Annotated in this window: 46 protein-coding genes; 32 read left to right on the forward strand and 14 right to left on the reverse strand. The window is 75.0% G+C overall.

What is annotated here, in order from left to right; translation table 11 throughout:
• The first annotated feature begins 159 nt into the window (after positions 1 to 159).
• From AB0C84_RS39055 to AB0C84_RS39065, 3 genes are all read left to right on the forward strand, one after another.
• The gene (locus tag AB0C84_RS39055) at positions 160 to 882 is read left to right on the forward strand and encodes a dienelactone hydrolase family protein (RefSeq protein WP_361076114.1); all 723 of its coding nucleotides are present in this window, start codon (positions 160 to 162) and stop codon (positions 880 to 882) included.
• Between the two features lie 203 nt (positions 883 to 1,085).
• A complete protein-coding gene (locus tag AB0C84_RS39060; RefSeq protein WP_361076117.1) occupies positions 1,086 to 1,562 on the forward strand; it encodes a DUF4352 domain-containing protein in 477 nt (158 codons plus the stop codon).
• Between the two features lie 299 nt (positions 1,563 to 1,861).
• Complete coding sequence (locus AB0C84_RS39065; protein ID WP_361076209.1) at positions 1,862 to 2,668, forward strand: helix-turn-helix transcriptional regulator; 807 nt, start codon at positions 1,862 to 1,864, stop codon at positions 2,666 to 2,668.
• A gap of 6 nt (positions 2,669 to 2,674) precedes the next feature.
• On the opposite strand, the gene AB0C84_RS39070 is transcribed toward AB0C84_RS39065, so the two are convergent.
• Positions 2,675 to 3,730, reverse strand: a complete 1,056-nt coding sequence (locus AB0C84_RS39070; protein WP_361076120.1) for a globin domain-containing protein — start codon at positions 3,728 to 3,730, stop codon at positions 2,675 to 2,677.
• A 613-nt stretch (positions 3,731 to 4,343) separates the two neighbouring features.
• On the opposite strand from AB0C84_RS39070, the gene AB0C84_RS39075 reads away from it, so the two are divergent.
• From AB0C84_RS39075 to AB0C84_RS39085, 3 genes are all read left to right on the forward strand, one after another.
• A complete protein-coding gene (locus AB0C84_RS39075; protein WP_179848762.1) occupies positions 4,344 to 5,093 on the forward strand; it encodes a gamma-glutamyl-gamma-aminobutyrate hydrolase family protein in 750 nt (249 codons plus the stop codon).
• A 76-nt stretch (positions 5,094 to 5,169) separates the two neighbouring features.
• Entirely contained in the window at positions 5,170 to 6,135 is a 966-nt protein-coding gene (locus AB0C84_RS39080) for an alpha/beta hydrolase (RefSeq protein WP_361076123.1), read from the forward strand.
• Positions 6,132 to 6,923: an enoyl-CoA hydratase/isomerase family protein gene (locus AB0C84_RS39085; protein WP_361076126.1), complete on the forward strand. Its 792-nt coding sequence runs from the start codon at positions 6,132 to 6,134 to the stop codon at positions 6,921 to 6,923. Before AB0C84_RS39080 ends, AB0C84_RS39085 begins: the two co-directional genes overlap by 4 nt.
• Before the next feature lie 17 nt (positions 6,924 to 6,940).
• Here AB0C84_RS39085 and AB0C84_RS39090 read toward each other — a convergent pair whose 3' ends face one another.
• Genes AB0C84_RS39090 through AB0C84_RS39100 form a run of 3 tightly spaced genes read right to left on the reverse strand, consistent with a single transcriptional unit; the run spans position 6,941 to position 10,008 of the window.
• Positions 6,941 to 8,122 (reverse strand): acyl-CoA dehydrogenase family protein, encoded by a 1,182-nt coding sequence (locus tag AB0C84_RS39090; RefSeq protein WP_361076129.1) that lies wholly within the window; start codon positions 8,120 to 8,122, stop codon positions 6,941 to 6,943.
• 55 nt (positions 8,123 to 8,177) lie between these two features.
• On the reverse strand, positions 8,178 to 8,750 hold the full coding sequence (locus AB0C84_RS39095) for a TetR family transcriptional regulator (protein WP_179848766.1): 573 nt from the start codon (positions 8,748 to 8,750) through the stop codon (positions 8,178 to 8,180).
• 25 nt (positions 8,751 to 8,775) lie between these two features.
• Positions 8,776 to 10,008: an ROK family transcriptional regulator gene (locus AB0C84_RS39100; RefSeq protein ID WP_361076132.1), complete on the reverse strand. Its 1,233-nt coding sequence runs from the start codon at positions 10,006 to 10,008 to the stop codon at positions 8,776 to 8,778.
• Positions 10,009 to 10,168: 160 nt separating this feature from the next.
• Between AB0C84_RS39100 and AB0C84_RS39105 the strand changes: the two genes are divergently transcribed.
• Positions 10,169 to 13,384: a carboxyl transferase domain-containing protein gene (locus AB0C84_RS39105; RefSeq protein WP_361076135.1), complete on the forward strand. Its 3,216-nt coding sequence runs from the start codon at positions 10,169 to 10,171 to the stop codon at positions 13,382 to 13,384.
• Here AB0C84_RS39105 and AB0C84_RS39110 read toward each other — a convergent pair.
• Complete coding sequence (locus AB0C84_RS39110) at positions 13,317 to 14,174, reverse strand: ATP-binding cassette domain-containing protein (protein WP_361076137.1); 858 nt, start codon at positions 14,172 to 14,174, stop codon at positions 13,317 to 13,319. The two genes, AB0C84_RS39105 and AB0C84_RS39110, sit on opposite strands and share 68 nt — an antisense overlap.
• Before the next feature lie 98 nt (positions 14,175 to 14,272).
• Complete coding sequence (locus tag AB0C84_RS39115) at positions 14,273 to 15,076, reverse strand: SDR family NAD(P)-dependent oxidoreductase (RefSeq protein WP_361076140.1); 804 nt, start codon at positions 15,074 to 15,076, stop codon at positions 14,273 to 14,275.
• Positions 15,077 to 15,231: 155 nt separating this feature from the next.
• Here AB0C84_RS39115 and AB0C84_RS39120 point away from each other — a divergent pair, with 155 nt between their 5' ends.
• Complete coding sequence (locus tag AB0C84_RS39120) at positions 15,232 to 17,265, forward strand: AAA family ATPase (protein ID WP_361076143.1); 2,034 nt, start codon at positions 15,232 to 15,234, stop codon at positions 17,263 to 17,265.
• A gap of 9 nt (positions 17,266 to 17,274) precedes the next feature.
• Here AB0C84_RS39120 and AB0C84_RS39125 read toward each other — a convergent pair whose 3' ends face one another.
• A complete protein-coding gene (locus tag AB0C84_RS39125) occupies positions 17,275 to 17,862 on the reverse strand; it encodes a helix-turn-helix domain-containing protein (RefSeq protein ID WP_361076146.1) in 588 nt (195 codons plus the stop codon).
• Positions 17,863 to 17,943: 81 nt separating this feature from the next.
• Here AB0C84_RS39125 and AB0C84_RS39130 point away from each other — a divergent pair, with 81 nt between their 5' ends.
• The 4 genes from AB0C84_RS39130 (at position 17,944) to AB0C84_RS39145 (ending at position 21,175) form a co-directional block, all read left to right on the forward strand.
• Complete coding sequence (locus AB0C84_RS39130; protein WP_179848773.1) at positions 17,944 to 18,342, forward strand: nuclear transport factor 2 family protein; 399 nt, start codon at positions 17,944 to 17,946, stop codon at positions 18,340 to 18,342.
• Positions 18,339 to 18,755, forward strand: a complete 417-nt coding sequence (locus tag AB0C84_RS39135) for a nuclear transport factor 2 family protein (protein WP_361076150.1) — start codon at positions 18,339 to 18,341, stop codon at positions 18,753 to 18,755. The genes AB0C84_RS39130 and AB0C84_RS39135 overlap by 4 nt, the downstream gene beginning before the upstream one ends.
• A gap of 156 nt (positions 18,756 to 18,911) precedes the next feature.
• Positions 18,912 to 20,105, forward strand: coding sequence for an acyl-CoA dehydrogenase family protein (locus AB0C84_RS39140; protein WP_179848775.1), 1,194 nt, complete (start codon positions 18,912 to 18,914; stop codon positions 20,103 to 20,105).
• A complete protein-coding gene (locus tag AB0C84_RS39145) occupies positions 20,102 to 21,175 on the forward strand; it encodes an acyl-CoA dehydrogenase family protein (RefSeq protein WP_361076154.1) in 1,074 nt (357 codons plus the stop codon). Before AB0C84_RS39140 ends, AB0C84_RS39145 begins: the two co-directional genes overlap by 4 nt.
• 42 nt (positions 21,176 to 21,217) lie before the next feature.
• Here AB0C84_RS39145 and AB0C84_RS39150 read toward each other — a convergent pair whose 3' ends face one another.
• From AB0C84_RS39150 to AB0C84_RS39160, 3 genes are read right to left on the reverse strand one after another with little or no spacing between them, the layout of a single operon-like run.
• Positions 21,218 to 22,072 (reverse strand): pyridoxal-phosphate dependent enzyme, encoded by an 855-nt coding sequence (locus tag AB0C84_RS39150; RefSeq protein ID WP_361076157.1) that lies wholly within the window; start codon positions 22,070 to 22,072, stop codon positions 21,218 to 21,220.
• Positions 22,069 to 22,710, reverse strand: a complete 642-nt coding sequence (locus AB0C84_RS39155) for a nucleoside monophosphate kinase (RefSeq protein WP_258942945.1) — start codon at positions 22,708 to 22,710, stop codon at positions 22,069 to 22,071. Before AB0C84_RS39155 ends, AB0C84_RS39150 begins: the two co-directional genes overlap by 4 nt.
• A 27-nt stretch (positions 22,711 to 22,737) precedes the next feature.
• A complete protein-coding gene (locus AB0C84_RS39160; protein ID WP_179848779.1) occupies positions 22,738 to 23,292 on the reverse strand; it encodes a universal stress protein in 555 nt (184 codons plus the stop codon).
• Positions 23,293 to 23,446: 154 nt separating this feature from the next.
• Between AB0C84_RS39160 and AB0C84_RS39165 the strand changes: the two genes are divergently transcribed.
• The 14 genes from AB0C84_RS39165 (at position 23,447) to AB0C84_RS39230 (ending at position 34,574) form a co-directional block, all read left to right on the forward strand.
• The gene (locus tag AB0C84_RS39165) at positions 23,447 to 23,944 is read left to right on the forward strand and encodes an XdhC family protein (RefSeq protein WP_258942944.1); all 498 of its coding nucleotides are present in this window, start codon (positions 23,447 to 23,449) and stop codon (positions 23,942 to 23,944) included.
• On the forward strand, positions 23,944 to 25,029 hold the full coding sequence (locus AB0C84_RS39170) for a zinc-dependent alcohol dehydrogenase family protein (RefSeq protein WP_361076162.1): 1,086 nt from the start codon (positions 23,944 to 23,946) through the stop codon (positions 25,027 to 25,029). The genes AB0C84_RS39165 and AB0C84_RS39170 overlap by 1 nt, the downstream gene beginning before the upstream one ends.
• 112 nt (positions 25,030 to 25,141) lie before the next feature.
• Positions 25,142 to 26,128: a sigma-70 family RNA polymerase sigma factor gene (locus AB0C84_RS39175; RefSeq protein ID WP_179848782.1), complete on the forward strand. Its 987-nt coding sequence runs from the start codon at positions 25,142 to 25,144 to the stop codon at positions 26,126 to 26,128.
• Between the two features lie 120 nt (positions 26,129 to 26,248).
• The gene (locus tag AB0C84_RS39180; RefSeq protein WP_179848783.1) at positions 26,249 to 27,016 is read left to right on the forward strand and encodes a CoA transferase subunit A; all 768 of its coding nucleotides are present in this window, start codon (positions 26,249 to 26,251) and stop codon (positions 27,014 to 27,016) included.
• Positions 27,016 to 27,684: a CoA transferase subunit B gene (locus AB0C84_RS39185; protein ID WP_338743159.1), complete on the forward strand. Its 669-nt coding sequence runs from the start codon at positions 27,016 to 27,018 to the stop codon at positions 27,682 to 27,684. Before AB0C84_RS39180 ends, AB0C84_RS39185 begins: the two co-directional genes overlap by 1 nt.
• Positions 27,681 to 28,346: a protocatechuate 3,4-dioxygenase subunit beta gene (gene pcaH / locus AB0C84_RS39190; RefSeq protein WP_179848785.1), complete on the forward strand. Its 666-nt coding sequence runs from the start codon at positions 27,681 to 27,683 to the stop codon at positions 28,344 to 28,346. The genes AB0C84_RS39185 and pcaH overlap by 4 nt, the downstream gene beginning before the upstream one ends.
• Complete coding sequence (pcaG, locus tag AB0C84_RS39195; protein WP_361076167.1) at positions 28,346 to 28,909, forward strand: protocatechuate 3,4-dioxygenase subunit alpha; 564 nt, start codon at positions 28,346 to 28,348, stop codon at positions 28,907 to 28,909. The genes pcaH and pcaG overlap by 1 nt, the downstream gene beginning before the upstream one ends.
• Positions 28,899 to 30,119: a 3-carboxy-cis,cis-muconate cycloisomerase gene (gene pcaB / locus AB0C84_RS39200; protein WP_361076170.1), complete on the forward strand. Its 1,221-nt coding sequence runs from the start codon at positions 28,899 to 28,901 to the stop codon at positions 30,117 to 30,119. The genes pcaG and pcaB overlap by 11 nt, the downstream gene beginning before the upstream one ends.
• Positions 30,116 to 30,889: a 3-oxoadipate enol-lactonase gene (pcaD, locus tag AB0C84_RS39205; protein ID WP_361076173.1), complete on the forward strand. Its 774-nt coding sequence runs from the start codon at positions 30,116 to 30,118 to the stop codon at positions 30,887 to 30,889. Before pcaB ends, pcaD begins: the two co-directional genes overlap by 4 nt.
• The gene (pcaC, locus tag AB0C84_RS39210) at positions 30,886 to 31,275 is read left to right on the forward strand and encodes a 4-carboxymuconolactone decarboxylase (protein WP_361076176.1); all 390 of its coding nucleotides are present in this window, start codon (positions 30,886 to 30,888) and stop codon (positions 31,273 to 31,275) included. Before pcaD ends, pcaC begins: the two co-directional genes overlap by 4 nt.
• Positions 31,276 to 31,303: 28 nt before the next feature.
• Positions 31,304 to 32,116, forward strand: a complete 813-nt coding sequence (locus AB0C84_RS39215) for an IclR family transcriptional regulator (RefSeq protein WP_361076179.1) — start codon at positions 31,304 to 31,306, stop codon at positions 32,114 to 32,116.
• A 54-nt stretch (positions 32,117 to 32,170) separates the two neighbouring features.
• A complete protein-coding gene (locus AB0C84_RS39220) occupies positions 32,171 to 33,328 on the forward strand; it encodes a 4-hydroxybenzoate 3-monooxygenase (RefSeq protein ID WP_361076182.1) in 1,158 nt (385 codons plus the stop codon).
• Between the two features lie 276 nt (positions 33,329 to 33,604).
• Positions 33,605 to 33,748 carry a hypothetical protein gene (locus tag AB0C84_RS39225; RefSeq protein WP_179848789.1) on the forward strand — a complete coding sequence of 48 codons (144 nt, stop codon included), beginning with the start codon at positions 33,605 to 33,607 and terminating at the stop codon, positions 33,746 to 33,748.
• A 31-nt stretch (positions 33,749 to 33,779) separates the two neighbouring features.
• On the forward strand, positions 33,780 to 34,574 hold the full coding sequence (locus tag AB0C84_RS39230; RefSeq protein WP_361076185.1) for a phosphatase PAP2 family protein: 795 nt from the start codon (positions 33,780 to 33,782) through the stop codon (positions 34,572 to 34,574).
• On the opposite strand, the gene cphA is transcribed toward AB0C84_RS39230, so the two are convergent.
• The gene (cphA, locus tag AB0C84_RS39235) at positions 34,571 to 37,210 is read right to left on the reverse strand and encodes a cyanophycin synthetase (protein WP_361076187.1); all 2,640 of its coding nucleotides are present in this window, start codon (positions 37,208 to 37,210) and stop codon (positions 34,571 to 34,573) included. The genes AB0C84_RS39230 and cphA overlap by 4 nt on opposite strands.
• Positions 37,211 to 37,212: 2 nt before the next feature.
• Entirely contained in the window at positions 37,213 to 38,046 is an 834-nt protein-coding gene (locus tag AB0C84_RS39240) for a cyanophycinase (protein WP_258942934.1), read from the reverse strand.
• Between the two features lie 91 nt (positions 38,047 to 38,137).
• On the opposite strand from AB0C84_RS39240, the gene AB0C84_RS39245 reads away from it, so the two are divergent.
• Together AB0C84_RS39245 and AB0C84_RS39250 are read left to right on the forward strand one after the other, a co-directional pair.
• The gene (locus tag AB0C84_RS39245) at positions 38,138 to 38,794 is read left to right on the forward strand and encodes a QsdR family transcriptional regulator (protein ID WP_361076192.1); all 657 of its coding nucleotides are present in this window, start codon (positions 38,138 to 38,140) and stop codon (positions 38,792 to 38,794) included.
• Between the two features lie 81 nt (positions 38,795 to 38,875).
• Positions 38,876 to 40,234, forward strand: a complete 1,359-nt coding sequence (locus AB0C84_RS39250) for an AarF/ABC1/UbiB kinase family protein (RefSeq protein WP_361076193.1) — start codon at positions 38,876 to 38,878, stop codon at positions 40,232 to 40,234.
• A gap of 13 nt (positions 40,235 to 40,247) precedes the next feature.
• Here AB0C84_RS39250 and AB0C84_RS39255 read toward each other — a convergent pair whose 3' ends face one another.
• A complete protein-coding gene (locus AB0C84_RS39255) occupies positions 40,248 to 41,093 on the reverse strand; it encodes a siderophore-interacting protein (protein WP_258942931.1) in 846 nt (281 codons plus the stop codon).
• A 91-nt stretch (positions 41,094 to 41,184) separates the two neighbouring features.
• Positions 41,185 to 42,324: a serine hydrolase gene (locus AB0C84_RS39260; protein WP_361076196.1), complete on the reverse strand. Its 1,140-nt coding sequence runs from the start codon at positions 42,322 to 42,324 to the stop codon at positions 41,185 to 41,187.
• A gap of 219 nt (positions 42,325 to 42,543) precedes the next feature.
• On the opposite strand from AB0C84_RS39260, the gene AB0C84_RS39265 reads away from it, so the two are divergent.
• The 4 genes from AB0C84_RS39265 to AB0C84_RS39280 all read left to right on the forward strand — a co-directional run.
• Entirely contained in the window at positions 42,544 to 43,317 is a 774-nt protein-coding gene (locus tag AB0C84_RS39265) for a cyclase family protein (protein WP_361076198.1), read from the forward strand.
• A complete protein-coding gene (locus AB0C84_RS39270; RefSeq protein WP_361076201.1) occupies positions 43,314 to 44,990 on the forward strand; it encodes a thiamine pyrophosphate-binding protein in 1,677 nt (558 codons plus the stop codon). The genes AB0C84_RS39265 and AB0C84_RS39270 overlap by 4 nt, the downstream gene beginning before the upstream one ends.
• An 83-nt stretch (positions 44,991 to 45,073) precedes the next feature.
• The gene (locus AB0C84_RS39275) at positions 45,074 to 45,916 is read left to right on the forward strand and encodes an MIP/aquaporin family protein (RefSeq protein ID WP_361076203.1); all 843 of its coding nucleotides are present in this window, start codon (positions 45,074 to 45,076) and stop codon (positions 45,914 to 45,916) included.
• A 34-nt stretch (positions 45,917 to 45,950) separates the two neighbouring features.
• Positions 45,951 to 46,543 (forward strand): FGGY family carbohydrate kinase (locus AB0C84_RS39280; protein ID WP_361076206.1); only part of this gene is annotated, 593 nt, incomplete at its 3' end.

Here is a 46,543-nt window from a genome sequence, read left to right on the forward strand (position 1 = left end):
CCGGTACTGGGCGAACGCGGCATCGCTTCGCGATCTGCCCGGCTCCGCTCGCCTCCGGCCTCGCTCCACCGGCCAGGTCACGCGTTCGCGCGCGTTGCCGAGGCGACTTCCAGATAGGCCCTAGGCGTACCCGGCCTGTCTGGGGAATTATTGGACGTTATGTCTGACATCTCCATTCCGGTGGGTTCCCGCGAGCTGCCGGGCTACCTCGCCGTCCCCGAGGGTGAGGGGCCCTGGCCGGGCGTCGTGATCGTGTTCGAGGCGATGGGCGCGAACGACGACATGCGCGCGCAGGCCGACCGGTTCGCCGCCCACGGCTACCTCGCCGTCCTGCCCGACCTCTACGACGGGGCGCCCTGGGTGCGCTGCGTCGCCAAGGCGATGCGCGACATGCGCGCCCAGCGCGGGCCGACCTTCGACCACATCGAGGCGGCCCGCGCGTGGCTGGCCGGCCGGGACGACTGCACCGGCGGCGTCGGGGTGTGCGGGTTCTGCATGGGCGGCGGGTTCGCGCTGGTCGCGGCGGCGAAGTACGACTTCGAGGCCGCCGCGGCCAACTACGGGATCCTGCCGCGCCGGCCGGAGGAGTCCCTGCGGGGCGCGTGCCCGATCGTCGGCAGCTACGGCGCCGCGGACCCGTCGCTGCGGGGCGCCGCGGGCAGGCTGGAGCGCGCGCTCACGGCCGCCGGCGTGACGCACGACGTGAAGGAGTACCCGGGGACCGGCCACGGTTTCCTCACCGAGCTCACGCCGCCGCCCCCGTTCGGCCCGATCGCGAAGATCGTCATGGGGTTCGGCAAGGGCCGCGAGAACGCCCCGGACGGCTGGGCCCGCATCCTCGCCTTCTTCGGCGAGCACCTCGCCAAAAAATCTACAACGTAAAGGCGCCGGGCCGGTCCCGCTGACTCGGCCTCTCGTGCCATCACCTCTTCATACCTGACCGGGCACATATCCCACTTCGCGCCTTTTGTTGGTCATCGCATCGCGCCAAGCCGTGTTTCCCCGGAAACGCCTGCCGAGCATCAGGCGTCTCACATTCGCATTCATCGTTCTGTCACGGGACCGAACACGGGGGAGACCACATCATGCGCAAGTTCATCCTGTTCGCCGCGACCGCCGTCGGCCTCACCGCGACCGCGGCCTGTGAGCCGGTGGAGGACGCCCCGCCCGTTCAGGGCGCCGACGCCAGGGGCGGCGAGACCGGCGGGTCCACCAAGAAGGCCAAGCCGCCGATCGGGCTGGCCGCCAAGCGCACCACCGCGGAGCGGTCCATCCTGTCCGAGGGTGGCGCGCTGACCTGCGTCAAGGTGACCGTCGCGAACAACGCCAAGAAGAAGGTGGAGATCAACCCGCTGTACTTCGCGATCACCGGGACCGACAGCGTCAAGCACGACACCGGTGACGCGCTCGGCGAGTACGAGGGGCAGATCGCCACGACGGACATCGCGCCTGGGGAGAAGGCCAAGGGCGTGGTGTGTGTGAAGGGGAAGTTCGTGCCGAAGACCGTATCCATGACGAACCCGCTGTTCTCGACGGCGGCCCGTGCGGCGGTCGCGTCCTGAGCGTCGCCTAGGGCGCGGTCGGCGGCCGAAGGAGAGCCGGGCGCGCCGTCATTTCAGATGTGTGCCGGCTGCGGGGCCGCTGCCGTTATCCCACGAGTCCATCGGAACTGCGGCCGGCACGCTTGATTTCACGATCGGCCGATTGCGCGGGGCCGAGCATCAACGTTTCAGGACGCGTGTGTCCGCGTGACCTGAGCCACGAGGCGGTCATCCGGATCGACGCGGTCTCACCGCGTCCATTACCCCGCACGTAATCGTGGGCTTGATCCGGGAGCCGGTAGCGTCGTGGCGTGACGACGATGACGATGACGGCAGGTTTGAGCGACGTGCGGCCGATCGGGGACCAGCTTCGGGCGTGGCGGCAGCGGCGCCGGCTGAGCCAGCTGGAGCTGGCGTCGGAGGCGGACGTGTCGACGCGGCACCTCAGCTTCGTGGAGACGGGGCGTTCGGCGCCGAGCCGGGAGATGGTGCTGCGGCTCGCCGAGCACCTGGACGTGCCGCTGCGCGACCGCAACCTGCTGCTGGTGGCGGCCGGGTATGCGCCGGTGTTCGAGGAGACGCCGATCGAGGAACCGAAGATGGACACGGTCCGCGCGGCGCTCCGGCAGGTGCTGGAGGGCCACGAGCCCTATCCGGCGGTGGTCGTGGACCGGTTCTGGAACCTGATCGACGCCAACGCCGCGGCGGCGTTCTTCATGGAGGGCGCGCCGCCGGAGCTGCTGGAGCCGCCGCTGAACGTGCTGCGGCTCAGCATGCACCCGGACGGCATGGCCAAGAACATCCTGAACCTGGCGGAGTGGCGCGCCCACATGATCGACCGGGTCCGCCGGCATGTGGCGCTGACCGCGGACGCGGCGCTCGCCCAGCTCTACAGGGAGCTGCGGAGCTTCCCCGGTGACGTGGGGGAGGCGATCGCCCCGCCCGCGAGCCACGAGGTCTTCGTCCCGCTGCGGATGCGGGTCGACGGCCGGGAACTGTCGTTCTTCAGCACGATCGCGACCTTCGGGACCCCCGTCGACATCACGGTGGCGGAACTGGCGATCGAGTCGTTCTACCCGGCGGACGCGAAGACGACCGAGTTCCTGCGGGAGCGCGCCGGCTGGTGACGCGCCTCAGTCCCCGGCCGTGAGCAGGTCGTGGTGGACGCGCGTCAGCGGCACGCCGAGCCGCTGCAGGGCGGTGACCGTCGCGCGGACGAGCGGGGCGGGCCCGGCCACGTAGGCGTCGTGCCCGCCCGCCCCGTCCAGGAGCTGGGGCAGGACGTCCGGCACGCGGCCGGTGAGGGCGCCGGCCGCGGGTTCGCGGGACACCACCGGGACGACCTGGAGCCGGGTGTGCGCGGACTCCATCTGCCGCAGCGCGGGCAGGTCGTAGAGGGCGCTCTCGGTGCTGGCCGCGACGACGAGGAGGACGTCGCGGTCCGCGTCCGATGCGAGGGCCTGCTCGGCCAGTGCCTTCGCGGGGGCCAGGCCGGTGCCGCCGCCGATGAGCAGCAGCGGGCGGCCCGAGTCAGGGTCGAGGGTCATGGCGCCTTCCGGCGGGCCCAGCAGGATGCTGTCGCCCGTGCCGGTGTGCCGGACCAGCGCGCCGCTCACCCACCCGGCGGGCCGGGCGCGGACGTGCAGGTCGATCGTCCCGTCCGGGCGGGGCGCGTTCGCGATCGAGTACGGGCGCCAGACCCGGGGCCAGCGGGCCGCCTGCACGCTCACGTGCTGCCCGGACGAGAACGGCAGGGGGCGCTCGGGACGCAGCGTGAGGACGGCGAGGTCGAACGCGCGGCGTTCGTGCCGCACGACCTCGCCGACCCACCACGGCGGGGCGTCTGCGGCGTCCCGCTCCGCCGCGCCGGCCATGGCGTCGGCGGCGGAGCGGTAGGCGGCGCGCCAGGCGGCCTCGGCCTCGGCCGTCCAGACGTCGGCGGCGAAGGCGCGCAGGGTCGCGGTCAGGGCCTCCTCGACGGCCGGATAGTGCTCGCGCAGCACCCCGTACTTGCGGTGGCCTCGGCCGAGGCCCTCCAGGTGGCGGGCGAGTTCCTCGGGGTTGTCCTGGCTCCAGACGATGCGGCCGAGCGCGTGGAAGAACCGGTCGTGCTGGCCGTTCATGGCGGGCGGGAACAGGGTGCGCAGCCGCGGCCGCGCCGCGAAAAGGCGGCCGTAGAAATAGCGCATCGCGCCCGCGGGGTCGGCCTCAAGGCGTGCGAAGCATTCTTTGATAACGCGAGTTTCCGGCGACATTCGGTCGGCTCGCCTCCCCAGCGGGCTGTTTTCGGCGGTCGGACGGCAGGGCTCACGGACGATCCGGGCGCGCCTGCTGCCCGAGTTGGTGAGATTCTCTCACCCGTCCCCGCAGGTGTTCAATGATTCGCTCTCGCAGGGGTGTGTAATCGCTACCCGGCGTAATCGCCAGTCAATTCCCTGTGACGGACCGTAAGTGCGGCGGTCAACGCATACTGATCGGTATCCAATGCTGGAGGGAACGTTCGGGAAGAACCGTCCGGAAGGGGAGGAAGAACCTGCATCAGGGAGGAAGATTTCAGAATTCTTCGGTGTTTCCCGCTCCGCGCCGCCCCGGACCGGCCGCGCGCCCCCGGCGCCCGGTAGACCGATCTCGCCGCTTCCGACGGCGGGAACCCCCGCCGTGCGGCAAGCTGGCCGGAAGGAGGGCCCGGGGGGCGGACGGCGCGAGGGTCCCGGTGACGCACGGTGACGTGCGCCCGGCAGGCAGATCACCCGTGCCGGAGGCCGCCCCGCGGGCCGGCGTCCAGCACAGGGGGAGACTCGCATGTCAGGAGCCGCGCGCGGAGCGCCGCATCCGGCCGCAGGTGAGGGCGGGCCGCCGCTCATCGGCATCACCACCTACCAGGAGCCGGCCCGCTGGGGGGCCTGGGTGCGCGAGGCCGCGCTGCTGCCCGTGCCGTACGCGCGCTCGGTCGAGCGGGCCGGGGGCGTCCCGGTCCTGCTGCCCCCGCCCGCGACCCTGCGCGGCCTGGACACCCTGGTCTCGCGGCTGGACGGCGTCGTCCTGGCGGGTGGCGGCGATCTCGACCCGGAGCTGTACGGCGCCGTCCGGCATCCCGAGACGGGGCCGCCGCAGCCGCAGCGCGACCGGTTCGAGCTGGCGCTCGCCCGCGCCGTCGTCGACGCCGACCTGCCGTTCCTGGCGATCTGCCGGGGGATGCAGGTGCTGAACGTCGCGCGGGGCGGTGCCCTCGTCCAGCACCTGCCGGAGGCGGTGGGCCACAAGGGGCACGCCCCGGAGGTGGGGCTCGTCGGCTCGCACCGGGTGCGGACCAGCGAGGGGAGCCTGATCGGCGGGATCCTCGGCGCATCGTCCGACGTGCCCACCTACCACCACCAGGCGGTGAGCCGGCTCGGCAAGGGCCTGACCGCCGTCGCGTGGGCCGAGGACCAGGTGGTGGAGGCCGTGGAGCTGCAGGGCCACCGGTTCGGGCTCGCCGTCCAGTGGCACCCCGAGGAGGGCGACGACAGGCGGCTTTTCGAGGCCTTCGTCGTCGAGGCCGCCGGACGCTGACGCGGGGGATTGGCGGCCCGGTCACCGGGCAGGCCGAGGGGTGGATTTCCGCCGATGTCCCCCCGGAGGCCGTTGAATGCCCCTGCACCCGCAGACCGTGAGCTTCTTGGAGCAGCTCGCCTCGTGGACGGCCGTGCCACCGGGGCCGGACGGGCCCGCCGAGCCCACGATCGAGGAGATGCGGGAGCGGATCGGCGCGGCCTTCCCGGTCGTGCGGCGCGAGCTTCCCCGGGTCCGCGACATCGAGGTGCCCGGCCCAGGAGGGCCCGTGCCGGTGCGCCTGTACCGTCCGGCGCCGCCCGAGCGAGGGCCGCTGCCGGCCGTCGTGTACCTGCACGGCGGGGGGTGGGTGCTCGGCGGCGTCGACAACGTGGACGCCTTCTGCCGAGACCTGGCGGCCGAGGCGGAGTGCGTCGTGCTGAACGTCGGCTACCGGCTGGCCCCCGAGCACCCGTTCCCCGCGGCGGTGGACGACGCCTGGGCCGTGGTGTCCTCGGTGGCGCGCGAGCCCGGCCGGTACGGCGTGCGGAGGGGGGCCGTGGCGGTCGCCGGCGACAGCGCCGGCGGGAACCTCGCCGCGGTCGCCGCGCTGCTGGCCAGGGACGCCGGGATCCCCCTGGCCCACCAGCTCCTCGTCTACCCGGTGACCGACACGGCGAAGGACACTCCGAGCTGGCGGGAGTACGGGACGGGCTACGGGCTGGACGCCGGGTCGCTCGCCCGGTTCATGGACCTCTACCGGGACGGCGCGGACCCGTCCGACCCCCGGCTCGCCCCGCTGCGCGCCCCGGACCTGGCCGGCGCCGCGCCCGCCACCGTGATCACCGCCGAGTGCGACATCCTGCGCGACGAGGCCGAGCGCTACGCCCGCCGGCTCGCCGCGGCCGGCGTGCCGGTGGAGCTGCGCCGCTACGACGGCGTCGTGCACTCCTTCTTCCTGCTTCCCGAGATCTTCGATACCGGCGCCGAGGCGGTGGAGTTCGCTGTGCGACGATTGCGCGCGGCATTCGACGACCACTCGCGGCAGGGGAGTGCGGCATGACGCGGTACGACGCGTACGAGCGGCTGAAGATCGACTGGGCGGCGGACGGGGTGCTGCGGGTCACGATCAGCACGCCGGGCAAGCTGAACGCGGTCGACACCACCGGGCACCGCGAGCTGGCGGAGATCTGGCGGGACGCCGACGCCGACGACGACGCGCGCGTGGTGCTCGTGCGGGGGGAGGGGACGGCGTTCTCCGCCGGCGGCGATCTCGCCATGATCGAGGAGATGATGACCGACCACGCGTCCCGCCGCCGGATCATGCGCGAGGCCCGCGACATCGTGATGAACGTGCTGAACTGCTCCAAGCCGGTGGTCAGCGCCGTCCAGGGCCCGGCGGTGGGCGCCGGGCTCGCGGTCGCGCTGCTGGCCGACGTGTCGGTCGCGGGCCGCACCGCGAAGATCATCGACGGGCACACGCGGCTGGGCGTCGCGGCCGGCGACCACGCGGCGATCGTGTGGCCGCTGCTGTGCGGGCTCGCGAAGGCCAAGTACTACCTGCTGCTCAACGACGTCCTCACCGGCGAGGAGGCCGAGCGGATCGGCCTGGTCTCGCTGTGCGTGGACGACGAGCGGGTGCACGAGCGCGCGCTGGAGATCGCCGGCCGGCTCGCCGCCGGCCCCGCCGAGGCGCTGTCGTTCACCAAGCACGCGCTGAACAACTGGCTGCGCCTCGCCGGGCCGACGTTCGACGCCTCCCTGGCGATGGAGTTCTTCGGGTTCACCGGCCCGGACGTGCGCGAGGGCGTCGCCGCGATCCGGGAGAAGCGCCCGCCCCGGTTCGGCTGAGGCGCCTCCCGCCCGGGTCAGTAGGACTTGGGGAGTCCCAGCTCGTGCTGGGCGATGTGGGCGAGGACGAGCTCCTCGGCGACCGGGATGTTCTTGGCGATGCGGGCGTCCCGGAACATCCGCGCGACCGGGTACTCCAGGGAGTACGCCATGCCGCCGAAGGTCTGGAACGCGCGGTCGGCCGCCTGCCAGGCCGCGTCGGCCGCGGTGAGCTTGGCGATGTTGGCCTCCGAGCCGCAGGGCCGGCCGCGGTCCCACAGCCAGGCGGCCTTGTAGGTCATCAGCCGGGCCAGCTCCAGCTGCGCCTTGATCCGCGCGAGCGGGAACGCGACGGCCTGGTTGGCTCCGATCGGCGTGCCGAACGGGGCGCGCTCGCCCGCGTACTCGCAGGCGGTCCTCAGCACCAGGCCGCCGGACCCGACGCCGCCCGCGGCGGCCAGGATCCGCTCGGGGTTGAGGATGTCCCACAGGACGGCGAAGCCCTGGTCGGGCTCGCCGAGGACCCGGTCGGCGGGCACGCGCACACCGTCCAGGAAGAGCATGCTGGAGGCGACGGTGTTGGTGCCGAGCTTCGGGATCGGCCGGTAGGTCAGCGTGCCCTCGGCCACGGCCTCCTTGACGTCCACCAGCAGGACGGTGAAGCCGGCGGTGCGGGGGCGGGCCTGCGCGGCCGGGATCGTCCGGGTGACCAGGACGAGGAAGTCGGCCCGCTCGACGCCGGAGATCCAGATCTTCTGGCCGTCGACGACGAAGGAGTCGCCGTCGCGGCGCGCCTGGGTGGAGATGTTGATGGCGTTGCTGCCCGCGTCCGGCTCGGTGATGGCGAAGCACGTCTCGACCTCGCCGGAGGCGATCCTGGGCAGGAGCTCGCGCTTCTGCTCGGCGGTGCCGTGCCGGGCGATGGTGAGGCCGCCGAACGCGGGCGTCAGCAGGTACATGAAGGACGCGGCGCCGCCCGCCCCGCCCTCGGCGAGGGCCTCCAGGGCCACCGCCAGCTCCAGCAGCCCCTGGCCCCCGCCGCCGTACTCCTCGGGGATCGCCAGGCTGTGCCAGCCGCCGTCGACCAGTTCCCGCCAGACCTCCTCGGGCCACCGCTTGTCCGCGTCGCACCGGCCCCAGTAGTCCTGGTCGTACTTCCCGGCGACCGCCAGCACGCCCTCGCGCACCGCGGCCGCGCCCTCCGGCAGGTCGAAGTCCATCGCGCCTCCTCGCACGTTCTCGCGTGGGCTCACCGTAGCCGACGCGAGTAAGTGCTCACTGACGCGGGGCGGCCATATAGGCGGTCACCATGCGGGCGACGAAGTGGGCGAAGACCTCAGGGGGCCCGGACGGGAGCATGATGTGGCTCATCGTCAGGCGCACGGCCGCGTCGGCGATCTCGGTCAGCGCGGCGCGGTCCAGATCCGGCCACTGGCGCAGGGCGTGCTCGGCGATGCGGGCGCTGGCGGAGAACAGCACCGGCTCGGCCTGCGTGGTGAGCAGCGGCAGCATCTCGTCGCCGCCCGCGCCCGTCAGCACCGCCTTCTTCAGCTGGTCGTCGGCGGAGGTCTCCAGCGTGAACGTGACCGCGGCGACCACCGCCGAGTACAGGTCGGCGTGCTCGGACAGCACCGCGTCGATGCCGTCGAGGTAGCGCTCGTTGTCGCGGATCACGACCGCCTGCGCCAGGCCCCACTTGTCGCCGAACTCGTTGTAGACGGTCTGCCGGCTCACCCCGGCGGCGGACGCGACGTCCCGCATGCGGACGGCCCGGTAGCCGCGCTCCACCAGGAGGTCCGCGGCGGCGTCCAGCAGGGATTCGCGCACGGAACGGCCGGCGGTGCCCATGTGTCGTCGCCCTCCAGGAAGCTGGTCAGTACGTCATTATCCCCCGTGGGCCGCCGCCGGGCCATCGCGCGCCCGACGGTTCGCCGCCGTCGAGCAGGTGCGCGAGCGGGAGGGTCGCCGCGCCCACGGCGACCGCCTCCGGCCCGAGGTGGCACAGCTCGATCGAGGTCCGCGCGAACGGCCGCCGCAGCGCGTAGGCGGCGGCGGCCGCGACGATCCGGTCCAGCATCCGGCCGCCGATCAGCAGCCCCGCCCAGCCGCCGATGATGATCTTCTCCGGGCTGAACAGGTTGACCAGGTCGGCGATGCCCGCGCCGAGGTGCTCGGCGACGTCCTCGCGCAGCGCGGCCGCCTCCTCGGACGGGTCGGCCAGCAGCCCGGCGAGGGCCGCCTCCTCGCCGGCTCCGGCCGGGCCGCCCGCGGCGCCGTAGCGCTCCAGCAGGGCGGTCGCGCCGACATAGGACTCGAGGCAGCCGCGGGACCCGCACCGGCACGGCGCGCCGCCGACCCGGGACGTCGTGTGGCCCCACTCGCCCGCGCCGCCGGCCGCGCCCCGGTACGGTGAGCCGTCGATCATCACGGCGGCGCCGACACCGGATCCGATCAGGGCGACGACCGCGTCCCGGTGCCCGCGCCCCGCGCCGAACCACATCTCCGCCTGGCCGAGCGACGACGCGCCGTTGTCGACGAACAGCGGCAGGCGGGTGCCCTCGCGCAGCATCCGCTCCAGCGGAACGCCGTCCCAGCCGATGGTCTGGCAGTGCACGACCGCCTCCGGCACGTGCTCGACCATGCCGGGGACGCCGACGCCCACGCCGATGACGGACGCGGGGTCGACCGACGCGCCCTCGACGACCGCCGGCAGGCCGTCCAGGATGTGCCGGACGACGGCGCGCGCGTCGCGGCCGCCGTCGCCGAGGGGCAGGTCGGCCTTGGCGAGCTGGGTCAGCCCCAGGTCGAACAGCTCGACCATCACCCGCGTCTCGCCGACGTCCACGCCGACGAGGTGGCCGTAACCGGCCGCGGTCTCCAGCAGCACGCGCGGCCGCCCGCCGTCGGACTCGACGCTGCCCGCCTCCACGACAAGCCCGGCCTCGATCAGCTCGCTCACCACGTTGCTGACCGACGCGGGGCTGAGGCCGGTCGCGCGGGCCAGGTCCTGGCGGCTGAGCGGCCCGTCGAAGTACAGCCGCCGCAGCAGCACCGACCGGTTGGCGCGGCGCAGGTCGCGCACGGTCCTCCGGCGCCGTTCCGGCATCGGCCCCCCTCGTCCGCGGCCCGGGCCGGGCCGCCTCCCCCGCATTATGTCCCCGCTCAGAACACGGCGGGAGACGAGCACCGGGACCTCCGGGCGCCGCCCCCGGCGTCCCGCTCTCTAGAGTGAGGGCCGACCGTCTCGGGCGAGGTGAGGAGGCCGGGTGGGCGGGATCCTTGTGGCCAACCGGGGCGAGGTCGCGCTGCGGGTCGTCCGGGCCGCGTCCGAGCTGGGCCTGCGGACGGTCGCCGTGCACACCCGCGACGACGCCGCCGCACCGCACGCCCGGCGCGCCGACGAGGCGCGCGTCCTGCCCGGCGACGGGGCCGCCGGGTACCTCGACGCGGACGCGCTCGTCGCCGCCGCGAAGGACGCCGGCGCCACGGCCGTCCACCCCGGTTACGGCTTTTTGAGCGAGAACGCGGGCTTCGCCGCCGCCTGCGCCGCGGCCGGGCTGACCTTCGTCGGCCCTCGCCCGGAGCTGCTGGAGTTGTTCGGCGACAAGACCAGGTCGCGCGGCCTGGCACGGGAGGCGGGGGTGCCCGTGACCCCCGGCACGCCCGGCGCGGCGAGCCTCGCCGACGCCGAGGCGTTCGCCCGCGAGCACGGCACCGTCGTGATCAAGGCGCTCGCGGGCGGCGGCGGGCGCGGCATGCGCGTCGCCGCCGGGCCCGCCGCCGTCGCGGACGCCTACGAGCGGTGCCGGTCGGAGGCGCTCGCCTCCTTCGGCCGCGGCGAGCTGTACGCCGAGAAGTACGTCCCGCGGGCCCGCCACATCGAGGTGCAGGTCGCGGGCGACGGCTCCGGCGCCGTCACCCACCTGTGGGAGCGCGACTGCAGCGTCCAGCGCCGCCACCAGAAGCTGATCGAGATCGCGCCCGCGCCCGCGCTGCCCGGAGGCGTCAGGGACGCTCTGCTGGACGCCGCCCTGCGCATGGCGGCCCGGGTCCGCTACGAGAGCCTCGGCACCTTCGAGTTCCTCGTCGACGGGGAGGAGTTCTGGTTCCTGGAGGCCAACCCCCGGCTCCAGGTCGAGCACACCGTGACCGAGGAGATCACCGGCGTCGACCTGGTGAAGGCGCAGATCAGGCTGGCGGCGGGGGAGGACCTCGCCGCGGTGGGCCTGGCCGCGCCGCCGCGGGCGTCCGGCTGCGCCGTCCAGGTGCGGGTCAACGCCGAGACGATCGGCGCGGACGGCGCGCCGCGCCCGAGCGCCGGGACGCTCACCGCGTTCGCGCCGCCGTCCGGGCCCGGCGTCCGCGTCGACACCCACGGGCACGCCGGCCACCGCACGAGCCCGCGCTACGACCCGCTGCTCGCCAAGGTCATCGCCCGCGCGGAGGACCTGCCGTCCGCCGCGGCCCGCGCGCACGGCGCGCTCGGCGAGTTCGAGATCGCGGGCGTCGCGACGAGCATCCCGCTGCTGCAGGGCGTGCTGCGCCACCCCGGCTTCACCTCCGGCGGCGCGGGCACGTCCTTCATCGCCGACCACCTGCCCGAGCTGCTGGAGAGCGAGCACCGCCGGTACTACGCCGAGACGGCCCCGAGCGCCGCCGGGCCCGAGGCCGCGGCCGTCCCGGACGCGCCGTTCGGCACGGTCGCGATCCCCGCGCCGACGCAGGGGACGGTCGTGAGCGTCGAGGTGGCCGAGGGCGACCTCGTCGGGGCCGGGGCGCCCGTGCTGATCCTCGAAGCGATGAAGATGGAGCACGTCGTCCGCGCTGGGGAGGCGGGCATCATCCGGGCCCTGGCCGCCGCGCCCGGCGACACCGTCGCCGAGGGCGCGCCGCTGCTGTTCACCGAGCCCGCCGAGGGCGGCGGCGACCACGCCGCCGAGGACGAGGCGGCCGACCTCGACCTGATCCGCGCCGACCTCGCCGAGACGCTGCGCCGGCACGAGATCGGGCTCGACGCGGCCCGCCCCGAGGCGGTGGCCAGGCGGCACGCGCGCGGCCACCGCACCGCGCGGGAGAACATCGGCGACCTGTGCGACCCGGGGACGTTCGTCGAGTACGGCGCGCTCGTCATCGCGGCGCAGCGGCGGCGCCGCTCCCTCGACGACCTCGTCGAGCGGACTCCCGCCGACGGCATGGTCTGCGGCATCGGGGACGTCGACGGCGCGCAGGCCGTCGTGATCTCCTACGACTACACGGTCCTCGCCGGGACGCAGGGCCACCTGAACCACCGCAAGACCGACCGCATGCTCGACATCGCCCACCGCCGCCGCCTGCCGCTGGTGCTGTTCGCCGAGGGCGGCGGTGGACGCCCCGGCGACACCGACACCACGACCGTCTCCGGCCTGGACGTGACGACGTTCCACGCGATGGGGCGGCTCAGCGGCGCCGTCCCGTCCGTCGGCGTCGCGAACGGGCGCTGCTTCGCGGGGAACGCGGCCCTGCTCGGCTGCTGCGACGTCATCATCGCCACCCGGGACGCCAACATCGGCATGGGCGGGCCCGCCATGATCGAGGGCGGCGGGCTCGGCGCCGTCACGCCCGAGGAGATCGGCCCGGTCGCCGACCAGGAGCCGAACGGCGTCATCGACATCGTGGTGGACGACGAGGCCGAGGCGGTCCGGGCGGCGCGCCGCTACCTGTCCTACTTCCGGGGCCCGGCGGACGACTGGTCCTGCGGCGACCAGCGCGTCCTGCGGCACCTCGTCCCGGAGAACCGGCTGCGCGCCTACGACGTCCGCCGCGCCGTCGCCCACCTCGCCGACACCGGGTCGGTGCTGGAACTGCGCCGCGCGTTCGGCGTCGGGATCGTCACCGCGCTGGTCAGGATCGAGGGCCGCCCGATGGGCCTGATCGCCAGCAACCCGGCGCACCTCGGCGGCGCCATCGACCGCGACGCCGCGGACAAGGCCGCCCGGTTCCTGCAGCTGTGCGACGCGCACGGGCTGCCGGTGGTGTCCCTGTGCGACACCCCCGGTTTCATGGTCGGACCCGACGCCGAGCGGACCGCCACCGTCCGGCATTTCAGCCGCCTGTTCGTCATCGGCGCCAACCTGCGCGTCCCGATGGTCACGATCGTGCTGCGCAAGGGCTACGGGCTCGGCGCGCAGGCGATGGCGGGCGGCGGGTTCACGGCGCCGCTCGCGACCCTCGCCTGGCCCACCGGCGAGATCGGCGGCATGGGGCTGGAGGGCGCCGTCCGGCTCGGGTTCCGCAAGGAGCTGGAGGCCGCCGAGGATCCGCGGGCGATGTTCGAGCAGATGGTCGCCGCGGCCTACGAGCACGGCAAGGCGCTCCACGCCGCCACCGTGTTCGAGCTGGACGACGTGATCGACCCCGCCGACACGCGGCGGTGGATCACCGCCGTGCTGGCCGCCGCCCCGCCCGCCGACGACCGTCCCCGCCGGTGGATCGACACGTGGTGACGGTCGGGCCGGCGCGGTGGGCGTCTCGGTAGGCGTCGCGCACGCGGGGGTCGGTCCGCACCTCCGCCGGGGGCCCGGCGGCGATCACCCTGCCGTCGTCCAGGACGTGCAGGACGTCGCAGACGCCGAGCACCGGCTCGATCTCGTCCTCGACGACCAGCACCGCCAGCCCCTCCCCGGCCAGGTCGCGCAGCAGGACCTCCAGCGCCCGGGCGTGCCGCTCCGGAAGGCCCGTCCACGGTTCGTCCAGCACGAGCACGGCCGGGTCGGTGGCGAGGGCCCGGGCCAGGTCCGTCAACCCGGCGACGCCGGGCGGCGCGTCCCGGGCGGTCCGGTCCGCGTGGTCCTGGATGCCGACCCGGGCGAGCAGCGCGTCGGCGACGGCGCCCGCGTCGCGGCGCGCCTCGAAGCGGCGCCGCCACCGGTCACGCGCCGTGCGCCCCGGCTGCTCCCGCGTCATCGCGTGCCGGGCGGCGGCGGCCTGGACGGCCTCCCGGACGGTCGCCGATCCGGTCGCGCCCGCCCGCTGGAACGTGCGGGCGATGCCGCGCCGGGCCCGCTCCCGCGCCGCGCAGCGCGTCAGGTCGGCGTCGTCGAGCAGGACGGCGCCCGCCGCCGGCCGCCGCAGCCCCGTGATCACGTCGCACAGCGTCGTCTTGCCGGCGCCGCTCGGGCCGACCAGGCCGGTGACGGCGCCGGGCGGGGCGGTAAGCCCCGCCCCGTCGACCGCCGTCAGCGGGCCGAACCGGACCGTCACGTCCCGCACCCGCAGGCCCTCCGCAGCGGCCATGGCCTCCGCCCCTCCGCGCCTCGTGTGATGTGGATCACTGGCGGGCCACACCCTACTGAGGCGCGCGGGCGGCGGCAACGGGCCGGGGGAGGGGCGGGTCAGGGTGCCGGGGGCGCCAGCCGGTCGCGGGTCCACTCCTTGACCCCGGCGACGAACGCCTCGACGTCGGCGGCCTTGCCGGAGGCCATCTCGCCGAACCAGTCCGGCACGTACCGCTCGAACCGCCCGCTCTCCAGGACCTCCAGCACGGCCGCGGCCACCTCCTGCGGCGGGAGGGCGTCCGCGACGTCGCTGAGCGGCGGCTCGTTGCCGGGCAGGGTGAACAGTTCCGTCCCGGCGATCAGGGCGGGCTGGATCACGTGGACCTGCACGCCCGTGCCGTCCAGATCGACCGCCATGCTCTCCCAGAACGCGGTGAGCGCCGCCTTGGACGCCGAGTAGGCGGCCTCGCGCGGCGGGCCGAGCCGCGCCGCGACCGAGCCCATCGCGACCAGGTGGCCGCGCCCGCGCGCGACCATGCCCGGCAGCAGCGCCAGCGTGAGCCGCACGGGGGACAGGTAGTTGAGCCGCACGACCTCGTCGGCCTCGGCGGGCGCCAGGTCCTGGACGCGGCGCCGCTTCGGCATCCCCGCGTTGTTGACCAGCACGTCGACGCCGCCGAGCTCGCGTTCGGCCTCGGCGGCGAGGTCGGCGACCGCGTCGAGGTCGGCGAGGTCGGCCGCCCACATCGCCGAGTCCGGGGCGTGCGCGCGGCACCGGGACAGCACCTCCGAGAGCCTGTCCTGGCGCCGCGCCACCAGGCCGACCCGCGCCCCGGCGGCGGCGAGCGCCTCCGCCACCACGGCGCCGATGCCCGACGAGGCTCCCGTGACCAAAGCGGACCGTCCGGTGAGAGTCGCCATGCGATCCAACGTCACACACCCCGGATCCACCGGCAAGGCACCCCGCCGCCGCCCCCGCGAAGGCGGGCTGCCGAAATGTCCGGCGGCGCCCGCGCCGTGTCGGTAAGGTCGTGGGTTTCGCCCCCCACCACCCTCGCAGCCGGAGGTCTGTCCGCATGCCCGCCGAGTCCGCCGACCCTTCCGAACCCGCGGTCCTCGCAGCCGAACGCGCCCATCTCGCCGAGTCCCGCGCCGCCCTGCGCCGGATGCGCGAGCACGCCGAGGGCCTCTCCGCCGACGTCGCCGCCGACTGGGTCTCCAAGCAGTTCCTGGAGTCCCTGCTCGAACAGCGCGTCGAGGCGCTCGCCGACCACCCGGGCACCCCGCAGTTGTTCGGCCGCATGGACCGCGGCGGCGCGGCCGGCCCCGACCTGCCCGCCGTCATGTACGTGGGGCGGCGGCACGTCCACGACGGCGACGAGGGACGCCCCCTCGTACTGGACTGGCGCGCCCCCGTCTCGCGGGCGTTCTACCAGGCCGGACCCGCGGACCCGATGGGCTGGCGGCTGCGGCGCCGCTTCGGGTTCCAGGCGGGCGAGCTGACCGCGTTCGAGGACGAGCCCCTCGACGGCGGCGGCACGCGGCAGGGGGCGGGCCCGTCCCGGATCCTGACCGAGGAGATCGAGCGGCCCCGGACCGGCCCGATGCGCGACATCGTCGCCACCATCCAGCCCGAGCAGGACGTGATCGTCCGCGCCGACCTGCCCCGCAGCGTCTGCGTCCAGGGCGCGCCCGGCACCGGCAAGACCGCCGTCGGCCTGCACCGCGCCGCCTACCTGCTGTTCACCCACCGGGAGCGGCTGTCGCGATCAGGCGTGCTCATCGTCGGGCCGAACCGTGCGTTCCTCGCCTACATCGCGGCGGTGCTGCCCGCGCTCGGCGAGGTCCGGGTCGAGCAGGCCACCATCGACGACCTGCTCGGCCCGCCGCTCGGCGACGAGCCCGCGGACGTGGCCGCCCTCAAGGGCGACGCCCGGATGGCCGACGTGCTGCGCAGGGCGCTGTGGCTGCACGTCCGCAAACCTGAAGAGGGGCTCGTCGTCACGCGGGGCGCGGCGCGCTACCGGCTCGCCGACCACGAGATCCGCGAGATCGCCGCCGCGCTGCGCGGCACCACCCGCTACGGCAGCGGCCGCGCCGCGTTCGCGCAGCGGCTCGCGCACCAGATCCTCGTGCGGATGGAACGGCGCGGCGAGGCCCCCGACGACCGCGTCCAGGACCAGGTCGCGCGGAGCAGGCCGGTCAAGCAGGTCCTCGACGCGGTGTGGCCGAAGGTGAGCGCCGAGCAGGTCCTGCACCGGCTGCTGTCGGACGCCGATCTGCTGAGCCGGGCCGCCAAGGGCGTGCTGGACGAGGACGAGCAGGCCGCGCTCCTGCCGGCGAGACCCGCACGCTCGCACCGCTCCGCCAAGTGGACCGCCGCCGACCGGGCCCTCCTGGACGAGCTGAACGACCTCATCGAGCGCACCACCTCGCTCGGCCACCTGGTGGTGGACGAGGCGCAGGACCTGTCCGCGATGCAGCTGCGGGCGCTGGGACGCCGCTGCGCGACGGGCTCGGCGACCGTCCTCGGCGACCTCGCGCAGGGCACGACCGCGTGGTCGGCCCGCACCTGGAAGGAGGTGCTCGCCCATCTCGGGCAGGACGGGGAGGTCACCGAGCTGACCCTCGGGTTCCGCGTCCCGGGCACCGTCCTCGACTTCGCCGCCCGCCTGCTCCCGCACGTCGCGCCCGGCCTGGAGCGGCCGCGCTCGCTGCGCCCCGGCGCCGGGGCCCTCACCGTGCGGCGCGTCGACGACCTGGCCGCCGCGACGGTCGAGGCCGCCCGCGCCGCGCTGGCCCGCCCCGGTTCGGTCGGGCTGATCGTCCCGGACGCGCGGACGGGCGCGCACGCGGCGGCGCTGGAGGCCGCCGGACTGGAGCACGAGGTCCTCGGGCCCGAGTCGTCCGGCACCGGACGGCTGCTGGTCATCCCCGCGACCCTCGCCAAGGGCCTGGAGTACGACCACGTGATCGTCGCCGAGCCCGCCGCCATCGCCGCGGCCGAGGCGCGCGGGCTCGCCCGCCTGTACGTCGTGCTGACCCGGGCGGTCACCACGCTGGCCGTGCTGCACGAGGACGACCTGCCCGCCGAGCTGGCGGAGCCGTAGCCGGGCGCCCTACCCGGGTTCGCCCGCCGGGCGCTCCCGCGGACGCAGCCCGTCGAAGGCGATCCGCAGGACGTCCTCGCGGGCCCCGGCGCGTCCGGCGGCGTAGGACATGCCGGCCAGCAGCGCCATGACCTCGCCCGGCCCGACGTCGGCGCGGACGGCGCCGGCCTCCTGCGCCCGTCCGAGCAGGACCCCGAGGGCGGACTTCAGGTCCGGCCCGGCGCGCCCGGTGGCCTGCCGGGCGTCGACGCCGGCCTCGGCCAGCGCTTCGGTCACGGCCTGCTTGGCGGCCGCCTGCGAGACCACCCGGGTGAAGAAGCCGAAGAACGCCGCGCCCGGGTCGTCCGCGGAGCGCAGGTCCCGCGCCTCGGTCGCCAGCCGTTCCAGCAGGGCGACGAGCACGGCCTCCAGCAGCGACTCCTTGGTGGGGAAGTGCCGGAACACCGTGCCGATGCCGACCCCCGCCTTGCGCGCGACCTCCTCGGTGGAGGCGGAGGTCCCCTGGACGGCGAAGACCTCCTCGGCCGCGGCGAGGACCTTGGCGCGGTTGCGCAGGGCGTCGGCGCGCAGCGGTCTGCCGGAGGCGGGTGATGTCATCGCGGCCTTCCGTTGACAAGTGGAGTCTTGACTCCATATTTTCTCATGCGGAGCACGTACTCCGATTCTAGGGGAGATCGCATGTCAGAGTTCGCCAGCCCCCGGGCCGTCTTCCAGCGGCTGATCGACGGGATCACCGCGCTGCGGCCGGAGGGCCTGCCGCAGCTCTACGCGCAGGACGCGGTGGTGGTGCACCCCTTCGCCCACCCGGCCTCCCGCCTGGAGGGCCGCGAGGCGCTGCGCCGGCACTTCGCCCAGCTGGAGACGCTGCCCGTGGAGCTGGAGGCGCGCAACGTCGTCGTGCACGAGACCGCCGACCCCGAGGTGATCATCACCGAGTTCGAGTACGCGGGACGCAACACCCGCAACGGGCGGGAGTTCGTCGTGCCCAACATCTTCGTCCTGCGGGTGCGCGACGGGCACATCGTGGAGTCCCGCGACTACGCCCACCACCGCGCGTTCGACGAGGCGATGGCGTGACGCCCCCCGCCGCCGCGTCCCCCCGCGAGGTGTTCGCGCGGCTCAGCGCGGGCATCTCGGCCGGACGCTGGCACGAGCTCGCCGCCCTCTACGCCGAGGACGCGGTCGTCGAGCAGCCCTTCGCCCTCCCGCCCGCGCCGCCGCGCCTGGAGGGCCGCGCGGCGATCGACCGGCACTTCCGCGCCGCCGCGCGCGGGCCCCTCGAACTGCGCGCCCGCGACGTGCTGGTGCACGACACCGGCGACCCGGAGGTGATCGTCGCGGAGTTCGGCTACGACGGGCGCGTGACGGCCTCGGGCCGCGCGTTCCGCGTCGCCAACATCCAGGTGCTGCGGGTGCGCGACGGGCTGATCGCCGAGACCCGCGACTACCACGACCACCCGGGCTTCGCGCGGGCCCTGCGGGACGGCTGAGCGGGTCGGCCGAGCTGGACGGCCGGGCGGGTGCGGCCGGGCGCGGGCGGTTGACTGGCCGTCCCGGCCGTTCCTAGGGTGGACGTCGGCATACCGACCGGTTGGTATGTCCCGTTCCGGGTGGCCGCCGCCACCCACGCCCCGCGCGGAGGCCCCGTGAGCACAGCACCGCCCGACGCCGACGAGCTGAGCAGGCGGGCCGGCGAGTTCCTCGCCGCCCACGACCCCGCCGCGACCGAACCCCTGGAGTTCCTGCGGGCCCGGTTCGACGCCGGGCTCGCCTGGGTGCACTACCCCGAGGGGCTCGGGGGGCTCGGCGCCCCGCGGCACCTGCAGCCCGCGGTCGACCGCCGGTTCGCCGAGGCGGGCGCCCCGACCAACCACCCCGAGCGCAACGGGATCGGGCTCGGGATGGCCGCGCCGACGATCCTCGCCTTCGGCACCGAGGAGCAGAAGCGCCGCTTCCTGCGCCCGCTGTGGACCGGCGAGGAGCTGTGGTGCCAGCTGTTCAGCGAGCCCGGCGCCGGCTCCGACCTCGCCGCGCTCGCCACCCGCGCCGTCCGCGACGGCGACGCCTGGACGGTCAACGGCCAGAAGGTGTGGACGTCCATGGCGCACGAGGCGCGCTGGGCGATCCTCGTCACCCGCACCGACCCCGGCGTCCCCAAGCACCGCGGCATGACCTACTTCGTCTGCGACATGACCGCGCCGGGCGTCGAGGTGCGCCCGCTGCGGCAGATCACCGGCGAGGCCGAGTTCAACGAGGTGTTCCTCACCGACGTGCGGATCCCCGACGAGCACCGGCTCGGCGAGGTCGGGCAGGGCTGGCGGGTGTCCACCACGACGCTGATGAACGAGCGGGTCGCGATCGGCGGCAGCGCCGCGCCGCGCGAGAGCGGCATGATCGGTGTCGTCGCCGCGCTCTGGCGGGACCGCCCCGAGCTGCGCACCCCCGGCCTGCACGACGCCCTGCTGCGCGCGTGGGTGGAGACCGAGGCGGCCCGGCTCACCGGAGCGCGGCTGCGCCAGCAGCTCACCGCCGGGGAGCCCGGCCCCGAGGGGTCGGGCGCCAAGCTCGCCTTCGCCAAGCTCAACCAGGAGGTCTCCGGGCTGGAGCTGGAACTGCTCGGCGAGGAGGGCCTGCGCTACGACGACTGGACGATGCGCCGCCCCACCGAGGTCGACTTCACCCGCCGCTCGCCCGGCTACCGCTACCTGCGCGCCAAGGGCAACTCCATCGAGGGCGGCACCTCGGAGATCCTGCGCAACATCATCGCCGAGCGCGTCCTCGGCCTGCCCGGCGAGATCCGCGTCGACAAGGACGTGGCGTGGAAGGACCTGCCCCGATGAGCGACCTGCTGTACGGCGAGATCGAGAACGACCTGCGGGCGAGCGTCCGCGAGGTGCTGGGCGACAGGGCGCCCTGGGCCTCGGTCCTCGCCGGCACCGAGCGGGACGAACCCTACGACGAGGCGCTGTGGCGGACGGTCGCCGGCGAGCTCGGCTGCGCGGGCCTGCCGGTCCCCGAGGAGCTCGGCGGCGCCGGCGCCACCTGGCGCGAGACCGCCGTCGTGATGGAGGAGCTCGGCCGGTCCGCCGCGCCCGTCCCGTTCCTGTCCAGCGCCGTGATCGCCACGGCGGCGCTGCTGGCCGCCGGGGAGCGGGAGCTGCTCGCGGGGCTCGCCGCCGGAGAGCGGATCGCGGTCCTGGCGGTCCCGTTCAGCGCCGCGCCCGGCGATGTCCGGACGACGGTCGAGGCCGCGGACGGGACGCTCACCGGCGAGGTCACCAGCGTCGCCGACGGCATGGCGGCCGAGGTGCTCCTCGTCCCGGCCGGGGGCGGCCTGTACGCGGTGGACGCCGCCGACGCCCGCCGCACCGCCGCGACCTCGCTCGACATGACCCGGCGGCTCGCCGACCTCGCCTTCTCCGCCGCCCCGGCCAGGCGCGTCGCCGACGGGACCGGCGCCGTGCGCGCCGCGCTGCGCACCGGCGCCGCGCTGCTGGCCTCCGAGCAGCTCGGGCTCGCCGAGCGCTGCCTGGACGACACCGTCGCCTACGTGAAGACGCGCTACCAGTTCGGCCGCCCGGTCGGCTCCTACCAGGGGCTCAAGCACCGGCTCGCCGACCTGTGGACCTCGATCACCCAGGCCCGCGCCGTCGCCCGCCACGCCGCGTCCTGCGTGGCCGCGGACGACGCGGACACCCCGGTCGCGGTCGCCGTCGCGCAGGCGCACTGCTCCGCGGTCGCCCTGAAGGCGGCCGAGGAGTGCGTGCAGATGCACGGGGGGATCGGCTTCACCTGGGAGCACCCGGCGCACCTCTTCCTGAAGCGCGCCAAGGCCGACGCCATCGCCCTCGGCACGCCCGACCGGCACCGGGCGGCCCTCGCCTCGCTGGTGGACCTGCCTCCGGCCTGACGGCGGCCGGACGGCCCCGCCCCGGAGCGCGGGGCCGTCCGGCTACCCGGTGATGACCGCCAGGACCCGGGCGCCCTCGGGGAACGCGCCGCGCCCGGCCAGCGCGAGGACGCCGAACATCATCTTCGCCGTGTAGATCCGGTCGAGGACGATCCCGTGCCGGCCGGCGAAGTCATCGGCGAACGCGTCCAGTTCCGGGGTGGTCCTCGCGTAGCCGCCGAAGTGGAAGCCGTCCTCGACGCTCCAGTCCCCGCGCCGCTCACCGTAGGTCTCGCGCTGGAGACGCGCCACCTCCCCGGTCATGAAGCCGCCCCTCAGCACCGAGAACCCCACGGCGCGCTGGCCCGGCGCCAGGCCGGCGGCGAGCCCGGCCAGCGTCCCGCCCGTCCCGCAGGGGCAGCACACCACGTCGAATCCCGGGACCTCCGCGCCCAGCTCGGCGCACCCCCGGACCGCCGCCGCGTTGCTCCCGCCCTCCGGCAGGAGGTAGAAGCCGCCCCACCGCTCCCGCAACGCCTCGACGACGTCGGGTTCGTGCTTGCGCCGGTAGGTCGCGCGGTCCATGTAGGCGAGGCGCATGCCCATGCTCTCGGCGCGCGCGAGGGTGTCGTTCAGCGGCAGGTGCTCCTCGCCGCGGATCACGCCGATGGTCGCGAACCCGTGGATCCCGCCCGCCGCGGCCACGGCCCGGATGTGGTTGGAGTAGGCGCCGCCGAACGTCAGGAGCGTCCCGTGCTCGCGCGCGGGCCCGATGTTGTGCCGGAGCTTGCGCCACTTGTTGCCCGGCAGCTCCGGGTGGATCAGGTCGTCCCGCTTCAGGAACAGCCGGAGCCCCCGGCGCGCCGCCCGCTCGTCCGCCAGCTCCACCACGGGCGAGGTCGTCTCGGGAGGCGTCATGGCATCGGCAGGCCGAGCCTCCCGCGCAGCGTCCGCTGCACCTCCTCGATGCCCGGCCGCGCGTCGACGGTGACCACGTACTCCTTGCGGCCGAACAGCTCCAGGATCGGGTCGGTCCGCTCGTGGTAGTCGCGCAGCCGCTCGGCGAGCGCCTGCTCCGTGTCGTCCTCGCGGGAGACCAGCTCGCCCCCGCACACGTCGCAGCGGCCCTCCTGCGTCGGGCGGTCCGCGATCAGGTTGTAGTCCATCCCGCACCCGTTGCACAGCCGGCGGGCCAGCACCCGGCGGCGGACCTCCTCGTCCGGCAGGTCCAGGTGGATCACGCCGTCGATGTCGTAGCTCTCCAGGAAGAACTCCGTCTGCCGCCGGCTGCGCGGGAACCCGTCGACGACGAACCCGTAGTTCCAGTCGTGCTGGGCGAGCCGGTCGCGCACGACGCTCTCCGCGAGATCGTCGCCGACCAGCTCGCCGGACGCCATGATGCGCCTCACCTGCGCGCCGATCTTGGTGTGGTTCTTGACGTGCCAGCGGAAGATGTCGCCGACGCTGATGTGGACGATGTCCAGATCGCGTGCGAGCAGCCCGGACTGCGTGCCCTTGCCGCTGCCGACGGCGCCGATGATGACGTACTTGCGCATGGGGAGAGCCTATGCGCGCCGCCCCGGTCAGAGGGGGAGGCGCAGGCGGCGGCCCAGCCTCCGGAAACGCGAGTCGGGGGCGCTCTCGGGAGACTCGTCGCGCACCGTCAGGCTCTCCAGCAGCGTGTCGAACGCGGGCGGGCGGACGCACACCAGCGTCGCGCGGGCCCTGCGGGCGCAGTGCAGCCGCACCGACGGGCGCAGCAGCCGCGAGAACGGGCCCCGCGCGCCGCGCCCGACGACCAGGATGTCGTCGTCGCCCGCCAGCCGCACCAGCGTCGCGCCCGGCTCCCCGACGAGCGCCAGCGCGGTCATCTCCACGCCCTCGGGCGGGCCGCCGCACACCTCCGCCAGGAGCCGGGCGATGAGCTCGGCCCCGGAGCCGCGCAGCGCCTCGGTGATGCCGCAGCCGAGCTGGCCCGCCGCCGACACGTGCGGGGGCAGCGGCGCGGCGTGCGCGACCAGCAGCGGCAGCCTGCGCAGCCGCGCCTCGCCGATCGCCCAGGAGAGCGCGCAGCGCGCACCCGCGGAGTCGTCCACCCCCACCACGACGCGGGGCCCGCCCTCCGGTCTCGCGATCACGGTCCCTCCTGTGGCCGCCGGGTGACAGCAGTCTAGACAGAAGGCATACCCGTTCCGGCGCGAGAGTTCCAGGTTCCGGCGGAGGTTCCCGGCGATCCCGGGCCGAGGGCGTGGCCGCTGGACCATCCGGCGCCGGGCGGGGCAGACTTCCGGTATGGCCGCATCGCACGAGCACGACTCCTCCTGCGCCGTCGCGCACGGCGACGCCCAGCCCGAGACGGGGGAGCGGACGCTGGTCGCGGTGTTCGCCGGCCCCGTCGCCGACCACCTGCTGCGCTACGCCGCCGACCTCGGCTACCGCACGTTCCTCGTCGACCCCGACAAGGACCGCGGCGGCGCGGCCGACCTGCCGTCCCTGGACGCCACCGCCGACGTCGTCGTCACCGACCACCACCGGCCCGAGCTCGGGCCGGTCCTGCGCGACGTGCTGACGCAGCCCGTCCGGTGGGTCGGCGTCATGGGCAACCCGCGGCATCCCGCCCCGCACATCCCGGCCCTCACCGAACTCGGCGTCCCCGCGGCCGACATAGCCCGCGTGCACCGCCCGATCGGCCTCAACATCGGCTCCAGGACCCCCGCCGAGATCGCCCTGGCAACCCTCGCCGGTCTGATCGCCGACCGCAACGGCCGCCCCGGCGGCTTCGAGTTCTAGTGCTGGCGGTCGCCTACGACGCCTTCGCCGGGCCGCTGGAGATCCGGGAGCTGCCCGACCCGCGGGTGCCGCCCGGCGGCGCGGTGATCCGGGTCGAGGCCACGGGCGTGTGCCGCAGCGACTGGCACGGCTGGCAGGGCCACGACCCCGACATTCGCTCCTTCCCGCACGTCCCCGGCCACGAGCTGGCGGGCACGGTCGAGGAGGCCGGCGCCGGCGTCACCCGCCTGCGGCCCGGCGACCGCGTGACCGTCCCCTTCGTGTGCGCCTGCGGCCGCTGCCCGTCGTGCCAGGCGGGCGACCAGCAGGTCTGCGAGGCCCAGACCCAGCCCGGCTTCACGCACTGGGGCTCGTTCGCCCACTACGTCGCGATCGAGGCCGCCGAGGTGAACCTGGTGCGCCTGCCCGACGAGATGGCCTGCACGACCGCGGCCGCGCTCGGCTGCCGGTTCGCCACCGCGTTCCGCGCCGTCCTCGCGCAGGGACGGGTCCGCGCGGGCGAGTGGGCGGCGGTGCACGGCTGCGGGGGCCTCGGGCTGTCCGCCGTCATGATCGCGGCGGCGGCCGGCGCGCGGGTCGTGGCGGTCGACGTGTCGCCGCAGGCGCTGGAGCTGGCGCGCCGCTGCGGCGCGACCGCCGTCGTCGACGCCGCGGCCCACGACGACGTGGCCGAGGCCGTGCGCGAGGCGTCCCACGGCGGCGCCCACGTCTCGCTGGACGCGCTCGGCAGCCCGGCCACCGCCCGCGCCTCGGTCGAGTCCCTGCGCCGCCGCGGCCGGCACGTCCAGGTCGGGCTGCTGCCGCCCGGCGCGGGCCGCGCGGACCTGCCGATGGAGCGGGTGATCGGCTGGGAGCTGGAGATCGTCGGCAGCCACGGGATGCCCGCCCACGCCTACGAACCGATGATGGAGCTGGTCCGCGCCGGGACGCTGCGCCCCGACCTGCTGGTCGGCCGCGTGCTGGCCCTGGACGACGCCCCGGGCGCGCTGGCCGCGATGTCCGGACCGGGGATCACGGTGATCGAACCTCGGCGCCGGCGGCCTCCCGGCGACGGCTCCGGTCGCGTCCACGGGACGCGGGCGTAGGATTCGAGGTGATGCCCGTGTTCTGTCGGTGGGCTCGTCTACGGTCGGAGGCGACGGCGCCCGCCGCCCCTCGCCGCCCTGGCGATGCCGCCCAGCAGAGGTGACGACCACCATGCCCGACACCATGCCGAACACCATCGAGACAGACCGTGACTTCCAGGCGCTGGCCGACCCGTACCGGCGGGAGCTGCTGGCGCACTGCTACCGGATGCTCGGCTCCATCCACGACGCCGAGGACCTGGTGCAGGAGACCTACCTCCGGGCATGGCGCTCCTACGGCGGCTTCGAGGGCCGCTCCTCGCTGCGCACCTGGCTGTACCGCATCGCCACGAACGTGTGCCTGACCGCCATCGACCAGCGCGGCAACCGGCCCATGCCGTCCGGCCTCGGGGCGCCGAGCGACGAGCCGGAGCGGCCCGTGGTGGCCTCGGACGAGGTGCCGTGGCTGGAACCCGCCCCCGACGCCGTGCTCGGGGCCGACGCCGCCGACCCGGCGACCATCGTCACCGCGCGCGAGAGCACCCGCCTGGCGTTCGTGGCGGCCCTGCAGCACCTGCCCGCCAAGCAGCGGGTCGTGCTGATCCTGCGGGACGTGCTGAAGTGGCGGGCCGCCGAGGTCGCCGAACTCCTCGACACCTCCACCGCCGCGGTCAACAGCGCGCTGCAGCGGGCGCGCGCGCAGCTGGAGGAGAACGCCCCCCTGCGCGACGAGCTGGTCGAGCCGACCGACCCCGGTCAGCGCGACCTCCTCGAGCGCTACGCGAAGGCGTTCGAGACCGCCGACATCGCGAGCCTGATCGAGCTGTTCAAGCAGGACGTCGTCTGGGAGATGCCGCCGTTCCCGCAGTGGTTCGTCGGCGCCGACCACGTCGTCCGGCTCATCCTGGCGCAGTGCGGCCCCACCCCCGGCGACATCCGGATGGTCCCGGCCGCCGCGAACGGGCAGCCGGCCTTCGGGCTCTACATGCGCGACGACGAGGGCGTGCACCGCCCCTACCAGATCCAGGTGCTGAGCATCACCGGCGACGGCGTCGCGCACGTCTCGGTGTTCTTCGACACCAGCCTGTTCCCGGTGTTCGGGCTGGCCGAAAGGCTCTGACCGCGCCCCTCGCCTTCCACTGGGCGGAAACCGGGGCGCGGTGCGCGCCGCGCCGGCTGCGAGGGTGGTGGCCGGGCGGGGCGCCGCGGCGGCCTCCCCCCGAGTGGGAATGGGAGGGGTATGGACAAGGTCGTGGCCTCGGCGGCGGACGCCGTCGCCGACATCGGTGACGGGGCGTCCCTGGCCGTCGGCGGGTTCGGGCTCTGCGGGGTGCCGGCGGTCCTCATCTCCGCTCTCCACGAGCGTGGCGCCGCCGGCCTCACGGTCGTGTCGAACAACTGCGGGCTCGACGGCCGCGGCCTCGGGCAGCTGCTCGCGGCGGGCCGCATCGCCCGCGCGATGGGCTCCTACGTCGGCGCGAACAAGGAGTTCGCGCGGCAGTACCTCGCCGGCGAGATCGAGGTCGAGCTGATGCCGCAGGGCACCCTCGCCGAGCGGCTGCGCGCCGGCGGCGCCGGGATCGCGGCGTTCTTCACCCCGGCCGGGGTCGGCACGATGGTCGCTGACGGCGGGCTGCCATGGCGGTACGCGCCCGACGGCACCGTGGCGGTCGCCTCGCCCGCGAAGGAGGTCCGTGAGTTCGGCGGGCGGGAGTACGTGCTGGAGGAGGGCATCACCACCGACTTCGCGCTCGTCCGCGCGGCGGTCGGTGACCGGCACGGCAACCTGGTCTTCGACAAGGCGGCCCGCAACTTCAACCCGCTCGCCGCCATGGCCGGGCGAGTGACGCTGGCCGAGGTCGAGCGGCTCGTGGAGCCCGGCGAGATCGACCCCGACTCCGTCCACCTGCCGGGCGTGTTCGTCCAGCGCGTGGTGGAGCTGACCCCCGGGCAGGCCGCCGACAAGCCGATCGAGACGCGCACCCTGCGCGGGGGAGGCGGCGCCTGATGCCCTGGTCCCGCGACGAGATCGCCGCCCGCGCCGCCTCCGAGCTCCCCGACGGCGCCTACGTCAACCTCGGCATCGGGCTGCCGACGCTGATCCCCGGATTCGTCCCCGCGGGCCGTCAGGTGATCCTGCACGCCGAGAACGGCGTCCTCGGCGTCGGCCCGTACCCCACCGAGGACGAGGTCGACCCCGACCTGATCAACGCGGGCAAGGAGACGGTGACCGTCCTGCCCGGCGCGGCCTGCTTCGACTCCGCGCTGTCGTTCGGCATGATCCGTGGCGGCCACATCGACATCGCCGTGCTCGGCGCGATGCAGGTCTCGGCGCGCGGCGACCTCGCCAACTGGTCGGTCCCCGGAAAGATGATCAAGGGCATGGGCGGGGCGATGGACCTCGTGCACGGCGCCCGCAGGCTGATCGTCGTGATGAGCCACACCACCCGCGAGGGCGAGCCCAAGATCGTCGAGGAGTGCGCGCTGCCGCTCACCGGCCGGCGCTGCGTCGACCGGATCATCACCGACCTCGGCGTCGTGGACGTCACCGGCGACGGTCTCGTGCTGGTCGAGACGGCCCCCGGCGTCACCGCCGACCAGGTCCGGGCGGCGACCGGGCCGCCGCTGACCGAGCGCGCCCCGGCGGAGGGCGAGCGAGAGGGGACGAGGCCATGACGCACCCGCCGTACCTGTACCCGGGCTACAGGAGCACCGTGCTCCGCGCCCCCTCGCAGGACCTGGTCATGCCGAAGCCGGGCCCGGACAGCGTCGAGCTGACCTCGCCGGTCTTCGGGCACCAGGAGCTGGGGCGAAGGGACCACGACCTCACCGTCCAGCACGCCGGCGAGCCGCTCGGCGAGCGGATCGTCGTGACCGGCCGCGTGCTGGACGGCGCCGGCCGCCCGGTGCGCGGCGCGCTCGTGGAGGTCTGGCAGGCCAACGCGGCGGGCCGGTACCGGCATCTCGGCGACCTCCACCCGGCGCCGCTCGACCCCAACTTCACCGGTGCCGGACGCTGCCTGACCGACGGCGACGGCCGCTACCGGTTCGTCACGATCAAGCCGGGCGCCTACCCGTGGGGCAACCACCACAACGCGTGGCGGCCCGCCCACATCCACTTCTCGGTGTTCGGCACCGCGTTCGCCCAGCGGCTCGTCACCCAGATGTACTTCCCGGGCGACCCCCTGTTCGCCCACGATCCGATCTTCCAGTCGATCCCGGACGAGCGGGACCGGGAGAAGCTGGTCTCCCGGTTCGACCTGGACACCACGACGCCGGAGTGGGCGCTCGGCTACCAGTGGGACATCGTCCTCGGCGACACACCGATGGAGGCCTGATGGGCACGCCGTCCCTCGCGCACTCGGGCATGACGCCGTCGCAGACGGTCGGCCCCTTCTTCGGCTACGCGCTGCCGTACGAGGCGGGCCCGGAGGTGGTCCCGCCGTGGCGGCCCGACGCGATCCGGGTGCGCGGGCGCGTCCTGGACGGCGCGGGCCAGCCGGTGCCGGACGCGCTGCTGGAGATCTGGCAGGCCGACGGGAACGGCGAGGTCCCGCGGCGGCCCGGCGGCATCGTGCGCGCCGGGCACGGGTTCTCCGGCTTCGGCCGGTGCGGCACCGACGCCGACGGCGGCTACTGGTTCAGCACCCTCAAGCCCGGCGCGGTCGGCGGAAGCGCGCCCTACATCGCCGTGCTGGTGTTCGCCCGCGGCCTGCTCAAGCCGGTCTTCACCCGGCTGTACTTCCCCGAGGACGAGGCCGCCCGCGCGGCCGACCCGCTGCTGGAGGCGGTCCCGCGGGAGCGGCGCGCGACCCTGGTCGCCGAACGCGAGGGCGAGCAGGAGTACCGGTTCGACGTCCGCCTCCAAGGAGACGGGGAGACGGTGTTCCTTGCCTTCTGACGAGCACGGGGCGCCGCCCGGCGGGCGGGGGGCCGCGCCGGAGCGCCCTCCGGCGCCGGACGCGGGGCTGCTGTCGCCCGTCCGGGCGGGGACGGAGGCCGAGGCCGCCACCGGCGACCTCGCCTACCTGACCGCGATGCTCGACGCGGAGGCGGCGCTCGCCCGCGCGCAGGCGCGGCTCGGGCTCGTCCCCGCCGCCGCCGCGGAGGCGATCACCGCCGTCGCGGACGCCGGCCGGTTCGACCTGCCCGGCATCGCCCGCCGGGCGCGCGGCTCGGGCAACCCCGTGGTGCCGCTGGTCGCCGACCTGCGCGCGCTCGCGGGCGCCGCGGGCGAGCACGTCCACCGGGGCGCCACGAGCCAGGACATCGCCGACACCGGCGCCATGCTCGTCGCGGCCCGTGCCAGGCGCGTCGTCCTCGCCCATCTCGACCGGGCACTGGACGCGCTGGCCGGGCTCGCGGCGCGGTACCGCGACACCCCGATGCCGGCCCGCACGCTCGGCCGGCAGGCGCTGCCGACGACGTTCGGCGCCAAGGCCGCGGGCTGGCTCATGGGCTGCCTGGAGGCGCGGGAGGGGCTCGCCGCCGTGCGGCTGCCCGTGCAGCTGGGCGGCCCCGCCGGGACCCTGGACGCCTTCGGCGACCGGGGCCTCGACCTCGTCGCCGCCTACGCGGAGGAGACCGGGCTGGCGGCTCCCGTCCTGCCGTGGCACACCCGCCGCACGCCGGTCGCGCGCCTCGCGGCGGCGCTGGCGGTGACCGCCGGCGCACTCGGCAAGATCGCCACCGATGTGTGGCTGCTGGCGCAGAGCGAGGTCGGCGAGGTCGCGGAGGCCGCGGGGGCGGGCCGGGGCGGCTCGTCGTCGATGCCGCACAAGCGCAACCCGGCGCTGTCCGCGCTGGTCCGCTCCGCCGCGCTGCAGGTCCCGGCGCAGGTCCAGGTGATCCTCGCCGCGCAGGCCGCGCCGCACGAGCGGCCGGCGGGGGAGTGGCACGCCGAATGGCAGCCCCTGCGCGAGTGCCTGCGGCTGACCGGCGGCGCCGCCGAGACGGCCGCCGAGCTGCTGGACGGCCTGGAGGTGTCCACCGAGCTGATGCGCGCCGACCTCGACGACCTCCTGGACTTCCTCGGCGACGACCCCGGGACCGGCGCCGCCGCCGACCTCGTCGGCCTGGCCCTCGACGCGTACCGCAGGAGCCGCACGTGACCGCCGTGCCGCGCCACCGCCTGGACGGACCGGACGGCGCGCCAGCCGTCGTCCTCGGCCCCTCCCTCGGCACGTCCATGGACCTGTGGCTGCCGCAGCTGCCCGCGCTGACCCGCGCCTGGCGCACGCTGCGCTACGAGCTGCCCGGCCACGGCGGCGCGCCCTCGCCCGGCGGCCCGTTCACCGTGGAGGATCTCGCCGAGGGCGTTGTCGCACTGCTGGACGTGCTCGGCGTCGAGCGGGCCGCCTACGCCGGGGTGTCGCTTGGAGGCGCGGTCGGGACGGCCCTCGCGCTGCGCGCCCCCGCGCGCGTCGCGAGCCTGGTCCTGTGCTGCACGTCCCCGCGCTTCGGCGACCCGGGGCCCTGGCGCGAACGCGCGGCCCTCGTCCGCCGCGAGGGGGTCGGCCCGGTCGCGGACGGCGCGGCGGGACGCTGGTTCACGCCGTCCTTCACCGGGGCCGAGCCCTACGTGGCGATGCTCCGCGCCACCGACGCCGAGGGCTACGCCGGCTGCTGCGAGGCCCTGGCCGCGTTCGACGCGACCGCTCGCCTCGCCGAGATCCGCGCGCCGGCCCTGGTGGTCGCCGGTGCGCAGGACGGCCCGACCCCGCCGCGCGGCCACGCCGACCGGCTCGCCGCCGGCATCCCGGGCGCCCGGCTGACGGTGGTCGAGGGCGCCGGGCACCTGGCGAACGCCGAGCGCCCGGCCGAGGTCACCGAGGCGATCACCGCGCACCTGGACCGCACTTGGAGGGGGACCCGCCGATGAGCGAGCGCATGTCCGACGGGGAACGGCACGCGCGGGGCATGAGTACGCGGCGCGAGGTGCTCGGCGACGCCCACGTCGACCGCGCCGAGGCCCGCAAGGACGGCTTCACCGCCGACTTCCAGGACCTGATCACCCGCTACGCGTGGGGCGAGGTCTGGAGCCGCCCCGGCCTGGACCGCAGGACCCGCAGCTGCATCACGCTGACCGCCATGGTCGCGGGCGGCCACCTGGACGAGCTCGCCATGCACGTGCGCGCGGCGCTCCGCAACGGGCTGACCCCCGACGAGATCGGGGAGGTGCTCCTGCAGACGGCGATCTATTGTGGAGTGCCCGCCGCGAACGCGGCGTTCGCCGTCGCCCAGCGGGTACTCACCGAGCGGGAGTGACGGGCGCGGGCCCGGGCGGAGGAGCCAGGTGGTAGGGGACGGGGCGGAAGGCGCGCGGCCGGTCAGCGTGACGGGCAAGGTCATGGCCATCCTGAACGCCTTCGCGCAGGGCGGCGTCCGCCTCAACCTGAGCGAGATCTGCCGCCGGGCCGGCCTGCCGCTGGCGACCGGCCACCGGCTCGTCGGGGAGCTGGCCGGCGGCGGGTTCCTGGAGCGTGTGCCGGACGGAACGTACCGCATCGGCACGCGGCTGTGGCGCATCGGCAGCCAGGCCCCGGCGGTCACCGGGCTGCGGGAGCTGGCCCTGCCGCACATGGAGGACCTGTACGAGGCCACCCACGACAACGTCCAGCTCGGCGTGCTCCGCGACGACCGGGTGCTGATCGTGGAGCGGCTGCGCGGGACGCGGTCGGTGCCGGTCGTGACGCAGGTCGGCGCGACGCTGCCGCTGCACACCACCGGCGTCGGGAAGGTGCTGCTGGCGTTCGCGCCGCTGCGGGTGCGCGAGGAGGTCCTGGCCGGTGAGCTGCCCCGGCACGCGGTGCGCTCCATCACCGACCCCGGCGAGCTGCGGCGCTGCGTCGAGCAGGTCCGCCGATCCGGCTACGCGGTGACCCGCGACGAGATGACGCTCGGCGCGTCGTCGGTCGGCGCCCCCGTGCGCGACGGCGCGGGCGAGGTGGTCGCGGCGATGTCGCTGGTGTCGAGCACCCGCAGCGCCGACCTGCGCCGGCTGCTGCCGCCGCTGACGACCGCGGTGCGCGCCCTGTCCCGGGACGTCGCGGCGCACTGGCGGACAGGCCCCGAGACGTTTTCCGCCGAGCGGAAGACCGGCGCCTGAACCTGCGGTGACGGGCGCGACGATCGGCGGGCGAACCCATCACGAGGAGGATCGATGCGGACCCAGGTGGCGATCATCGGCGGCGGGCCGGCGGGGCTGCTGCTGTCGCATCTGCTCCATCTCCAGGGGATCGACTCGGTGGTCCTGGAGAGCCGCGACCGCGACTACGTGGAGCACCGGCAGCGGGCCGGGATGCTGGAGCAGAACACGACCGACGTCCTGCGCGAGAGCGGCGTCGGCGAGCGGCTGGACCGGGAGGGCCTGGTCCACCGCGGTCTGGAGCTGCGGTTCGGCGGCGCCGGGCACCGGATCCCGCTGACCGACCTCACCGGCCGGACCGTGACCGTCTACGCGCAGACCGAGATCGTCAAGGATCTCGTCGCCCGGCGGCTGGCCGACGGCGGCGACGTGCGGTTCGAGGCGGAGGTCGTCGCCCTGGACGCCCGCGCGCCGAGCGTGACCTTCCGCGACGGCGGCCGGACCCGCACCCTGGACTGCGACTTCATAGCCGGCTGCGACGGGTTCCACGGCGTCAGCCGCCCGGCGGTCCCGGGCCTGCGGACGTTCGAGCGCGAGTACCCGTTCGCCTGGCTCGGGATCCTCGCCGACGTCCCGCCCTCCACCGACGAGCTGATCTACGCTCACCACGACCGCGGGTTCGCGCTGCACAGCCTGCGCTCCCCGCGGGTCAGCCGCCTCTACCTCCAGGTGCCGCCGGACGAGGACCTCGCCGCGTGGCCGGGCGCCCGGATCTGGGACGAGCTGGCGGCGCGGTTCGCCACCGACGACGGCTGGGAGCTGCGCGAGGGCCCGATCACCGACAGGTCGATCACGCCGATGCGCAGCTTCGTGGCCGAGCCGCTGCGGCACGACCGGCTGTTCCTCGCCGGCGACGCGGGCCACATCGTCCCGCCGACCGGGGCGAAGGGCCTCAACCTGGCGGTGTCCGACGTGACCGTCCTGGCGCGGGCGTTCGCGGAGCGGTACGCCTCCGGGTCGCACGCGCTGCTGGACGGCTACTCCGACACGTGCCTGCGGCGGGTGTGGCGGGCCGAGCACTTCTCGTACTGGATGACGGCGCTGCTGCACACCGACCCGGCCGCGACCGGCTTCGATCGCCGGCTCCAGCGCTCCCACCTGGACTACGTGGCCTCCTCGGAGGCGGCCAAGACCTCCCTGGCCGAGAACTACACCGGCCTTCCCCTCGGCTAGGGCCTGTCTCGAAGTGGCTCCGGTCAAGCGCGCGAACGCGTGACCTGGCCGGTGGAGCGAAGCCGGAGGCGAGCGGAACCGGGCAGATCGCGAAGCGATGCCGCGTTCGCCAAGGCTCGGTCACGTAGCGAGCCGCCAGGCGAGCGAAGTGGGCCGGGACTTTGAAACACAGCCTAGCGGCGGCGGGCCCGGGGGAGCCGGGTGAGATGCACGTCACCGAAATTGGCAGCCCCTGAAATTTTGCCTCCTAGGCAAGTTCGGTCTACGGTGAGACGCGTGGCGGCACCGCCGGCCCCGGCCCGGCGGCCGACGGCGCGTGCCGTGCCCCACGCGGACGCGGAAGGTGAAAGGCTTCGGCATCTGCTCGTCGTCCCCGCCCGGCCCGGCGGCGGCCGCGAGCCCGCCCCCGACCGGCCCTGACCGGCGCAGAACCGATGCGAAGGACAGCGCAGTGAGCCTCCTCGACCAGCCGCCCCGCCAGGTCGGCGCGTTAACACGACTGCGCAGGCCGGGACGTGCGGGCGCGGCCGCGGGACGCCCCGGCGGCCGGCCGCGGCCCGTCCGCGAGCTCCTGCTGATCATCGTGCTGTTCGCCGCCTACAAGCTCGGGCGGCTGCTGGCGGACGGGCGGGTGAGCGAGGCGTTCGACAACGCCCACCGCGTCCTGCGCCTGGAGCGGGTCCTCGGGCTGCCCGGCGAGGCGGGCGTCCAGCACGGGTTGCTGCACAGCCAGTTCCTCGTGCACGCGGCCAACTCCTACTACGCCTACGTGCACTTCCCGGCGGCCGTGCTGTTCCTGCTCTGGATCTACCTGCGGCGGCCCGCCCACTACCGGTGGGTGCGCCGGGTGCTCGTGGCGCTCACCGCCGCGGCGCTCGTCCTGCACCTGCTCGTGCCGCTGGCGCCCCCGCGCATGCTGCCCGCCGCCGGGCTCGTCGACACCGCCGCCCGGTACGGGCCCTCGGTGTACGGGGCGCCGCAGACCGACACGATCGCCAACCAGTACGCGGCCATGCCGTCCCTGCACATCGGCTGGGCGGCCGTCATCGCGCTCGGGCTGGTCGTCACGTCCCGGACGCGGTGGCGGTGGATGTGGCTCCTGCACCCGGTCGCGACGATCGCGGTCGTCGTCGGCACCGCCAACCACTACTGGCTGGACGGGATCGTGGTGCTGGCGCTGCTGACGGTCACCGTCCTGCTGCTGCGCCCGCCGCCGGCGGACGCCCCCGCCGGACGGCACGGCTAGCTTGCGGGCTCCGCGCCCAGCGTCTCCAGCAGCTCGGTCACCGGCTGCAGCTTCTCGTACAGCAACAGGACGGGCTCGCCCGGCGCCGCCATGTCCAGCGCCGAGGCCAGCGCGCCCTTCAGATCCCCGGCCGGGTGGTGGCGCACGTCCGGGCGGACCTCCCGCAGCCCCTGGACGATCAGCCGGGTCATCTCGCCCGAGCGCCGCCCCCGCAGGTCCTCGTCCTCGTAGACGACGACGCGGCCGAACGAGCCCGCCAGCGCCCGGGCGGTCTCGCCGACCAGCTCGTCGGAGCGGTCGCCCGGCAGCGTCACCGCCGCGACCCCCGCGCCGCCCCAGCGGCCCGTGATGAACGCGCCCATCGCCCCGACCGCCGCCGGGTTGTGCGCGTAGTCGACCAGGACGGGGTTGGCGCCGACCTGGTACACGCAGCCGCGGCCGGGGTTGCGCGTGTGCGGGTCGAACGAGCGCAGCGCCCGCGCCACCACCTCCACCGGCACGCCGAGGCCGCGGGCGGCGGCCGCCGCGGCGAGCGCGTTGGCGATCACGTGGCGGGCGTGCCCGCCGAAGGAGCCCGCGACCTCCGCGGCCGGCAGGATCGGGGTCCGGCGGTCGCCGCGCGCCTCGGTCAGCCACCCGTCCCTGACGCTGTAGCCGGCGCCGCCGCGGCGCAGGTGGGCCGCGAGGACGGGGGCGTCGGGGGACAGGGCGAAGTAGCGCAGCACCGGGTCCCGCTCGCGGACCCCCGGCCGCCCGGCGATGCCCGCCGACGCCTCGTCCTCGGCGTTGAGGACCACGTGGCCGCCGTGCCGGATCTCCTCGGCGACCAGGGACTTGATGTCGACCAGGTCGTCCACGGACTCGGTGTCGTCCACACCGAGGTGGTCGCGGGTGATGTTGGTGACGACCGCGACGTCGGCGCGGTCGTAGCCGAGGCCGCGCCGCAGGATGCCGCCCCGCGCGGTCTCCAGCACGGCCGCCTCCACCGACCGGTCGCCGAGCACCATCTCCGCCGAGCGCGGCCCGGACGCGTCGGACCGGTGGACCAGGCGCCCGCCCACGTACACGCCCTCGGTGCTGGTCATGCCGGTCCGGCGCCCGTCCAGCTCCAGCATGTGCGCGATCATCCGGACGGTCGTGGTCTTGCCGTTGGTGCCGGTGACCGACACGACCGGCACCCGCGACGGGGTCCCCTCCGGGTACATCAGGCCGATGATGTCGGCGGCGACGTCGCGTCCCGCGCCCTGGTGCGGCGCCAGGTGCATGCGCAGGCCCGGCGCGGCGTTGACCTCCAGGATCCCGGCGGCGCCGTGCTCGGCGGGCGGCGGGGAGCCGGCGTCGGGCAGCCGCAGGTCGATGCCGCACACGTCCATGCCGACGGCCGCGGCGGCCCGCACGCACATCGCGACGACCTCGGGGTGGACGTCCGCGGTCACGTCCCGGCTGGTGCCGCCCGTGGACAGGTTCGCGTTGCGGCGCAGCCACACCCGCTCCCCTTCGGCGGGCACCGACCGCGGGCCGTGCCCCTGCCGCTCCAGCAGCGCCAGTTCGGTGGGGCCGAGGACGAGCCGGGTCAGCGGCCGGTCGTGGCCCTCGCCGCGCGCCGGGTCGGCGTTGACCCGCTCCACCAGCGCCGTGACCGGCGCCGTCCCGTCGCCGACCACGCACGCGGCGGTGAGCTCGGCCGCCGCCGCGACCCGGCCGCCGACCACGAGCACCCGGTAGTCCTTGCCCGGGATGTAGCTCTCGACGAGGACCTCGCCGCCGTCCCCGGCCGCCGACGCGAACGCGGCCACCACCTCCGGCGGCGTGGTCAGCTCGATGTGCACGCCCTCGCCCTGGTGCCCCGCCAGCGGCTTGACGACCACCGGGCCGCCGACGGCGCGCAGCGCCTCCAGCGCCTCGCCCGGGGACGCCGCGACCCGCCCCTCGGGCACGGGCAGGCCGGCGTCGGCGAGCAGGCGGTGCGCGAGCCGCTTGTCGCCCGCGACCTCCATCCCGATCGCCGAGGTGGCGTCGGTCATCGCCGCCCACACCGTCCGGCGGTACCGCCCGTACCCCAGCCGCAGCAGGTTGAGCCCGCCGACCCGGCGCACCGGCACGCCCCGCTCGCGCGCCGCCCGCGCCAGCGCCGCCGTGCTCACCCCGAGCCGTTCCTCCTCGTGGACGGCGGCGACGCGGGCCAGGTCGGCCGAGGTGTCGGGGACGAGCCCGGCGAGCGCCCCGTTCACGATCCGCACCGCCAGGGAGATCAGCCGCTCCACCACCGGGCTGGCGGACGGCTCGTCGGGAGGGCACTCCAGGATCACGTCGTACTCGGCGGGCCCGCCCGCGCGCACGGTCCGGCCGAAGAACACCTCGCGGCCGATCAGACCGGACAGCTCCAGCGTGACGTGCTCGGTGACGTGGCCGAAGTAGGTGCCGCGCGCCATCGCCTCCAGCAGCCCGCCCGGGCGGCCCGCGGAGCAGTGGTGGTCGGCCAGCCCGGGCAGGGCGTCGACGAGCCGCTCGGCGAAGCCGGGGTGGTCGGTGGTCTCGTGGCGGGTCAGGCCCTGCAGGTCCAGCCGCGCGATCGCGACCGGCCGGGCCAGGTAGACGTTCGGGCCGCCGAGGCGGCGCACATGATCGAGTCGCACCGCTATCCCTCCTCCGGGCCGCGCATGTTGCCGATCGCCGGGAGCCGGTCGTTCATCTGGAACGCGCAGCCGGCCGGCAGCAGGTGCAGCGAGACGTCGAGCATCGCCATCGGCTCGTCGTCGGAGGCCGCGTAGGCGACCGTCGACTGCCCGGCGTCCACGACCGTGACCACGCCCGTGCCCACGACCTCGAACCGCCCGTCGCCGACCACGATCGCCGTGTCCTCGTCGATCCCGACGCCGAGCAGCCGGGTGTCGAGCGCGATCCCGCTCATCAGCCTCGGCAGCCGCCCCCGCTCGTTGAAATGCATGTCGATCAGCACGTTGTCGAGCAGGCCGAGCCCGGGGCCGACCTTCACGGTGGAGGCGGCGACCTCGTGGCCGCGCCCGCCGAGGATCATCCAGTGGCCCATGGCGGTGGCGCCCGCGCTGGTCCCGGCGATCACCAGGCCCTCCTGGTCGAGCCGGCGCTTGAGCAGCTCGTTGGTCCTCGATCCGACCAGGGTCCGGATCCGGGACTGGTCGCCGCCGCTGAACAGCACGCCCGTGGCGGTCTCCAGCGCCCGCTGCGTCGCCGCGTCGTCGGCCGCCGCCCGGCCGAGCAGCCGCAGCTCGCGCACCGAGGGCACGCCGAGCCGCCCGAACACGGCGGTGTATTCGTCGGCGACCTCCTCGGGCACCTCCGTCGCCGTGGTGATGACGACGATCCGCGCGTCCTCGGCGCCCGCCAGCTCCACGAACGTCTCCAGCGGGCCGGAGCCGCAGGTCCGGTTCTCCGCGCCACCGATGATCAGCAGCCGGCCCTTGCGTCCGGCGCCCCCGTGTTTGTGGTTCACACCTGCCTTGCTACCCCCGATAACCGCCTGTAGTCGCGCGAACGCGACAAGTCATGGGATGGTGCGCGCCGTGCTGTGACATGCTGGGCCGATGAGCGGCCCCGTTCCCGCGGACGACGCCGTCCGGGCGCCGTCCGGCACGGCCGGCCCGTCCCCGGGCCCGCTCCACGGCGGCCGCGCCACCGCCCTGGCCGCCGCGTCCGCCCACTACCTGCGGGGCGAGCCGATCGACATGTCGGCGCTCGCCGCCGAGCTCGGCGTCGGGCGGGCCACCCTGTACCGGTGGGTCGGCGGCCGCGACCAGCTCCTGGCCGCCGTGCTCGGGGAGATGACCGAACGCACCTACCGCGTCGCCGCGCGCGGCGTCGGGGGCGCCGGCGCCGAGCGGATCCTCACCGTGCTGGACCGGTTCATGCGCGCGGTGGTGGGCGCCGAGCCGCTGAAGGCGTTCACCGAGCGCGAGCCCCGGCTGTTCATCAGGCTGGCCACCATGCCCGGCACCATCGAGGACCGCGCCACCGAGCTGCTCACCGGCGAGCTCCAGGCGGAGATCGACCGCGGCGCGCTGCGCACCCGGCTGCCGACCCGGACGCTCGCGCAGGCCATCGTCCGGGTCGCCGACTCCTTCATGTACGCCCACTACCTGGGCGGGAACCGGCCGGAGATCGACCAGGCGCTGGAGGTCGTCGAGCTGCTGCTGCGGCCCTGCCCCGGCGGCGGGGAATCACCGGGCGCGGCCGGACGCTGAACATGTCGGGGCGTGACCGTTTCATGGCACTGCGCCCCGTGAGAGGCTGAAGTCATTGGACGCATCGTCGAAAGAGGGGCCGTGAGCGACATCCCCCGCCGCGCGGTGACGCGAACCGCCAAGCTGGCGAGCCTCCCGCTGGGGTTCGCCGGGCGCACCGCCCTCGGTCTCGGCAAGCGGACGATCGGCCGCCCCGCCGAGGCCGTCGCGCTGGAGGTCCAGCGCCGCACCGCCGAGCAGCTGTTCGCCGTGCTCGGCGAGCTGAAGGGCGGCGCCATGAAGGTCGGCCAGCTGCTGTCGATCTTCGAGGCGGGCCTGCCCGAGGAGGTCGCCGGCCCGTTCCGCGCCAGCCTGACCCGCCTGCAGGAGGCCGCGCCGCCGATGCCCGCCGCGACGACGCACCGCGTCCTCGCCGAGGGCCTCGGCGAGGACTGGCGCGCGATGTTCGCCGAGTTCGACGACCGCCCGGCCGCCGCCGCGTCCATCGGCCAGGTCCACAAGGCCGTCTGGCGCGACGGCCGCACGGTCGCCGTCAAGGTCCAGTACCCCGGCGCCGCCCAGGCCCTCATGAGCGACTTCAACCAGATCTCCCGCCTGAGCCGCCTCGTCACGCCGCTGTTCCCCGGCGTCGAGGTCAAGCCGGTCATCGCCGACCTCAAGCGCCGCCTGGAGAAGGAGCTCGACTACGTCGACGAGGCCCGCGCCCAGACCGCCTTCCACGACGCCTACGACGGCGACCCGGACTTCGCCGTCCCCGCGGTCGTCGCCCAGTCGGGCAACGTGCTGGTCACCGAGTGGCTGGAGGGCACCCCGCTCGCCCAGATCATCGCCGAGGGCGACCAGGAGGCCCGCAACCGCGCCGGGCTGCTGCTGTTCCGCTTCCTGCTGTCCGGCCCGGCCCGCTGCGAGATGATCCACATCGACCCGCACCCGGGCAACTTCCGGATGCGGGACGACGGCCGCCTCGGCGTCATGGACTTCGGCGGCGCCGCCCGCGTCCCCGCCGAGCTCCAGTGGTCGATCGGGCGGCTGCTGCGCATCGGCACCCTCGGCGACCCCGACGACATCGTGGACGCGCTGTTCGAGGAGGGCTTCCTGGTCGGGGACGCCGAGGTGGACCCCGACGAGGTCGCGGCGCTCGTCGCCCCGCACGCCGCCCCGTTCGCCGTGGAGCGCTTCCGCTACTCCCGCGAGTGGCTGCGCGAGCAGACGGCCCGCGGGCTCGGCCTGGCCTCCGACCTGCGGCCGGGCGCGCTCGCCCGCGCGTTCCGCCTGCCGCCGCAGTACCTGGCCGTCAGCCGCGCCCTCTCCGGCTGCGGCGGCGTCCTGTGCCAGCTGGAGGCCGAGGGCGAGTTCCGCGCCGAAGCCGAGCGCTGGCTGCCCGGCTTCTCCACCGACACCGACCCCGACCTCGACGACCAGGCGCAGGTCACCGCCTGAGCCCGCCCGGAGCTCAGGCCAGGGCCCGCGCCTCCTCCTGCTCCACCCGCTGGTTCCATTCGCGCTTTCCGGACTGCCAGCCGTCCTCGTCGCGGCCGAGCCGCCAGTAGCCGGAGATCGACAGCTGGTCGAGGGGGAGGCCGCGCTCGACGCGCAGGTGGCGGCGGAGCGCCTTGACGAAGTTGGCCTCGCCGTGCACGAAGGCGTGCACCTCCCCGTCCGGGAAGTCGAGCTTCTGGACGGCCTCGACCAGCAGGTCGCCGACCCGGCCGCCGCCCCGGTGCAGCCAGACGATCTCCGCGTCGCCGGGCGTGCGCAGGTCCTGCTCCTCCTCGGGCCCCGCGACCTCGACGAACACGCGGGCGGGGGCGCCGTCCGGGAGCCGTTCGAGGGAGGCCGCGATCGCGGGCAGGGCGCTCTCGTCACCGGCGAGCAGGTGCCAGCCGGCGCCGGCGCGGGGCGCGTAGCCGCCGCCGGGGCCGTTGAAGAAGATCTCCTCGCCGGGCCGGGCGCTCGCCGCCCACGGGCCGGCGAGGCCCTTGTCGCCGTGGTGGACGAAGTCGATCGTCAGCTCGCCCGCCGCGGCGTCCCACGCGCGGACGGTGTAGGTGCGGGTGCTCGGCCACTGCTCGCGCGGCAGTTCGGCGCGCACCCGCTCCATGTCGAACGGCTCGGGGTAGGCGACGCCCGGCCGGGGGAACAGCAGCTTCACGTAGTGGTCGGTGTACTCGCCCGCGCCGAAGTCCGAGAGCCCGTCACCGCCGAGGACCACGCGGATCATGTGCGGTGCGAGGCGCTCGGTGCGCAGCACCGTCCCCCGGTGGAGCCTGCGCCCCTTGCGTGCCGGTTCCGTCGCCATACGGTCCCTCCGATGATCCGGATCACAGTGCTTAGGGAACCCTAACCTCTGGTCGATCCGGAATGTTCCCCGGCCGCCCGGCGGGCGGCGGTCAGTGCGCCGCGGCCGTGCGGGCCGTGCGGGTCCGCGCGACCTCGGCGGCGATCGCCTCGAAGGCGGCGTCGGTCTCCTCCCCGGCGAGGACGGTCGCCAGCGTCGACTTCACGATGACGACGCCGTACCGGGGCGACACCCAGATGAGCTGGCCGCCGAGGCCGTTGGCCGAGAAGTCGCCGTTCTCGCCGAGCCACCACTGCAGGCCGTACCCCCTGTTGAACGAGGCGGACGGCCGCGTCGACTCCGTCACCCAGGAGGCGGGGACGACCTGCCGCCCGTTCGCCCTGCCGCCGTTCAGGTACAGCAGGCCGAATCGCGCGAAGTCGCGGTCGGTCGCGTAGTAGCAGCAGTACCCCATGTTGTTGCCGTTGGAGTCGTTGCCGAGATACGCCTTGGAGGCCATCCCGGCCGGTTCCCAGATCTTCTTCTGGACGTAGGAGTGGTAGGGGACCCCGGTCGCCTTGGCCACGACCCAGGACAGGACGAACGAGTTCATGCTCGTGTACTCGAACCTCGTCCCCGGCTCCCATCCGCGCTTGCGCTGCTTGGCCATTTCGGTCAGCGGGTACCCGAGGCTCGCGGCGACGTGGACGAACGGCACGTCGTAGGTCTCCGTCCACTGGATGCCCGACGACATCCGCAGCAGGTCCCGCAGGGAGACGCCGTCGTACCCCGAGCCCTTCAACTCCGGGACGTACCGGGTCGCCGGGTCGTCGATCGAGTCGATGAAGCCCTCGCCGAGCGCGATGCCAATAGCGGCCGAGGTGAACGACTTCGCCATCGACCACGACTGGAACAGGGTGTCGCGGTTGGTGGTGACGTAGCGCTCGAAGACGACGTCACTGCGGTCCAGGACGACGAACCCCTGCGTCCCGGTCCGGGCGAGGTAGTCGTCGAGGGTGTGCTTCTGCCCTTCGTAGCTGTAGGTGACCGCGAGCGGCCGGTACGCCTCGCGCAGCGCGACGGGGTCGGACGAGGGGAGCAGGGGGTCGAAGCCGCGCGCGGCCTCGGTGACGCCGGCGGACGGCGGGGCCGGGGGAGAGGGCGCCGGGGGCGCGGCGTGCGCCGGGGGAGCGGCGAGGGCGACGGTGACGGCGGCTGCGGCGAGTGCGAGCGTCCAGGGCCTGCGGCGCATCGGACCTCCGTGGGGGGCGGGGGCGGCTGGGGTTCCGCCCCGATGGTGGCCGCGCCGCGCCGCCGCGTCCATGGTGCGGGACGACGAAATCCGGAGGCGTCCCTGGCGTCGTGGAACAAAGGCCCGCGGCCTGCGCCCCGCGACCCTCCGAACAGGGCCCGCTGCGGTACGTTCGTCGGACCCGCGTCCCCCTCAGCCGTCCGCGCCGCCGGAGGAACGATGTCCGTGCTCGCCCAGCTGCTCGCCGCCGTCGCCGACGGCTCCGTGGAGATCGTCGACCTGACCACTCCGCTGTCGGAGCGCACGCCGATCCTGCGGCTGCCGGAGCCGTTCGCCAACACCGTCCCGTTCCGGCTGAAGGAGATCAGCCGCTACGACGACCGCGGGCCCGCCTGGTACTGGAACGACATCGAGACCGGCGAGCACGTCGGCACCCACTTCGACGCCCCCGTGCACTGGGCCACCGGCCGCGACGGCGAGGACGTCGCGCAGGTCCCGCCCGGCCGGCTCGTCGCGCCCGCCGTGGTGCTGGACGCCTCCGGGCGCGCCGCCGCCGACCCCGACTTCCTGCTGGAGATCGACCACGTCCGCGACTGGGAGCGGGCGCACGGCCCGCTCCCGGACGGCGGCTGGCTCCTCTACCGGACGGGCTGGGACGCCCGCGCCGCCGACCAGGACGCCTTCCTCAACGCGGACGAGAACGGCCCGCACACCCCGGGGATCTCGGCCGAGTGCGCCCGGTGGCTGGCCGAGGAGACGCCGCTGCTCGGCCTCGGCGTGGAGACCGTCGGCACCGACGCGGGCGCCGCGCACGGCTTCGACCCGCCGTTCCCGTGCCACTCCTACTTCCTCGGCGCCGGCAAGTACGGCCTCACCCAGCTGCGGAACCTCGACCGGCTCCCGGCCCGCGGCGCCGTCCTGCTCGCCTCGCCGCTGCCGATCGTCGGCGGCTCGGGCAGCCCCGCCCGGGTGCTCGCGCTGATCGAGCGATGAACGTCGCCGAGGCCGTGGGGCAGACCCTCGCGCGGTTCGGCGCCGGCACCGTCTTCGGAGTCGTCGGCAGCGGCAACTTCCACGTCACGAACGCCCTCGCGGCGAGCGGCGCCCGGTTCGTCGCCGCCCGCCACGAGGGCGGCGCGGTGACGATGGCCGACGCGTACGCGCGGGTGAGCCGCGGTCTCGGCGTCGTGACCGTCCACCAGGGGCCCGGCCTCACCAACGCGGTGACGGGCATGGCCGAGGCCGCCAAGAGCCGCACGCCGCTGCTGGTGGTCGCGGGCGAGGTGGCCGCCGCCGCGGTCCGCTCCAACTTCCGCGTCGACCAGGCGGCGATCGCCGCGGCGGTCGGCGCCGTCCCCGAGCGCGTCCACTCCCCGCAGACCGCCCTGGCCGACGTGGCCCGGGCCTGCCGGACGGCGGTCGCCGAGCGGCGCACGGTGCTGCTCGGGCTGCCGCTGGACGTCCAGGCCGCCGACCTGCCGGACGCGCCCGCGCCGGCCTCCGCGCGGGCGCGGGCGGGGCGGGTCCCGGCGCTGCCGGTGCCGCCGCCCGCCGCGGTCGCCGGCCTCGCCGACGCGCTGCAGGCGGCGCGGCGGCCGGTGTTCGTCGCGGGGCGCGGCGCGCGCCTGTCGGGCGCCCGCGACGCCCTGGCCGACCTCGCCGGACGCTGCGGGGCGCTGCCCGCGACGTCGGCGGTGGCGCGCGGCCTGTTCGCCGGCGACCCGTTCGCCTTGGACGTCAGCGGAGGCTTCGCCACCCCGGTCGCGGCGGAGCTGATCCGCGGCGCCGACCTGGTCGTCGCCTGGGGCTGCTCGCTGAACATGTGGACGACGCGGCACGGCGCCCTCATCGGCCGGAACGCCGCGGTCGTGCAGGTCGACGTGGACGCGCACGCCCTCGGCGCCCACCGCCCCGTCGACCTCGCCCTGATCGGCGACGCCGCCGAGACCGCGCGGGCCGCCTCGGCCGAACTCCAGGCGCGCGGGCACCGGGCCACCGGCTACCGCACGCCCGAGGTGGCGGAGCGGCTCGCCCGCGAGGGCCGCTGGCAGGACGTCCCCTACGACGAGCATCCCGGCGAGGACGGCGGCGGCCCCCGCATCGATCCGCGCACGCTGACGATCGCCCTGGACGGGATGCTGCCGCGCGAGCGCACGGTCGCCGTCGACTCCGGCAACTTCATGGGCTACCCGGCGATGTTCCTGGACGTCCCCGATGACGACGGCCTGGTGTTCACGCAGGCGTTCCAGTCGGTGGGGCTCGGCCTCGCGACCGCCATCGGCGCCGCCGTGGCCCGCCCGGACCGGCTCACCGTCGCCGCGCTCGGCGACGGCGGCGCGCTGATGTCGGTCGCGGAGCTGGAGACCGCGGTCCGGCTCGGGCTCGGCCTGCTCGTGCTCGTCTACGACGACGAGGCCTACGGGGCCGAGGTGCACCACTTCGGCCCGGGCGGGCATCCCCTCGACGCCGTCACGTTCCCGCCCGCCGACCTGGCCGCGATCGGGCGCGGGTTCGGCTGCGCGGCGGCGACCGTCCGGACACCGGACGACCTGGCGGCGGTGGCCGGCTGGCTGGCGGGGCCGCGCGACCGGCCGATGGTCGTGGACGCCAAGATCGCCCGCAGTCGCCCCGCGTGGTGGCTGGAAGAGGCGTTCCGTGGTCATTGACTGACTCTGTGTAGCCGCGCCCTCCTTGGGAACGATCACGATCACGGCCGCCGTGGCCTGGTTCACACGTCCGAGGAGGAGACATGTCGCGAGGGCCGAGGCTCCCCGAACTCGCCAAACAGATGTTGGCGGAGTTCGCCGGCACGCTGATCCTGATCCTGTTCGGCGTCGGCGTCGTCGCCCAGGTCGTGGCGGCGAGCGGGCTCGGCGAACCGCAGAGCCTGGGCGACCACAACAGCATCGCCTGGGCCTGGGGCTTCGGCGTCACGCTCGGCGTGTACGTCGCGGCCCGGACCAGCGGTGGGCACCTCAACCCCGCCGTGACGCTGGCACTCGCGGTGTTCAAGGGGTTCCCCTGGCGCCGGGTCGTGCCGTTCTGGTTCGCTCAGACGCTCGGCGCCTTCGTGGCCGCGCTGATCGTCCGGTGGGACTACACCGAGATCCTCGCCAAGTTCGACCCGGGCCACACCCTGAAGACCCAGTTCGTGTTCTCCACCCTGCCGGGCAACGGCTCACTGCCGATCGGCACCTGGGGCGCGTTCCGCGACCAGGTGATCGGCACCGCCATCCTGCTGTTCCTCGTCCTGGCCCTCACCGACCTGCGCAACGCGCCGCCGCTGGCCAACCTGGCACCGCTGATCATCGGCCTGGTGGTGGTGGCGATCGGGATGGCGTTCGGCTCCGCCGCCGGCTACGCGATCAACCCGGCCCGCGACTTCGGGCCGCGGCTCGCCCAGTACATCACCGGTTACGACACCGCCTGGCGGGACCAGTACGGCGATCTGTACTTCTGGGTGCCGATCGCCGCGCCGCTGATCGGCGGCGTGCTCGGCGCCGGCCTGTATCTGCTGCTCGTCGGGCACCACCTTCCAGAAGAGGAGGGCGGCCTGCCCACGGGGCCGGAGCCGGAGTACGACGTCAGCTGACGGGCCCGCTGCCGCGGGCGGAAAGGAAGACTCCATGGCCGACTACGTCGGGGCCCTCGACCAGGGCACGACCAGCACCCGATTCATGATCTTCGACCACGGCGGTAACGAGATCGCCCGCCACCAGCTCGAACACGAGCAGATCCTGCCCCAGGCCGGCTGGGTCGAGCACAACCCGACCGAGATCTGGGAGCGCACCCGTTCCGCCATCGAGAGCACGCTGAACAAGGCGAACCTGTCGCACGGCGACCTGGCCGCTTTCGGGATCACCAACCAGCGCGAGACGACCGTGGTGTGGAACCGGCGCACGGGGCGCCCCTACTACAACGCGATCGTCTGGCAGGACACCCGTACCGACCGGATCGCGTCCGCGCTCGAACGCGACGGCCGGGGCGAGACGATCCGGCACCGCGCCGGACTGCCGCCCGCGACGTACTTCTCCGGCGGCAAGATCCAGTGGATCCTGGAGAACGTCGACGGCGTCCGCGAGGCCGCCGAGAACGGCGACGCGGTCTTCGGCAACATCGACACCTGGGTGCTGTGGAACCTCACCGGCGGGACGGACGGCGGCGTGCACGTCACCGACCCGACCAACGCCAGCCGCACCATGCTGATGGACCTGGAGAC

The sequence above is a fragment of the Actinomadura sp. NPDC048955 genome (assembly GCF_040649435.1).
GTDB classification, from domain to species: domain Bacteria; phylum Actinomycetota; class Actinomycetes; order Streptosporangiales; family Streptosporangiaceae; genus Spirillospora; species Spirillospora luteofluorescens.

What these genes read in the sequence shown, in the direction of transcription:
- AB0C84_RS39055 (WP_361076114.1), top strand. Translation starts at nt 160, where the DNA reads ATGTCTGACATCTCCATTCCGGTGGGTTCCCGCGAGCTGCCGGGCTAC.
- AB0C84_RS39060 (WP_361076117.1), top strand. Translation starts at nt 1,086, where the DNA reads ATGCGCAAGTTCATCCTGTTCGCCGCGACCGCCGTCGGCCTCACCGCG.
- AB0C84_RS39065 (WP_361076209.1), top strand. Translation starts at nt 1,862, where the DNA reads ATGACGATGACGGCAGGTTTGAGCGACGTGCGGCCGATCGGGGACCAG.
- AB0C84_RS39070 (WP_361076120.1), bottom strand. Translation starts at nt 3,730, where the DNA reads ATGCGCTATTTCTACGGCCGCCTTTTCGCGGCGCGGCCGCGGCTGCGC.
- AB0C84_RS39075 (WP_179848762.1), top strand. Translation starts at nt 4,344, where the DNA reads ATGTCAGGAGCCGCGCGCGGAGCGCCGCATCCGGCCGCAGGTGAGGGC.
- AB0C84_RS39080 (WP_361076123.1), top strand. Translation starts at nt 5,170, where the DNA reads ATGCCCCTGCACCCGCAGACCGTGAGCTTCTTGGAGCAGCTCGCCTCG.
- AB0C84_RS39085 (WP_361076126.1), top strand. Translation starts at nt 6,132, where the DNA reads ATGACGCGGTACGACGCGTACGAGCGGCTGAAGATCGACTGGGCGGCG.
- AB0C84_RS39090 (WP_361076129.1), bottom strand. Translation starts at nt 8,122, where the DNA reads ATGGACTTCGACCTGCCGGAGGGCGCGGCCGCGGTGCGCGAGGGCGTG.
- AB0C84_RS39095 (WP_179848766.1), bottom strand. Translation starts at nt 8,750, where the DNA reads ATGGGCACCGCCGGCCGTTCCGTGCGCGAATCCCTGCTGGACGCCGCC.
- AB0C84_RS39100 (WP_361076132.1), bottom strand. Translation starts at nt 10,008, where the DNA reads ATGCCGGAACGGCGCCGGAGGACCGTGCGCGACCTGCGCCGCGCCAAC.
- AB0C84_RS39110 (WP_361076137.1), bottom strand. Translation starts at nt 14,174, where the DNA reads ATGGCCGCTGCGGAGGGCCTGCGGGTGCGGGACGTGACGGTCCGGTTC.
- AB0C84_RS39115 (WP_361076140.1), bottom strand. Translation starts at nt 15,076, where the DNA reads ATGGCGACTCTCACCGGACGGTCCGCTTTGGTCACGGGAGCCTCGTCG.
- AB0C84_RS39120 (WP_361076143.1), top strand. Translation starts at nt 15,232, where the DNA reads ATGCCCGCCGAGTCCGCCGACCCTTCCGAACCCGCGGTCCTCGCAGCC.
- AB0C84_RS39125 (WP_361076146.1), bottom strand. Translation starts at nt 17,862, where the DNA reads ATGACATCACCCGCCTCCGGCAGACCGCTGCGCGCCGACGCCCTGCGC.
- AB0C84_RS39130 (WP_179848773.1), top strand. Translation starts at nt 17,944, where the DNA reads ATGTCAGAGTTCGCCAGCCCCCGGGCCGTCTTCCAGCGGCTGATCGAC.
- AB0C84_RS39145 (WP_361076154.1), top strand. Translation starts at nt 20,102, where the DNA reads ATGAGCGACCTGCTGTACGGCGAGATCGAGAACGACCTGCGGGCGAGC.
- AB0C84_RS39150 (WP_361076157.1), bottom strand. Translation starts at nt 22,072, where the DNA reads ATGACGCCTCCCGAGACGACCTCGCCCGTGGTGGAGCTGGCGGACGAG.
- AB0C84_RS39155 (WP_258942945.1), bottom strand. Translation starts at nt 22,710, where the DNA reads ATGCGCAAGTACGTCATCATCGGCGCCGTCGGCAGCGGCAAGGGCACG.
- AB0C84_RS39165 (WP_258942944.1), top strand. Translation starts at nt 23,447, where the DNA reads ATGGCCGCATCGCACGAGCACGACTCCTCCTGCGCCGTCGCGCACGGC.
- AB0C84_RS39175 (WP_179848782.1), top strand. Translation starts at nt 25,142, where the DNA reads ATGCCCGACACCATGCCGAACACCATCGAGACAGACCGTGACTTCCAG.
- AB0C84_RS39180 (WP_179848783.1), top strand. Translation starts at nt 26,249, where the DNA reads ATGGACAAGGTCGTGGCCTCGGCGGCGGACGCCGTCGCCGACATCGGT.
- AB0C84_RS39185 (WP_338743159.1), top strand. Translation starts at nt 27,016, where the DNA reads ATGCCCTGGTCCCGCGACGAGATCGCCGCCCGCGCCGCCTCCGAGCTC.
- pcaH (WP_179848785.1), top strand. Translation starts at nt 27,681, where the DNA reads ATGACGCACCCGCCGTACCTGTACCCGGGCTACAGGAGCACCGTGCTC.
- pcaG (WP_361076167.1), top strand. Translation starts at nt 28,346, where the DNA reads ATGGGCACGCCGTCCCTCGCGCACTCGGGCATGACGCCGTCGCAGACG.
- pcaC (WP_361076176.1), top strand. Translation starts at nt 30,886, where the DNA reads ATGAGCGAGCGCATGTCCGACGGGGAACGGCACGCGCGGGGCATGAGT.
- AB0C84_RS39220 (WP_361076182.1), top strand. Translation starts at nt 32,171, where the DNA reads ATGCGGACCCAGGTGGCGATCATCGGCGGCGGGCCGGCGGGGCTGCTG.
- AB0C84_RS39245 (WP_361076192.1), top strand. Translation starts at nt 38,138, where the DNA reads ATGAGCGGCCCCGTTCCCGCGGACGACGCCGTCCGGGCGCCGTCCGGC.
- AB0C84_RS39255 (WP_258942931.1), bottom strand. Translation starts at nt 41,093, where the DNA reads ATGGCGACGGAACCGGCACGCAAGGGGCGCAGGCTCCACCGGGGGACG.
- AB0C84_RS39260 (WP_361076196.1), bottom strand. Translation starts at nt 42,324, where the DNA reads ATGCGCCGCAGGCCCTGGACGCTCGCACTCGCCGCAGCCGCCGTCACC.
- AB0C84_RS39265 (WP_361076198.1), top strand. Translation starts at nt 42,544, where the DNA reads ATGTCCGTGCTCGCCCAGCTGCTCGCCGCCGTCGCCGACGGCTCCGTG.
- AB0C84_RS39270 (WP_361076201.1), top strand. Translation starts at nt 43,314, where the DNA reads ATGAACGTCGCCGAGGCCGTGGGGCAGACCCTCGCGCGGTTCGGCGCC.
- AB0C84_RS39275 (WP_361076203.1), top strand. Translation starts at nt 45,074, where the DNA reads ATGTCGCGAGGGCCGAGGCTCCCCGAACTCGCCAAACAGATGTTGGCG.